Origin of the sequence: Bartonella sp. AP88HLJMH (assembly GCF_042195605.1) — a bacterium.
Taxonomy (GTDB): domain Bacteria; phylum Pseudomonadota; class Alphaproteobacteria; order Rhizobiales; family Rhizobiaceae; genus Bartonella.
The window spans coordinates 1-57,671 of record NZ_JBHIOR010000006.1 but is presented as its reverse complement, the minus strand read 5'-3'; the positions used below and the strand labels follow the sequence as shown (position 1 = coordinate 57,671).

Genomic DNA, 57,671 nt, shown 5'->3' with positions numbered 1-57,671 from the left:
GGTCCATTTACACAGGTTCCACTACCAGGACGAAGATCTAGTCTTGTATGGGTTGTTCATCCTTCCCGCGCTGAGGAATTATTAAATATAGAACCAAAAACAATTGCAAAAATGATCGAAAACCAAATGCAATCAATGCTTGGAAAGCTAAGCTTAGAAACATCAATTCAAGCATGGCCGCTTTTCGGACTTCTTTCTCATCATTTTGCTGCTAATCGAACAATTTTAGTGGGTGAAGCCGCTCATGTTTTTCCCCCTATTGGGGCACAGGGATTGAATTTAGGATTCCGTGATGTCCAAACTTTAATTGATATTTTACCCAATAAAATATCCAATTCTAACTCTGAAATGATTGTTGCACATTATAACAAATGCCGCAAACCAGATATATTAATCCGAAGTGGAGCTGTTCATACACTGAACTCTGCTCTACTTTCTCATATGTTGCCTGTTCATATCATACGAAGCATTGGGCTTGGTTTGTTGCATAGTTTCCCACCATTACGTAATTTATTTATGCGCGAAGGAATGTATCCCGGTTATGGATTCAAGGAAATTATGCAAATATTTCCAACAAAATCATCAAAACAGCTCTACTAAGCAATAATGAATAATAACGTAAGATAAAAAATAATAAATTGTATTTTGAATCATATCTATTACTGATGTAAAAAAATATTTTTGTTCTTTCTAAGAAGTAACAAATTATATTAAAATAATTAATTATATTTATTGATTTATTTATAATAATAACATGTTTAATTAATATAACTGTAAATTATTTTTTATTAAAAATTATTATATTATTTAGTATGTTGATATGAAATAAGAGAAAACTGAATTATAGACTACAAATTAAATTATAAAGATATCTTGCTAAATCATAGCTGTTAAATTTAGAACTATAAATAAAATGAAAAATAATACCGTTTTGAAAAATTTATTTTATTAAATTAATTTTAATAAGAAAATAAATAAAAACAGTTTTATTTAATCAATATATTTTCAAAAATTTTTATTGTTAAGTATAATATTAAAAATAAAATCATCTTTGGAACCTGTTAGTAACACAGAGGTTAATGAAGTGTTGTTTCAACAAATGGTAACAAGATGACACTAAATAATTTTTTGAAATTAAGTACTTTTTTTATAATGATTGCATGTGTCTCGTTGATAGTCACGACTTCAATAAGTGAAGTTTTTCACCTTCCTTATTGTCAAACCTTTACCTATAGCTCTACTCAAAAGGTCACTAAAATAGGTCAGAACTCATTTACTGCTTCACAAGTTAAAAATTGTCTTATGCAAAATGGTTTTGAGAATATTAAACGATTGCGCTTAGATGACAATGGTATCTGGCGTGCTTTAGTAAAATTTAAAAAGTCCCATTTTTTCGTATCCGTTGACTATTCAGGAACAGTTAGCATTCAAAATGAAAGAAAAGAATATGATTGATTTAAAAACTTACAGCAACGTTTCTTTTCACAGCTGTAAGAAAAAAAAATTAAAAAAGTACTGCCATTCTATTAAAGAATTTTCTTTCATTGGCGGTTTAAATGGTAGCATATCAGGAGCTATCGCGGCAACTCTTGCAGCTTATGGTTATATTGCTCTTCCAGGATTTGGTCCAGTTATCGCAATGGGTATAGGAGTAGCACTTTCTTCCGGAATAATAATAGGAGCACTGATAGGATCAGGAATGGGAGGGAGTGTCGGTATATGCTGTATTTTATTGGGAAATTTATATGAATCATAATAATTTTTTCTCTTATAAATTTCATAATGAATAGAAATTTCTCGTCATTTTTTCTATGAAAAACAATTAAATCATCAACAAATTATATGTTCTTTTTTTGATGAAACGATCATCATATTATAAATGAAATAATAGCTAACTTACTAAAATTCCTTATTTAATTTCTTATTATACCTCAAAAAGTAGATTTTTTAAAAGCATCTCTTGAAGAAATGTAAGTGAGATATAATTATCCATCCATAAAAGCTGTATTTTTTATAGATCAAAAAATAAAAGTTATGTTCAGAAATATATATAAACACACTTTAATTTATTTGCTCTTTCTAATAACAGAATATTTCTATGTAAATTATTTTTCTTAAAGTTAAATTTAAGACATTTATATAATATATCATTAATATAGATTGTTATTTATAGACAACAATATATTAAAATATAAGTATAAAGGTATTTTATGAAAAAAATATTATTATCATTATTGTTTTTTATGGCATTTTTAATTCATAAAAATTCTGCATTAGCACTATCAAAACAAGTAAATATTTATAAATTAGAATATAACAATTCCAAAAAGGCTATTGGTAGCATTAAAATTGAAGAAACCACATACGGTTTGATTTTCATCCCTAATTTATCTACTTTATCAGAAGGAATGCATGGTTTTCATGTACATGTAAATCCTTCATGTGATACAAAAGATGGCATAATTGGTGGAAGCGCAGGTGGACATTATGATCCGGAACATACCGGAAAACATTTAGGACCTTATAATGTCAATGGTCATCTTGGTGATTTACCAGCACTTTATGTTGATAAGCAGGGATATGCCATAATGAGCGTTCTTGCTCCACGATTAAAAAAAATCTCTGAAATTAAAGGGCGCTCTTTAGTCATTCATTTAGGGGCTGATAATCAATCAGATAAACCATTACCGCTTGGCGGAGGTGGTGCACGTTTAGCGTGCGGTATTATTGAAAAATAAAGAGTGTATTGTGGCAGACTGCGACAGTACACACTCCCTTTACCCATAAGGTGTGAGAGAAATTTATTTTTTAAATCTATTTCAAGAAATTGAGTAAACTGTGTGAATATTTTATAAAATTAATGTTTTTTTGAATGTTTAGTTCGGATAACAAAAAGCTTAATAATCATCAAAACGAACAGCAATGGAAATTAAAGAAATAGTAGTGTAAATTCTCCGTAAGAAGACTTCAATATGAGGAAGTAATATTTTCCATGCTTGATGTAAAAAAGCAAAAAAGTCGAATTTCACTCTCTATAATAAAAAATTTATAATAAATTATAATCATTAAGTCTAGTATCTAATGGAATCACGCTCAATGCACAAAATATAACAGGCCTAAAACAGAATTTTTACTCTTCCCCTACTCAACCCTACTCATGAGGTACGTGAGAAAAATTTTAATTGATACAATATCAATATAATAAGTCAAACAAAATAATTAGAGTAATTTTTCATCACTCTGAAAAAAGGCTTTTAAATAATAGAGTCTTTTTAAAAATACTCCTCATAGATACATACGATCCCAATCTAGTGGACGCATCTCACCAGTTTGATAAAATTGACGAATGAGCTTAATATAATCAAGAAAATCTTTGTTTTCCTCCACTAATCTATTAGCAGTATCCCAATCAATATCACTACGTTCTTTGGCAGGAATTAAGATTTCACTCTCGGAAGAGTTTTCCTTATTAAGTCTTATAAATCCAATTCCATGCAAACTTGAAAGCATCCGAAGCTCTTTTAATGTATCAACTCCTTCAATTTCACTAGCAACTAAATAACTCAAATTAGCCCATGAAGAATTACTAACTGTTTGAAAAAATGCTTTTCGTAAATTTGAACGATTGATGAGAATTTTTACTTCAAAAGACCAAAGCTTTGTCTTTTTATCAAAATATTGCAAAACACAGTCTTTGATTTCACGATTCCATTCCTTGCTTAAATCTTGCATCCCTACGAGATCTGGATAAAGCCATTTATTTCCGCCTGCACCATGTTTATTACGAGAACATTTCTCATTAATGCGCTTGCTATAAACTGCAAGCTCTGACCATAAAAATTTAGATAATAATGGATAAAGATCATGCTCTTTAACAGAGCCATCTTCTGTTCTACTCTTTGCATTGTCCTCTATTGTATCAATTTCAGCACTATCTGTTTGTTCAGTAAAATAATATTGTCGCGGTCGTCCTTCAGTGGTTTTAATTTCTGAATAACGCTTTTGTAACTGAGGGCGTTTTGCCCCTATTTCAGCAACAATTTGCTGAATAAGAGCTGCATCACTATTAAGGGGAGTGATTATTGCCGTTGAATTCTTTTGTTTTTGACGGCATTTTTCTGGGTAATTTTCAAATATCCATTGAGCAATTTCTCGAGCTGTAAACTTTTTTGTCGGGTTTTTCTTTAAAAAATTAAAAACAGTGTTTGTTAAATTTAAAGTCATATGAAAAACTCCCCCTTTTATCCTCTGGGTATTTCATTATATTCAGGCGTTTTAAATGAAAGAACAATAAACTGTTTAAGTTTTTTAAAAAAAGAACATTTATCAAATTACTCAATAAAATTAAAATATTTTTTTTAATTTATAACTATAACTCAAAGATCTTTTCACATAACGAAAATAAGATTGTACTTTTATAAAAAATTGTAAATGTGCTACAAATCCCCATACAAAAGCATAATCTTGTATAACTTTTCTATACATTTTTCTTTTAACGTCGTTAGAAAAAAGTTAAAATAATTATTCAAATATTTGATTGAACCTCACACCCGTCAATTAAAAAAACTTATGTGTTTTATTTTTGAAGCAAAAAGTTATGAGCTCTCAAGTATAGATTCTGAAATGGTAAACTCTGCACACAAACCTTCAAAACTACTATTTGCTTTAATAGCATCATGGGGAATAAGAACATAATACCATTTTTTATCGCCATAAGTTGCCGCATAGCGCGTTGCATGACAACACCATTGAACTGCAGCTTCTCTCTTTTTTAAAACAATAGGATTTTGCATTTCAGAGGCTTTTTTAGGCTCACAAAGATATTTGGCATCCTTCGTTTCTACAACAAAGTCTGGTTCATAGATTGATCCTTTATCATATTCTATTCTGAAAAAACCTCGAGCGGGTTTCATCCATTTCAATACTTTTGCATCATCCTCTAATATTTGGGCAAATCGTAATTCCCCTTCTACTGAATCAAACTTTTGTAAAGGATAACAGCATTTTCTAAAGCCGCTGAATACAAGTTTTTTAATATCGCTTTTAATGGCAGGAATATTACGAAAATCAAGAGGAGACGTCCCTTGCGGCAACACATAATGGATAGGTTGTAAAATTGTAAAACCTCGTGTAACTTTAACCGCATAATCTTTTTGCGTTTCCCATTGATGTTCTCTTAATTGCGCAACAATAAAACTAGTAAGCTTGTGCTGATAGTGAATTAATACGTTCTCAACAGCTGTATCATTGGGTAAATAAGATCGGAAATGTTCTACTATCTGACTAGCTAATTTTCGTAATAAGAGCGTATGGTTATCATAATCGACAAAGTCATTATCAATCAAACCACGAATGATGTAGTTTTCAAGATAAGGCTCTTTGACATATTCATTCTTAGATGTGAGAAAAATGCTTTTATGGGTACGCAATTCTCGAATTAAAAGTTCTTTACTAACAGGTTGAAAATTTAAGTTTTCTAAATTTTCCAAATCAAAATCATAAAAACCATAAGTAACATCACGCGAAGGAATGAGTATAATATTTGGAATATCTATTATCAGTTCTGTTAATTGTTTTGTCAGAATTGTCACCACTTTTGATACAAGAGACTTTTGTGATGAAGGCTTAATATTCATAACTTTATTAGCAATTTTTTCTTGTATCTGTGCAGAACAAAGCATTTGAGAACTTGGCAATTTATCATTCTCTTTGATAAGATCCCACGCGATCGCTGCAATATCTTGCTCTTCAGGTGTTAATGTAGGGGAATCTGTATGACGTAATATGATACCTTGTAAATCAGAAGATGCTCCATTTATATCGGAATTACGTATTACCATCGTTTGCATCAATAAAGCTTCTACTTGACTTGGAACTGTCACTATATCGGTCTTTTCAAAGGGGATATTCCCTCCTGTTCCAATCTCAATATGCTTTTTTATAATTGAGTTTGGATCGTTTGCACGATCAATAATATCTTGAAAACGATCATGCGCAATAATTGTTAAACGATCAATAGCTTCCACGCCTGTTCTATACCCATAAGGCAAACGCAATCCACGCCCAATTGTTTGCTCTGTTAAAATTTCTGAAGCCGATGCACGCAACGGTACAATAGTATAGAGATTCGTAACATCCCACCCCTCCTTTAATTTATTAACGTGAATAACAATTTCTGTTGGGTCATGAGAATCTTCAATTGCAATCAGCTTTTGAATATTTTGATCTTCTTCTATATTCGACTGTTTTGTATGAATCTCTATAACTTTTCCCTTATAAGCTCCTGCAAAAAAATCATCTGATTCCAATAAATCACGCAATTTCTGTGCATGATTTGTATCATGAGCGACAACTAAAATAAAAGGCTTAACGAACTTTTTGTTATAATCTTTTGCATAGACAATTAAATCAGCTTTCACGTTTTCATGGGCATGAATTGCATCTTGTAATTTGATATGTTCTAATTGTTCAGATGTATAATTTTGAGGTTGAAAATCTTTACGTGTAGCAACAGCAGGCTCTTTTACAAAACCATCTCTCATAGCCTCTGCAAGTGAATAACTATAGACAACATTTTTAAAATCTACGGGTTTTGCACCTATTGTTTTTGGTGTCGCTGTAAGCTCTATTCCTAAAACAGGTTTTAACTCATTAATTGCTGCCGCACCAGCAGAAGCTCGATAACGATGTGCTTCATCCATTAACAAAACTAAATCAGGAAGATTTGCGAGATAATCAAAATAACTTTCACCAATCGTTTCTTGTAAGCGTTTAATTCGCGGAATACTAGATTTTAGTGCGCCTTTTTTATTATCCGTTGTATTAATTTTAGAAATATTAAAAATATTGATAAAGGCCGTATCTCTATTCTCAAACAAACGCTTTTGTCCTTGAATATGGTGTTCATCAACGCGAATACCTTTACCACTTTCATAATCTTCACCTGTAATAATAACGGGTCTATTGGCAATAAATTCACTCATTCCACTGAAAACATACTTCGGACTTTGGGGACTAAAATCCTGTTTTAACTTTTCATAAATAGTCAAATTTGGCGCTAAAACAAAAAAATGGCGACTACGACCTGTTAAATAAAGATAGCTGATAAAAGCCCCCATAAGTCGCGTTTTCCCAACACCCGTTGCTAAGGCAAAACAAAAAGAGGGAAAGTTTCGTTCAAAATCTTGTACAGAAGGATAAAGATTTTTTATCACTTCTAACTCTGCAACCAAATCAGCATTTTTAGAAAGCTCTATATTTTCTAAGATTTTTACCAAAATATTTAAAGATTCACGTTGAGGATCACGCAACGATAAGCGAGCAGAAATCCTTTTTTCAACAGTGTTCATGAAAAACTCCGCTTTTTATATATTATTCAAATAGATCTAATTCTGCTTGCGCAATATCTTTATTTTTGCTGTTTTCTTTTACCACAATCACTGGTTCAAGATTGGCTACATTTAAACTGTAATCGTCCCTTCCCCATTCGCATTTTTCTAATATTGCACGGGGGATTTTAGTGAGTGTCAGATTTTCAAAGGATGCTGATTTTGTATCAAAGGCTGTACCACAAATCAGCAACGTGCGATGAGAGCCTACCTCTTCACTCATTATACAGAGTTGTTCATGGGTCATGGCGCTCGTTGTGACATAAATATAATCTGTTTCGGTTGAATACCCTTGCATCCAATAATGATTTTCATCAGGTGCGTAGGTAAATCCCATATGTTTGCACATGGCTTCTGATAGCATGGCAGCATTATATTCGCGACTAATAATCCATTGTCCCCATGGATCTTTTTGCAACAGGGAAGGTGCAAGGCGATAATAACGGAATCCACCGCCACCTTGCCAATTGACACTTTTGGAAATTCCCCCTTGATCAGTTCCATCAATGACTTGTTTTAAACGAGGGATAATGTGGGTGTGACAATGCTCACCAAGTTCAATCATAATCCACTTCCTTCCCATTTTATGGGCAACAGCACCGGTTGTGCCAGAACCAGCAAAAGAATCCAGTACAAGATCACCGGGATTAGTGGCAAGTTGAATAATGCGTTCCATTAAACGTTCCGGTTTAGGAGTTGTAAAGACACTATCAGAATTGAAGACTTTGGCTTCTTTTTTTGCATCTTGATTATGGCCAACTTCCTGATAAGGCCAAATGGTCATTGAAACCATACCATTTTTTACCTCTGATAAAAAACGTTTCATAGAAGGAACATTACTTCCTGTTGGACCAAACCAAACACGATTATCATTCAATAATTCAAAGAATTTTTTTTTATTCATAGCCCAACTTCTACCATTAGGAGGCATTACCTTGCGTCCAGAAGGTGTGATGATTTCATAAATATCCTTAGGTGTTACTCTTTTTACAGATAAATCTCCAGATTTCCAAGGACCGCGAGGATCATTATCAGGATTTTTATAGCGCGCATCCATATCGTTTGAACGAGGAAGCAATTGAGGGCGCCAAATCGTTTTGTCTTTGGCATAAACCATTATAAAATCATGATTATCAGAAAGCCATTTTGTATCATTTTGTGGAGCATATTTCTTTTGCCAAATAATATTGTTGATGAAATTTTGGCGACCAAAAATTTCATCCATCATCACTTTAAGATAGGCTTGTTCATCATCATCAATTGATATCCAGATACTTCCATCATCCGCCAGTAAATGATGTAACAATTCTAGCCTGTCTCTCATAAGGCTTAGCCATAGGGAATGCTCCAAACCATCTTCATAATGTTCAAAGGCATTGCCTGTATTATAAGGTGGATCGATATAGATACATTTTACCTTTCCCGTATATTCTTGCTCAAGTGCCTTGAGTGCGAGTAAATTATCACCAAAAATGAGTTTATTATCAAAAATATCTTGGGTAGATACTTGCTGCGGAGCGTGATAAGATTTTTCAAGATCTTCCAATAAAATACGAGGCTCTAGTTTTGGGCGTTTTTCTTTTCCAATCCAAGTGAGTTCTAGTTTTTGTTTATTATAACTCATGCGATCGTCCTTAAATTTAAACGCTTATGAAAAGTAAACAGCTTATTCATGAATGGCTAAATTAGAGTCTCTTAACAATACTTTTAGTACCATCCGACAGCAATTTGAGCTTCTTCTGACATACAATCAGGTGTCCATGGTGGATCAAAAGTCATAGTGACTTCAACATACGAAACCCCTTCAACTGCACTGACTGCATTTTCTACCCACCCCGGCATTTCACCTGCAACAGGACATCCCGGTGCTGTAAGAGTCATTTCAATTTTTACTGAACGATCATCTTCAATATCAATACGATAAATCAATCCTAGCTCATAAATATCAGCAGGAATCTCTGGGTCATAAACTGTTTTAAGAGCAGCAATAATATCATTTGTCATACGATCAATTTCGTCTGCTGGAATTGCTGATATGTAAGATTTTTTATTTTCGCTTACAGTTTCAACGGATTCTGTAGAATGACGCTCTTCAATTGATTCAGCCATTAAAAAATGTCCTTGTTTCTTGTAATGCTTCTACTAATTGATCTATATCCTCTTGAGTGTTATACATGGCTAACGATGCGCGGCAAATAGATGTTAGACCAAAGCGCTGTAATAAAGGCTGTGCACAATGAGTTCCCGCACGTATCGCAACCCCTTTTCTATCAATAAACATAGCGATATCATGGGCGTGAATCCCTTCAATTGTAAATGATATAATAGCTCCTTTATTGGGAGAATGACCATAAATACGCAATGACTCAACCATTTTAAGTTTTTCCTGCGCATAAGCTAAAAGGGACCTCTCATGGGCATGAATCGTGCTACGACCTTTCTCTTGTATATAATCAATAGCCGCAGTTAATCCAATAGCTTCAACGATAGGAGGAGTGCCTGCTTCAAAACGGTAAGGAGGAGCATTATAAAAAACCTTATCGGTTGTTACCTCCTCGATCATTTCCCCTCCCCCTTGAAAAGGACGCATTTCTTCTAATCTATCTTCTTTACCATACAAAACACCAATACCAGTGGGTCCATAAAGCTTATGACCTGTAAAGACATACCAATCACAATCGAGATCTTGCACATCAACGGTTAAATGTACTGCTCCTTGAGAACCATCAACAAGAACCGGAATAGAATTTTGATGTGCTAGTTTAATAATCTCTTTAACAGGAGGCACCGTTCCTAATATATTGGACATATGCGTTATAGCAACAAGCCGCGTTTTTTCGCTTAAAGCCTTTTGGAAATCTTCAATGTGCAGAACACCATTTTCATCGACAGGAACAAAAATAAGTTTTACACCTTTTTGTTCACGGAGAAAATGCCAAGGAATAATATTTGAATGATGTTCCATGATCGTTAGAACAATCTCATCACCTTCTTTGAGTTTTGGCATCGCCCAACCATAAGCAACAGTATTAATAGCTTCTGTTGCATTTTTCGTAAAAACAATTTCTTCAGCTTTTTGAGCATTTAGAAAAACACGAACGGTTTCACGAGAATTTTCATAGGATTGTGTTGCTATATTGGCTAAAAAATACATTCCCCTATGCACATTAGCATAACTATAGTGATAATAATTATTCATTGCATTGAGTACTGACATTGGTTTTTGGGCAGAAGCACTACTATCAAGATATGCTAATCGCTTTCCATAAACTTGATGGTGCAAAATAGGAAAATCACGCCGAATTTCTTCGACATTATAAGTAAATGTTTGTACGTTATTTTCCATTTTTTCTACCTTAAACATTTTTTTCAAGCCATTTACTAATGATATTCTCCAAAACGATTTGAATATTATCTTGCTTGATGTCATCAATGAGCTCAGAGATAAATCCTTTAATCAAAAGCGCACGAGCCGTTTTAAAAGGGATACCACGTGTCATAAGATAAAAAAGATAATCATGATTAATATTAGCAACTGTTGCACCATGACCACATGCAACATCATCAGCAAAAATCTCCAGTTCAGGCTTTGCATTAAATTCTGCATCATCTGAAAGAATAAGGCTATTACAAGCCATGCGTGCATCTGTTTTTTGCGCTTTTTGAGAAACACGTATTATTCCTTGGAAAACACCAACAGCCTTATCTGTAACCACATTGCGTATAATTTCGGTTGATGTTGATTTTTCTTCCACGTGACGAACAGTCATTGTAAGATCACTATGTGTTTGTCCTGATAATAAATTTATGACGCGTAATTGAAAATCAGATTCTTCTCCCTGTAATTCAATATCGATTTCTTGGCGATTTAATTGACTCCCTATATTAATGACATAAAGTGATAACTTCGCTCTTTGATCAAGAACAGCACAAAATCGACCAAATTGTGTAGAATTAAAATCACGATTGCGAATGAGAATCCACGTAACATCACTATCAGCAGCAACATTTAATGAAAATATTGAACTGACAAAGGTATCTTTATCATTGCCAACCTGATGTTCAATAAACATAACTTGACTATTTTTATCAACTTTTATATCCGAAAAAATATGAGATTGTCCCCCCATTTGTATATTTTGTAATTCAATGGGGATATTTAACTTTGTATTTTCAGGGATGTGAAAAAGCCAACCATCTGTAACAAAAGCTGTATTTAACTGTCCAATAAAATCTTCATCAGAAATGTTTTGATTTATCTGTACAGAATTATCTTCTAATGCGTCTGAAAGGCGTTTTACTGCAATGTTGTCTACCTTTGACTCTATCGATGTTTTTCCATTGTTTATGGAGAAAACAGCACTTTCTGAAAGCAATGCATCAACCAATTGATTGTCTTGAACTTTTGAAAAATTGCTAATAGACTTCAGTAAGGTACGCAGATTGGTATAATGCCAACTTTCGATTTTACGGGAAGGAAGCCGTGTCGTTTGAAACTGCTCAATAGTTTTCTTGCGGATTTCCTGTACAGCTTTATCACCAGGTAAGTGGTTTACATACTGATTGAAATTACTGAGTATATTTTCTTCAACCGCTAACAAGTTTTGCTGTGCATTCATATTTAATAACCTCAAACCGCTTCCCTAATAAGATCAGCATACCCATTTTGCTCTAAATAAAGCGCTAAGGATTTATCACCGCTTTTGATAATTTGTCCTTTATAAAGAACATGTACCGTATCAGGAATAATATAATTAAGCAGCCGTTGATAATGGGTAATCACCAAAAATGAACGTTTTGAATCCCGAAGTTTATTAACACCATCTGCAACAATTTTTAGTGCATCAATATCTAAGCCAGAATCCGTTTCATCTAAAATGCAAAGTGTAGGTTCAAGAAGTGCCATTTGTAAAATTTCAGCGCGTTTTTTTTCTCCACCTGAAAAACCTACATTTAATGGACGCTTTAGCATATCCATATCTATTTCAAGTTTGGCTGAAACTTCTTTAACACATTTTATAAATTCAGGAATTTTAAGTTCTTCGTCACCTCGCGCTTTGCGTTGAGAATTCATCGCAACTTTTAAAAATTCCATTGTTGCTACCCCTGGTATTTCCATTGGATATTGAAATGCAAGAAAAACACCATATGCAGCACGTTCTGCTGGATCCATTTCTAAAAGTGATTGTCCATTATAGAGAATATCTCCTTCTGTTATTTCATAATCATCACGACCAGCAAGCAAATAAGATAAAGTTGATTTTCCGGCTCCATTTTGTCCCATGATAGCGGCAACTTCTCCATCTTGAACTGTCAAGTTTAAACCACGAATAATTTCTGTATCGGTTTCAGCAATACGGGCGTGCAAATTTTTGATCTCTAACATAATTTAATCCTGTTTTGGCTGTTTTTCAGATATCAATGCGTATTATTTTACCTTAGCATCCATCTACTTTTGTAATTACCATAGAGGTCATTTTTAGCATTATGTGCTACCGTTACAGCCTTTTTACATAAAGTCTTCTATTTATCTCATTAAATAAAATTATCCAACACTACCTTCAAGGCTAATACTAATAAGCTTTTGTGCTTCGACAGCAAATTCCATGGGAAGTTTTTGAATGACCTCTTTTACAAAACCATTTACAATTAATGCGATAGCTTCTTCTTCGGGAATTCCTCTTTGCATAACATAAAAAAGTTGGTCATCAGAAATTTTTGATGTTGTGGCTTCATGTTCAAACTGAGCTGTTGCATTTTTTGCTTCAATATAAGGAACTGTATGCGCACCACAATCATTCCCGATTAACAAACTATCACATTGCGTAAAGTTACGCGCATTTTGTGCTTTTCGATGCGCTGTGACTTGTCCTCGATACGTGTTATTTGAAAAACCTGCAGAAATACCTTTGGAAATAATGCGACTGGAAGTATTTTTTCCCAAATGAATCATTTTTGTACCAGAATCAATTTGTTGATAACCGTTTGCAACAGCGATAGAATAAAATTCTCCACGCGCATTATTACCACGGAGTAAGCAGGATGGATATTTCCAAGTAATTGCAGAACCGGTTTCAACTTGTGTCCATGAAATTTTAGAGCTATCACCTCGACAATCTCCACGCTTCGTCACAAAATTATAAATACCGCCCTTTCCATCTTTATCGCCAGGATACCAGTTTTGTACTGTAGAATATTTAATCTCTGCATTTTCAAGGGCAATAAGCTCAACAACAGCAGCATGAAGTTGGTTTTCATCACGTTGGGGTGCTGTACACCCTTCAAGATAAGAAACATAGGAATCTTCAGCGGCGATAATCAATGTTCGTTCAAATTGGCCAGTGTTGCGTTCATTAATCCTAAAATAAGTTGAAAGCTCCATAGGACAACGAACCCCTTTAGGAATATAAACAAATGAACCATCTGTAAAGACAGCTGCATTTAAGGCCGCATAATAATTATCACTTATAGGTACAACTGTTCCTAAATATTCTTTAATAAGCTCAGAATGTTCAATAATCGCCTCTGAAATAGAACAAAAAATCACACCAGCACGTGCCAGCTCTTTTTTGAATGTTGTTACAACAGAAACAGAATCAAAGACTGCATCAACAGCCACCTGCCCCGATACAGACATACTGTCATCAAAAGTGGAGGGATCAGACTGTTTTCTTACTCCTGCCAAAATCTCTTGTTCTTTAAGGGGAATGCCAAGTTTTTCGTACGTTGCTAATAACTCAGGATCCACTTCATCCAAAGATTTTGGTCCTGTATGATTTTTTGGAGCAGCATAATAATAAAGCTCCTGAAAATCAATTTTAGGATATTCAAGACGCGCCCAATGAGGCTCTTGCATTGTCAGCCAACGGCGGTAAGCTTTTAAGCGCCATGTTAGCATCCATTCAGGCTCATTTTTTTTAGCGGAAATAAATTTGATAATATCCTCATTTAAGCCTTTTGGAGCTTTATCGGTTTCAATATTGGTTTCAAAACCATATTTATATTGGTCAACATCTATTTCACGTACTTGGCGTATCGTTTCTTGTACTGCCGGCATAAATTTTCTCCATTTTTTGGCGTCAAAAACCGGTAACTAAAGTCTTGTTTTTTACAAGATTAAAGTAAGCAAGTTATCTCCTAGGCTATAGGTAAAGTGCAAAAATTTCAATCAAACTTATTTTATTTTTAAAATAATTCTAATTTTTATAACTTTCTGATGATAAATCTTCCCCTTTTTTCCTGCTTATAATTTGAGAAAAAAACGACAGAAAATCATCGATATCTTCAGAAGTTGTGCCACGTCCTAGCGAAATGCGAATGGCACCATTTGGAACATGATACCCCATTGCCTCCAACACTTTGCTTTGTTTTACTTTTCCCGAAGAACAGGCAGAGCCGGATGATAAAGAAAACCCTTCTAAATCAAAAGCAATTTGCATCGTTTCAGCTTTTATATTTTTCACGGTAAAGTAAGTTGTATTTGGCAAACGTTGAACTCTTTTGCCAAAAATCTCAACATTTTTACTTATTTTTTGTAGTCCAGCTTCTAATTTATTGCGTAAATATATTAACTGTTTTATTTCCTCCTGTGTGAAGCAATCAGTCATTGCTGCCCCAAAAGCAGCAATAAGGGGCAATGCTTCTGTTCCTCCACGGAGACCTTTTTCTTGTCCTCCCCCAATAATAAGAGGGTGTGGCATGAGAAGATTACCACATGAAACAAAAGCACCGATTCCTTTAGGACCGCCAACTTTATGTGCAGACAGTATAAAAAAGTCTCCTCCTAGCTGATGAATATCCACAAAATTTTTATCTACATATTGTGTCAAATCAACTATAAGAGTGCCTCCTAAATCCCGAACAATAGCGGCGATTTCTGTTAACGGTTGAATAACACCCGTTTCACTATTTGCAGCTTGAATAGCAACAAGAGGTAAACCTTTTGTTTTATCGTGAACCGTTAAGAGTGATGTTAATTTATCTTGTTGTATGAGCCCATCTTGATCAACATCAATGACGCTTATCAATTCTTTAGAAAAACGTCCTCCCTCTGCAACAGAGGGATGTTCAGTCGCTCCAAGGTAAAGATGAGAAAATTTAACTTTTGCTTTCCCCATATTGTAAAAAGGTGTTAACAAAGTCATTGCGGCTTCACTCGCACCAGAGGTAAATACCACGTGATCTGGATCTGTTTTAAGATTTTCAGCGATTTGCCGACGGGCCTTTTGCAACAAAGTTTTAGCGGCACGCCCTTCCTTATGAACCGATGATGGATTACCAAATATCTCTAAAGATTCCAGTAACGCTATCCGTGCCACTTTTTTGAGTGGTGTTGTTGCGTTATGATCAAAATATCGGCGTTTTATAACCATTTTACATCGCAATCATTAATCTTATGAATTGATTAAAAAAATAGCGCAATTTTCTTGAAAAGTGCACTAAAAAAAGAATATCTAATAATTATTTAAGAGATTCTATGGTAAAAGTCGACCAGGGTCAAAGAGAGCCTTTTATTGCATTAAGGAGCATTTTATGCCAGAAATTATTTTTAACGGTCCTGCGGGTCGGCTCGAAGGGCGTTATCAACCTTCACAACAAAAAAATGCACCCATTGCGATCATCTTGCATCCTCATCCCCAATTTGGTGGAACTATGAATCATAAAATTGTCTATGACCTTTTTTATATGTTCCAACAACGTGGCTTTACAACTTTACGTTTTAACTTTCGTGGTATTGGTCGTAGTCAGGGTGAATTTGATTATGGAATAGGAGAACTTTCAGATGCTGCTGCTGCTCTCGATTGGGTTCAAACACAACATCCAGACTCTAAAAATTGTTGGGTAGCAGGATACTCATTTGGAGCATGGATTGGTATGCAGCTTTTAATGCGCCGACCGGAAATTGAGGGATTTATCTCAGTTGCCCCTCAGCCTAATGTTTATGACTTTTCATTTCTTGCACCTTGTCCCTCTTCTGGACTTATCATTCATGGCGGTATCGATAAAGTTGCCCCTCCAAAAGATGTTCAAATACTTGTCGATAAATTAAAAACACAAAAAGGTATCATCATTACACAAGAAATATTGGAAGAGGCTAATCACTTTTTCAGTGGATGTCATGAAAAACTTATTGAACGATGTGCCCACTATTTGGATAACCATATCTCCAATGAACTTCTCGCTCCTCCTCCTGAAATACTTTCACTAACTTAGGAAAATACGATAGATTTATAAAAAATTAGCAAAAATCGTCTCTGATCATAACAAAGTAATTTTTTTAGTCTGCATTTAAAATTTTTCTAAATTTTATTTCAGGATAGAAATGAGAATAACAGAACACCTTTTTTCTATTACTAAGAAGTTTCTTTTTTAGCGTAAAAAGGAAATAATACCTGTATTATTATCTTTATACTACCAATATGTCTCTTTCTCTTGTGAGGTGTGCGTCAGTTATGATAGATAACGCATTAATAATTCGTTATATAATCGCCTATTATATACAATAAATGCACTCTTAAATTAGGAAATTAAATCTGTGTTTGCCTTTAAATCTGATTTTTTACACATTATGAGCGAACGTGGTTTTATCCACCAAATTTCAGATGAAAAAGGCTTAGATGATCTTTTTTCAAAAGAAACTGTAAGCGCTTATACTGGATTTGACCCAACAGCATCGAGTTTACATGCTGGAAGTCTTCTTCAGATTATGATGCTTTATTGGTTACAAAAAACGGGTCATCGCCCCATTGCTTTAATGGGTGGAGGAACCGGATTGATTGGTGATCCTTCTTTCAAAGACGAAGCGCGACGCCTTCTGACACAAGATGATATTGCTGCAAATATTGATGGTATTAAAAAGGTATTTGCTAACTATTTGACATTCGGTGACCGAGAAACCGATGCTTGTATTGTGAATAATGCTGAATGGTTATGCAATTTAAACTACTTAGAATTTTTGCGTGATGTAGGAAAGCATTTTTCTGTCAACCGTATGTTGTCATTTGATTCTGTCAGACTCAGACTTGAGCGTGAGCACTCTTTGTCATTCTTAGAGTTTAATTATATGATTCTGCAAGCTTATGACTTTGTTGAACTTTATAAACGTTATGGGTTGCGTATGCAAATGGGGGGCTCTGATCAGTGGGGCAACATTATTAACGGAATCGAATTAGGACATCGTTTAGGAACACCGCAATTATATGCGTTAACATCACCATTGCTGACAACCTCTTCCGGTGCCAAAATGGGTAAATCATTGAATGGGGCTGTATGGCTAAATGCGGATAAACTTTCACCTTATCAATTTTGGCAATACTGGCGCAATACAGAAGATGCTGATGTAACACGATTTCTAAAGCTCTATACTCCATTGCCGATGGATGAGATTCTTAAACTTTCTCTATTACAAGGAACTGAAATTAACGAAGCAAAAAAAATTCTTGCAACAGAAATTACAGCAATGTTGCATGGACGTGTTCTTGCTGATGCAGCAGCAGAAACGGCTCGCAAGACGTTTGAAGAAAAAACTCTGGGAGAAAATCTTCCAACTGTTGAAATTAATGCCTCAGAATTAAAAAAAGGTGTTGGATTGCTCACTCTTTTAGTACAAGCAGGACTCGCTAGATCGAATAGTGAGGCACGCCGACACGTTCAAGGTGGAGGTGTCCGTGTAAATGATCAAATTATTGAGGATGAAACACATCTTATTATTGAAAGGGATGTCAGTGCAGAAGGAACCATTAAACTTTCTTTTGGTAAGAAAAAACATGTTGTGATGAAACCAGTATAATCTTTTGCTGTTTTGTTTATGTTGTTCACGTCGAGCTTGTTCTTTCAATTCAATCGTTGTGATAGGGCAAATTTTGTTAGGGAAATAAAAGTCTCTTCAAAACGATAAAATTCTAGAGAGTTGAATAGTTCTTTTCTTCTGTGTACTCTGATATTTTATACCTGTTACACAAAAAAGAAAGATGAAAACAATGACAAGACCAATGAAAGGTGCTCTTGCTCCTGATTTTACTTTGCCGCGCGATGGAGGAGAGACAGTGTGTCTTTCTGACTTTAAAGGAAAGCCTGTTGTTTTATATTTTTATCCAAAAGATGACACCAGTGGTTGCACAAGTGAAGCACTTGATTTCACAAAATTAAAGATGAAATTTGATGAAATCGGTGTTTCTGTTATTGGAATCTCTCCAGATAATGTAAAAAAACATGATAAATTTAAAATAAAACATGAACTTGATGTCATCTTGGTTTCTGATGAAGAAAAAACGACCCTCGAAGCTTATGGTGTTTGGGTTGAGAAAAGCATGTATGGACGCAAATATATGGGAGTTGAACGGAGCACTTTTTTAATTGATGCAAATGGAATAATAGCAGAAGAATGGCGCAAAGTAAGCGTATCTGGGCATGCTGAAAATGTTTTAGCTACTGCAACACTTTTATATCATAATGGTAACTTGTAAATTGAGTGTTTGATTTACCTTCAAAAGCAAAAGTTATTCTCCCTAATTGATTTTAGTTTTTCAACGGATTCAATTTTTACAATATATTGATTTATAAGGATAATGAATTGTTTTACATTTATATTAGTCCCCCGAATATCGCAAAATTTTCTGATTTCAGATTCTTCCTATCACTTGCAATATCATAAGCAGAATTAGCGTGTGAGAAAAAGTTGAAGAAAGGAACAAGAAAATCCCCCTTTAAACCTTTAAAGTATCAAAGGCTATATAACATCACAGCATCCATAAAACGAACAGCTTAAGAAAAAATCTACATGGCTTAAAGGAAGGATATGTAATTAACGAATATCCTCAATTTTTTTGTCTTTTCCATAAATGCGCCGTGCGAGTGCTGCCTCTATAAATGCATCTAAATTACCATTAAGTACGGATTGTGGATCCGTATTTTCAATTCCTGTACGCAAATCTTTGACAAGCTGATAGGGTTGAAGAACATAAGATCTAATTTGATGTCCCCATCCGATTTCTGTTTTAGAAGATTCAGCAGCATTGGTTTCTTCTTCTCTTTTTTTAAGCTCTTCTTCATAAAGCCGTGCACGCAACATCGACCAAGCCGTAGCGCGATTTTTATGTTGAGAACGCTCTGTTTGACATTGAACAACAATACCCGTTTTTATATGTGTGATGCGAACAGCAGAATCTGTCGTGTTAACATGTTGTCCTCCTGCTCCAGATGCACGATATGTATCAATACGCACATCTGCCTCTGAAACATCAACTTCAATATTGTCATCAATAACTGGATAAACCCAAATGCTTGCAAAAGAGGTATGGCGCTTTGCATTCGAATCAAATGGAGAAATCCGCACTAAGCGATGAACACCTGATTCTGTTTTTAACATTCCATAAGCATTATGCCCTTTTACAAGAATAGTCGCTGACTTTATTCCTGCTTCTTCTCCATCATGAATTTCTAAAATTTCAACCTTCATTTCATGCTGTTCAGCCCATCGCATATACATACGTAAGAGCATAGAAGCCCAATCTTGGCTTTCTGTTCCCCCTGCTCCAGCATGAACTTCTAAATAGGTATCATTCGGATCTGCCTCTCCTGAAAGAAGTACGTCAATTTGCCTTTTATCTATCTCATTTTTAAGATTACGTATTGATCTTTCTGCATCAGCGATAATTTCCACATCACTTTCTTCTTCGCCCATCGCAATAAGCTCAATGCATTCTTCAAGTGTTTTTGTAAATGATAAAAGACCATTGATTGAATCATCAAGACGTTGACGCTCACGCATCATATCCTGTGCTCGTTGTGCATCATCCCATAATGATGGATCTTCCGCTTTTTGATTAAGATATTCAAGACGCTTTAGTGATTGATCCCAGTCAAAGATGCCCCCTTAGCAATTGTATTGCTTTCTGGATTTCATCAACTAATGTTTCTATTTCTGCTCGCATAATTTAACACCGTATTTTTAAAAACTCTTTTTGTTTGTATCTCTTAGCATTTTATACAAATTTAATAGCTGCTATCAGAAAATGGTACAGTTCTATCACTCTATTTATAGAACCGACATTGTAAAAAAGAGATAAAAACCATGACTCATGGCAAAAGGAGATTTTGTCGATTAATACAGCCCACCTGTCCCACTTTCAAGTGCTTTGTTGACTTGTGGAGAAGTCGTTACTGCAGGAACACCTTCTTGAAAAGAATTTGTACTCCCAATAACTTGATATATATCAGCAGGCCCAGTCCCTGGTTTAAATGCTTCTATAATGACATCTTGATCTCCTCTTTCGGCAAGCATTCCTGTTTTCCGATTAATTGGCATTAAAATCATACCTTTTGGCATCTTAAAGGGAACATCTGGCTTCCCTTTAAGAGCATCTGCCATAAAATCACCAAAAATAGGTGCAGCTAATGAACTTCCTGTTCCATTATATCCTAACGGAGCTGGTTGATCATAACCGACAAAAATACCAACGACAATGTCAGGAGTAAATCCCATAAACCAGACATCCTTAGAGTCATTGGTTGTTCCTGTTTTAGCAGCAATATGTCGATTAAGATAACGTAAACGTGCCGCAGTACCACGCTGAACAACCCCTTCCATCATCGATGTAATTTGATAAGCCGTCATAGGGTCAAGAACTTGATCTCGCTCATCAATCAATGTGGGTTCACTTTGATTATTCCATGAATTCGTATTACAATTTTCGCAAATACGATCATCATGACGATAAATTGTCTTCCCATAACGATCTTGAATTCTGTCTATCAGAGAAGGTTTAATAGAGCGTCCGCCATTGGCAATAACGGAATAAGCTGTAACCATTCGTAATACTGTTGTTTCGCCAGCCCCTAAAGCCATGGGAAGATAAGGCTGCAATTTATCTACGATCCCAAAGCGTTCTGCATATTCAGCGACAAGAGGCATTCCCATATCATTGGCAAGCCGTATTGTCATAAGATTACGAGAACGCTCAATACCATAACGCAACGTTGAAGGTCCTGCAAAGGTACCCCCATAATTTTTGGGTTGCCAAACTTCACCATTATATTGACGAACTTCAATGGGGCCATCTAAAACAACGGATGCTGGTGTATATCCGTTATCAAGAGCTGCTGCATAAACAAAAGGCTTAAAAGCAGACCCCGGTTGGCGATAAGCTTGGGTTGCACGATTGAATTCAGATGCTGCAAAAGAAAATCCTCCCACCATAGCAAGAACGCGCCCTGTATGAGGTTCCATAGCAACAATTGCACCTTCAACCTTTGGAATTTGTTGTAAACGATAAGTGTTGTTTGTATTGGATAGTTTTTCAACAAAAATGACATCCCCAACTTGCAGAACATGAGATAAGCTCTGAACAGTTTTTCGATAACCATTCTCTTTTACAACATGGAGTGCCCATTTTGAATCAGCTTCAGATAAAACAGCAATTTCCCGTTTTTTTGATAATATACCTGAAGCTTCGCGCTGTGGCTGTAAACCAATCTCTACTTTGTTGGGATTAGTAGAAAGAACAACAGCTAAACGCCATTCAGGAACATCACTTAGCCCTGTGATATCTGCAAGTTCTGTCCCCCAATCACCTTTCTCATCAATATGCGCATAAGCTCCACGCCATCCTTGCGCATGATCAAATCTAATTAATCCATCGTGCAAAGCACGTCGCGCAATAAGTTGTAAATGCGGATCAAGCGTTGTACGAATGGAAAGCCCACCTTCATAAAGTGTTTTAGCCCCATAGCGATGTATTAAACGACGCCGTACTTCTTCAGTAAAATAATCAGCCGCAAAAACATAGCTATCACTCCCACGTATTGTCGCTCCTAAAGGTTTAGCTTTCGCTTTTTCACCTTGTTCACGCGTTACATATCCATTTGCAATCATCCGGTCTATAACCCAATTACGCCGATCAATAGCACGTTGTGTATTCTTAAATGGATCATAATTTGCTGGTCCTTTTGGAAGAGCAGCCAAATAAGCACATTGTTCTAGCGTCAGGTCATTGACGGATTTATTGAAATAGGTCAATGAAGCAGCAGCTATGCCATAAGTGCCACGACCCAGATAAATTTCATTGAGATAAAGTTCGAGAATATGATCTTTTGAATAAGTTTTCTCAATACGCATTGCTAAAATAGCTTCCTTAAATTTACGTTCTAACGTTGTTTCTGAACTTAAAAGGAAGTTTTTAGCGACTTGTTGCGTTATAGTTGATGCCCCCTCTGGACGTCTTCCAGAACCAATATTACGAATATTATTGATCAAAGCTCGAGAAAGTCCTTCAGGATCTAAACCAAAATGATGATAAAAGTTTTTGTCTTCAGCTGAAATGAAAGCATTTATAACAAGCTTTGGTATTGATTGAATCGGTAAATAGAGGCGATGTTTTGTTGCAAACTCTGCCATAAGACGGCCATCAGAAGCATGGACACGGGTCATTACCGGCGGCTCATAAAGTGAAAGAACTTCATAATCAGGGAGTGCATTTGCTTGACCACTGGTCATAACACCCCACGTTATTGCACCATAAAGTCCAATAGCAATAAAAAAACGAAGAAGATATCTTAAAAAAATCATCATAAAAACGGCTATCGCTTTCTTAAGAATTAATTAAAGAAAAAATACGTTACTTCAAACACACCAAGTGGATATCACCACAAGATTGAGATCAAGAGAAATTGTTTTCTATCTTTTATTTATACCAGGGTACACTAGAAGCCCATATTGATACTCTATTTTCTCATAAATTTAAAGAGGCTGTATCATTTTCTGCCTATAATCAGCAAATTGACGAATAGAATGAGCAATAGAGGCTGCCATTTGTTTTCTCCAATGAGGATCATTTAATAACTTTTCATCCTCTTTATTGGATAAATAACCTATCTCTATCAAGACTGAGGGTATATCTGAAGCTCTTAAAACTTGAAAATTAGCATACCGATGTGGGTTATTAATCAAGTTAATATGATTCTTTGATAAACTTGAAATAACACTATTTGCAAAATTAACCGAAAATGTATGTGTTTCACGTCGTGTAAGATCCATCAAAATATCTGTAACTTCGAGCGTTTCATCTGCAGGCAAACCATCAAGCAAATCAACTTTATTTTCATTTTCAGCTAAAGATTTTGCAATGGCATCAGAGGCTTTATCTGATATGGTATACACTGTGGCACCGCGAAGAGAATGTAGATCAATCGTATCTGCGTGAATAGATATAAAAAGATCAGCATCAAACTCTTGCGCTTTTTTAACTCTTTCACTTAGTCTTAAAAAAATATTGGAATCTCGTGTTAAAGCAACGGTAATATGAGAATCCTTTTGTAATTCGTCTCGCAATGCACGCGCAAAGTCTAAAGTCACATCTTTTTCTAAAATTCCAGTAACACCCCGTGCACCGCCATCAATACCACCATGACCAGGATCAAGAACAACACGGAAATTATATGCTGGCATTAACTGTGTTTTTGTATCAAAATTGCTTCTTTGCTGTTTTTTTAATATCTCATCAAATTTTTCTTGTGTACTTTTACGAATATCAATCAGCAACTGCCATAAACCATTATTTAATTTTTTTACGACATTTTTTTCAACCACAAAAGCCGTTTTACTTGTCAAAATAATGCGTGAAGTCTGTATGTCAGAGAAAGCATAACGCACATCTGAAAGCATAACGGATAATGTATTCCGTTTCTTTAAAGGCGTATTTTGCATCGAAAAGTCAATTGTAGGTAAATTGATAACCAAACGTGCGGGCCTGTCAAAAATCTGTAAACGAACATTTGGTTTTGAATTAAAAACCGCAATAATACGCGTATGAATACTATCACCAATGGTTCGAAAATTAATAAGTCTCAGAGGATCTGCGGCTTGAACACTAGTTTGGAGTAGCAAAAAAGATAATAAAAAGTATGTGACGAGCACAATAACATCCCCATAAGCTGTTTTCAGCTTTTTGGTAAAAAAAACTCTTATCATAAGCAAAATACTCTACATTACCTTTGTAATAATTTATCTTGGTTACATAAAACGATACACCAATTTATTATCTATTTTTCAATAAAAGCTAAATAAACACCTCAAAACGAAATTAAGGTCATAAAGATATTATAATTATACATGATTTACATTGTTACTTGCCAAACGCATGATATCAACATAAAAGAATATTTATGCTTCCTAGCTGATAATAGTCATCTAAATTATCTGTAACTCATATTAAGTTGTCTTTAGAAGTTTTTTGTCTATTATGCGTTGAGACTTTTTTATGGATGAAAAATTTCTATGTTGTAACATTAGGATTGCATTACTTAAGATTCGTTGGTTCGGATATCCGAACTGTTTTAAAGATTATTTTACCGGAGACTTTTAAGAAAATATGAGTCATAAAAAACAGATGGAAATAATGATGAGAAATGGTGTAAATGCAGTCATGCCTTTGCACGTGGTGTTTCGTCCTGTTTTTCTGGTACCTCCCTTTTATGGCAGACAGCCTTTTATGTTTACGAATAGTTATGGCATTCGTTTGAATAAAATTGTGCATGTCGCCTTCAGGATATTAACTTATGTCAAACAAAATGCTTATAGATGCCTCCCATCCGGAGGAAACACGTGTTGTTGTTGTTCACGGCAACAAAATTGAAGAACTTGATTTTGAATCAGAACATAGAAAACAGCTCAAGGGGAATATTTATCTCGCACGTATTACGCGTGTAGAACCGTCTCTCCAAGCGGCTTTTGTTGAATATGGTGGAAACCGACATGGTTTTTTAACATTTTCTGAAATTCATCCTGATTATTATCAAATTCCTATTGCTGATCGCCTTGCTCTTCTTGAAGAAGAAGAAAAAGAAGCTGTAGGAGAAAATTCTGTAGATACCTTTACGGAAGAAGCAACTAAAAATAAAAAACGCTCCAGAAGAACAAAAAAAAGTGAAAAAAACAATGTTATAGCAGCCGATATTGAAAATGATATCACATCTGAAGCGATAATAATTGATAATACAGAAGAAGCATTAAATGCCAATATCTCTTATGATGAGATTGAAATGGTCGGTGCTGAGGACATCCGTGAAGAGCTCCCGATTTATCAAAGAAAACAAGGGCGCCAGTATAAAATTCAAGAAGTCATTAAACGACGTCAAATTTTGTTGGTACAAGTTATCAAAGAAGAGCGTGGTAATAAAGGTGCTGCCCTTACAACATATCTATCTCTAGCTGGTCGTTACTCTGTTCTAATGCCCAACACAGCACGTGGTGGTGGTATTTCACGAAAAATTACGAACGTACAAGACCGTAAGCGTCTTAAAGAAATCGTAAAAGAATTAGCCGTTCCAAAAGGTATGGGCGTTATCTTACGAACCGCTGGTGCCAATAGAACAAAAGCTGAAATTAAACGTGATTATGAATATCTTATGCGGTTATGGGATACTATTCGCACTTTGACACTCGAGTCAACGGCACCATGCCTTGTCCATGAAGAAAGCAATCTCATCAAGCGTTCTATACGAGATCTTTATAATAAGAACATTAGTGAAATTCTTGTCTCTGGAGACCAAGGATATCGTGAAGCGAAAGACTTTATGCGTATGCTCATGCCAAGTCATGCAAAAGTTGTGCAACCTTACCGTGATCCTACGCCCATTTTTGCAAGAAATAATATTGAAATTCAACTTGATAAAATGTTGCAACCACAGGTTTCTTTAAAATCTGGTGGTTATCTTGTTATTAATCAAACAGAAGCACTTGTTGCTATTGACGTAAATTCTGGCCGCTCTACGAAAGAATTCTCTGTCGAAAAGACAGCCTTACAAACTAACCTTGAAGCTGCTGAAGAAGTAGCGCGTCAATTACGCTTGCGTGACCTTGCTGGTTTAATTGTGATTGATTTTATTGATATGCTTGAAGAACGCAATGTGAAGCTGGTCGAAAAAAAATTAAAAGATTGTTTAAAAAACGATCGTGCTCGTATTCAAGTAGGTCATATTTCACACTTCGGCCTTTTAGAAATGAGTCGTCAACGTATTCGCATATCGGTTTTAGAAAGTACGACACAGCCCTGCCCACATTGCGCAGGAACAGGAAATATACGTTCTGAATCATCAATTGCGTTACATGTCATGCGCTCAATTGAAGAATATCTTCTTCATAATTCGCAACATAATATTATCGTGCGCACCCCCGTAGCAACAGCGCTTTATGTATTAAATCATAAACGCAATATTCTTGTTAATTTAGAAGATCGCTTTAAACTTAATATTAGTATTGAAGCAGATGATAGTATTGGAACGCAACATCTTGTTATTTCTAAAGGCTCAATAGCAGAGAGCATTTCTCGATCTTCATTGGAAGATGCCAATGAGCAAGAAATTGAAGATTCTGTTTTCATAAAGAGTGAATCTATTGAAAATCCTTCTCCCATTGAAACAAACCAAAAGCGTAGGCGCAAAAATCGTCACGGTGAAATTACTGATCATTCTCTCTCCAACGTTCATAAAAAAGAAGATACTTTGAATGATGATTCTTATCGTCGAGGACGTCGTCGAGGACGTCGTGGTGGTCGACGCAATCAAGATAATAATTTTCATCAGATTCGCGTTCCTTATGCAGAACCAGTGGGAGATTTTGCTAAGCAAGCTTTAGCAGAAATTAAAGCAGCGCATCGCAAACGTCGTGTTTCACCTGCTAAATCTTTTGAACTTGAAGAAACAAAAAATAATACACAAGCTCTAGATATACAACAACAGAGTGAATCTGAAAAAAATGATACAAGTATTAAACCTAAAAAACGTTCTTCAAAAGTAGTACAAAATCAACTTTCTTTAGAGAATGATCAAAATATTGCAGAACAAAAATCTCTTGAAGAAAAACCTACAACCAGTCCGGTGCGTAAAACTAAAACAAAAAAAGCAGACAAAGTTATTCATGAGGTAGAAAATAAAGCTCTTGAAAAGAGTAAAAAATCAACACGTGGAACACGTAAAAAATCATCTTCTAAAGAGACAACGCAAATACAAAAAATATTAGAGCAAGAAACTGTAATCGAGATGGAGAAAGTTATCGAAACCTCTCCTTCCCAAATTGAAGAAACAATTAATCAACCCGTTGTTATTTCATCAACGCCTAATGATTCTTCCAAAACTGAACGTATTGGTTGGTGGAAACGCAGAATTCTTTCGAAAAATTAAGGATTAAAAAAAACCGCCACAGAAAACTGTGGCGGTTCAAATAAACAATTATAGAAAACGTTTTGACCAACTTTTATGGTGTGGTTTTATTACTTTTGTTTCGCTTTTTCTTGCTCAGCCCGCATACGCTCTTCAATTTCTTTTTGCTTTGATTGAATAGCTTGCTGCAGCTTTATTTGTTCTTGTTGGAAATCTTTTTCCTCCATACCAGGACCGGTATAGGCTGCTGTAAACCCATTAAGAGAAAATTCAATAGGATTAGCTGAACCACGGAAATTAACTGTGGTTACAACCATTTTTGTACCACTTTTCATAGCTGCTATAAGCTTATCATCTAAGACATCATTAGCAATACAACTTGGTCCATTACAAATAATATAAGGAATTTTTTTAGAGAACTCGTCACCAATTTTAATGTGAACACCTTCTGGCAAAAAACGACCTGTAGGTACTTGAATACCTATACGTTTCTCATTTTGCTTCCCTTTTATTTCAACAAGATTAAAAGCCGTTAAAGGTTGTCCCGTATTCGATAATACAGTATTCATTGTATTACAAATATCAACATCATGCTGCTTACTGCAAACTTTGTACCAACCTTGTGATAAAGTTTGCGCATTTGCAGAAATACCAGCTATAAGAAAAAGGGCAGCGGCTCCAACTAATACTGAAACAGCAGAATAAACATTTTTATGCGACATGATTAAGTTAATCCTTTCAACGCGCTCTTAAGTAACTTCAAAAAAATATTAAATATAATTCCAACTTAATTTATTAAATTATAATGAAATAACAATTAATTTTACTATTTTTACTTCAATATAAAAAAATTACTTCAATATAAAAAAAAAAGTCAAATTTAGAGAAAAAATACGACGAGCCATTCTAATTTTTATACACTCATATCATTTCCCCTCTTCATCACATTGGTATTTGATGCAATCTATCCATAAAACACCTCTGTGCATTTAAACTAAGATTACACAAACGAATCAATATTGCAATATTAATTAAAATAAACTCTGATACTACTCTAAAAAATTTACTAATTAAAATTTTTACATTTATTACTCTTCATGTTAAGCTTATAGAACCTTAGCAACAGGTGTTGTAATGCATGAAGCTCCAAAATATCAGATAAATTTTACTGTTTTCCTTATGTGCCTCGTGTGATACACAAAAACAAAATCATCTACGATATTATTGAAACATTTAATGAATTAAAACCACTGATTGTCTAAAATTTCTGCATAATTGTAAGAGAGCTTTTTGCTAATGAACAATTTTCTGCCCTTGTTTACAAAATAATGGTGATACGCTTTTGTAATAAAAATTTTATATTCCATAGCGTTTAACTAAACAGTTTAGTTTAAAAATACGCTACTAAAGAAGTGCTTTTTTCTTAATTAAACAACACATTTTCTTAGGGAGAAAATCTATAACTGCTGAAAATATTTTATTTATAATAAACTTTCTTAAAATATAATAACATATTAATTTATAATAATAATTTATCTTTTTTCTATTTCTATATTGTATGAAAGATCCTAATAGCGCAAACCTCTCTTATATTGAATCAATAAAATTTATCCACTTGTACATCACAAGCGGAGTTAGTTTTATAGATAAAACTACTGAACAAAGGACCCCCCCTATGAATCATCTCACGTGCCCAAAGCCATAATAAATTTATGCTCATATATTATACATCTATTATTGCATCTCTGTACAAATATCATCTCTCAGCTTTATAACGTGAATAAAAAATGTAGCTTTTATCAATTTATTTTAAGTTATTTCTTAAATAAAGAATCTACTAAAATGATAAATTCTTTTCATCTTTCACAATATCAAAGATATAAATCGTTAATGATTTAAGTTTTAAGAAAAAAATGAATTAAAAATATCATTTTGTTTCTCTATATAACACAACTTAGAACTATAAAATATTTCTCTTATCGTATTAATGAAACAAGATTTATGATATGAGATGTATCGTCATTAAAATAATTAAACAGATAAAAATAAAAAACTACAAGCACAAAAAATTATGCATAAAAAGAAAACATAAAAAAGATATATGATTTTATTATTTAATAATATATTAAATCTTATATGATAAGAACAATAGATAATATCTTATGTGCATAAAATTACTTTATTATAAATAATAATTAAAAACAAAAAATTAAAATATATTTTAACTATTATTTAGTATATAATATTAATTTCTCTGTATTTATATGAGTAAATTTTTAATTGAATAATTCTTCAACATGAAAACGTATACGATCTATAATATTCTTTTTCTTGTTTGGAAGCATTATATTATGTACTTCTTTAATGGTATTACAAAGCTTAGGTGCACTTTTTACAAACCAATTATCTTCTGTAAGACTATTTTTTATATCGTCAAATATTTGTTTTTCATAACTATAAGAGCCATCTGTTAATAATTCTTTAATATCCCTGACTAAACTAGGACTTATTGAATTATTTGCGCCTTTAGCCCAACTAAAATCTTTATCTTTCCAATCAAAATCTTTGCGCAAAATAGCACCTATATCACTTTGCAATATATCCGCTAACGTATTGCAAGCAATAATAAATATGAGATAATTTTTCATTATCTCATCATCACCTCCACTTTTCTCATTCATTCCCCATTCATTAAACGTTTGAGTTTTTTTTAAATAATCTTTTGCTTTAATCAACTTTTCTTCATACTCCCCTACTTCATACTCTCTCGCTATATGTATTCTAGAGATAATTTTTTGTTTTTTTTCAGCTAGATCCTGTAATTTCGAACCAAGATTATAATATTCATCCTTCAGAGTTTTCAGTTTTTTATATAACTTATTCCGTTCCTGTAAACGCTCATAGTATTCTGCTTTAGAAATATTTTTTTTCCAAATATCCAAATGAGATATACTTTCTTCAATAAATTGTATGCTCTCTTTAATATTCTTTCTTTTGTTTTTTAAATGTTGGTATTGTTCATCAGAAGATAACTCAGCATAAGCGTTTTTTACGCCATATATTAAAGTGAGTAACAAAAAAACGATAGTTAGACACTTTTGTAATGAAGAAAGCATGCTATCTTTACCTAAATTCTTTCTAAAAAATTTACAGGAGCTTATTAGCTTATTATATTGAAAGTGCTATTTAATGCGGTTAAACCGTCTAATCTATTTCCTTCATTGTATCAATACGTATATAATAAAAACAAAATAAATATATAATGGCTCTTTATTATAAACTTAAATTTTATTCAGAATGATTTTATAAAAATGAGTAACAGTTCTGAAACAATAAAGAAATTTTTTAAACAGAATGTTATTCTGCCATTTCGACAAGCTGTGTCATAATATTCGCTGCTCCAACAAGCCTTTCATCCGCTGAGGACCAATCACGAATAAGAGCAATACTTTGGTCTGGTCGAATTTTTGCCATTGAACCTTGTTTTCCCACCCACTGAACAAGAGCAACACTATTTGCGAAATAGTTATTACGAAACTGTATGACAATCCCCTTTGGTCCAACATCTAATTTCTCTACATGTGCTTTTCGACACAATGTTTTAATATGAAAGACTTTAAGAAGATGTTGAACCTCAAGGGGCAAAGGACCAAAGCGATCAATTAACTCCGCTGCAAATTCATCAATTTGTTCTAAACCATCAAGTTCTGTTAAACGACGATAAAGTCCCATACGTAATGATAAGTCAGGCACGAAACTTTCTGGTATCATCACTGTTGTACCAAGGGAAATTTGAGGTGACCATTGCTTATCTTCATTTAGCTCTCCATCTTTTAATTCAGCAACAGCTTCTTCAAGCATTTTTTGATAGAGTTCAAATCCAACTTCTTTGATATGCCCCGATTGCTCTTCACCTAAAAAATTGCCTGAACCGCGGATATCCATGTCATGGCTTGCCAATTGAAAACCGGCCCCTAAGGTGTCAAGAGATTGTAACACTTTAAGACGGCGATCAGCAGCAGTTGTTAAAACTTTACCAGCAGGAAATGTAAAGAGAGCATACGCACGTTGTTTTGAACGTCCTACCCTACCACGTAACTGATAAAGGGCAGAAAGACCAAACATCTCAGCACGATGCACAATTAGGGTATTGGCTGTTGGAATATCAAGACCTGATTCAATAATGGTTGTTGAGAGCAGCACATCATATTGTCCATCATAAAATGCATTCATGATATCATCAAGTTGTCCAGCCGGCATTTGTCCATGAGCCACAACGAATTTCAGTTCTGGCACATGTGTTTTGAGATATTCTTCTACAAAAGCCAGATCAGAAATACGAGGACAAACATAGAAACTTTGTCCACCACGATAATATTCTCGAAGCAGGGTCTCTCGTATAACAAGTGCATCAAAGGGTGAAATAAAAGTACGAACCGCCATTCTATCAATGGGGGGGGTTGTTATCAATGAAAGTTCACGTACACCCGATAAAGCTAACCCTAAAGTGCGTGGTATGGGAGTTGCTGAAAGTGTGAGAACATGAATATCACTTTTAAGCTCTTTTAAACGCTCTTTGTGTTTGACACCAAAATGCTGTTCCTCATCAATGATAAGAAGACCTAACCGTAAAAAATTAACTGCACCACTTAATAATGCATGGGTTCCAATGACAATATCGATTGTACCATCTGAAACACCTTTTTTTACTCGTGCAAGTTCTTTCGCTTTTACAAGCCTCGAAGCATGTCCAATTTTAACCGGTAATCCTTGAAAACGCGAAATAAATGTTTTGTAATGTTGACGTGAAAGCAAAGTTGTCGGTACAACAACAGCAACCTGATATCCATTTAATGCTGCAACAAAAGCACTTCGAATGGCTACTTCAGTTTTTCCAAAACCAACATCACCGCATATCAAGCGATCCATCGGCTTGCCTGAGGCTAGATCGTCCAAAACAGCATCAATTGCATTCATTTGATCTTCCGTTTCTTCATAGGGAAAGCAAGCAACAAACTCATCAAATGGTCCAATTGGTGGAAGTAAAGCAGGCGCAGCACGAGTCATACGCTCTGCAGCTATACGGATTAATTGCCCTGCCATTTCCAATAAATGTTTTTTAAGCCGAGCTTTACGTGCTTGCCAAGCAACACCTCCTAATTTATCTAAAGTTACCTCTGTTCCTTCTGAGCCATAACGTGAGAGAAGCTCAATATTTTCAACAGGTAAAAAGAGTAAATCACCTCCAGCATATCTAATTTCAAGGCAGTCTCGTAAAATTCCAGTGGTTCTGATGGTTTTAAGACCAACAAATTGGCCAATACCGTGGTCGATATGCACAATAATATCACCAGAATTTAAAGCAGAAATTTCAGAAATAAAATTTGTATTATTCTTACGCCGCTTTGGCGATCTTATAAAACGATCGCCAAGGATATCTTGCTCTGCTATAATAGCTAAATCTTCAGCCACAAAACCATGTTCTATCATGATAACAGCTGCTAATATGCGATCCCGAGGTGTTGCTTTGACAGTTTGCAAAGATTTTGCAACATCTATTTTTTTCAATCCATGCTCATCGAGAACTTGTAACAAACGATTGAGAGATCCTTCACTCCAACACGCTAAAAGCACTTTTTTACCAGCAGTGCGTAAAGATGCGATATGATCAATAACACTTGAAAAAACATTTTTTTCCTGCGTATTACGCTCTTTTACAAAATCATATCCTTGTTTAACATTGGTGTGAATAACAGTTTGTTCCAAACTTTGTGGAACATTAAAAGGCGAAAAATCAATACGCTGTGAAGATTGTTGCGCATCTTTCAAAACACGCTCTGGCGTTAAATAAAAAAGACTAGGATCTATTGGATGATAAGAAGTAGAATTTTTTTCATCACTTTCGCGCTCTTTGCGCGCATTATAATAGTCTTCAATAAGACGATAGCGCTCAATGAAGACTTCTTCTATGAGATGCTCAAAAACTATCGGTAAGTTGCCACAATGATCAAAAAAGCTATCAAGGTTTTCATAAAAAAATGGAAGCCAATGTTCCATACCGGCAAAACGCCGACCTTGAGAAATTGCTTCATAAAGCATGTTATTTTTTTGTGATACACCAAATGTACGGGTATAATTGCTTTTAAAACGACTGATGCGTTCTGGTGTAAGAACAACCTCACTCATTGCCTGTAATAAAAGTTCAGTTTTTTGGCCTGTTGTCCTTTGACTTTCTGGATCAAATACGCGGATACTTTCTAGGGTATCTCCAAAAAAATCAAGGCGTAAAGGTTCAACATCCATCGGAGAAAAGATATCAAGTATTCCTCCTCTTACAGCAAACTCACCAACATCACGGACAACCGTAACGCGTTCAAAACCATTGGTTTCTAGAAATTGAATAAGATTTCCCATGTTATTGCGCTGGCCAACACGTGCGTGAATAAGCTGAGCTTCTATCATTTCACGAGGAGGCAACTTTTGCATAATTGCATTTGCTGTTGTTAATATAATTGCAGAATATGGATCTTTTCGTAAATTTGCTATGTGTGCCAATGTTGATAGTCGACGTGCCATAACAGCAATTCCTGGTGATACGCGATCATAAGGCAAACAATCCCATGCAGGAAATTGAAGTACGGGTAAATTGGGTTCAATAAAATTTAAAACTTGTTGTAAATGCGCAATTTTTGTTCCGTCACGGACAACATAGATGAGCGGTTTACCTTGTGCAATTTCTGAACTTAATTTAGCAAGCGCAAAGGCTTCAAATCCATCAGTAACGCCATCTAAAATCATACGAACAGAATTATTTTTGGGAATAACAATTTTTTTTAATATAGGCATCGGGATTAATAACTTAAGCAAGTACGATAATTGGCAATATCACGGAAAAGTGGACTATCAACTTCAGAGGGGGGCAAAATTTCTCCAGTAATCCATGTGAGTAAATCACGATCATCAAAAGACATAATATACTCAAGCTCAGAGAGCGTTCTATCATTCATCCCAGTAATATGAGCATCGACATAATGTCCAAAAATGAGATCCATTTCACGAATACCGCGATGCCATGCACGAAAAATCAATCGACGACGACGAGCATCTAATTGATTTTTGTCAACGACAAAAACTGTCATAAAAAATCTCCTTGAATAAAGTAATATAAACTATTCAATTAGTCGTATAAAATTTTTACCTTGCTTTAAGGAAGTTCTATAATCTTTTGTTCTTTAAGTGTAATTCGACGATGCATTTGCTTAGCCAAAGCGTAATTATGTGTTGCAATAAGAGCAGAAAGACCAGACTGACGAACAAGGATAGATAAAGCTTGAAAGACATAAGCTGAAGTTACTGGATCAAGATTTCCTGTAGGTTCATCAGCCAAAAGAACCGAAGGGCCATTTGCTACTGCACGTGCAATAGCAACACGTTGTTGTTCTCCTCCCGATAACTCTGAGGGACGATGGTTCGCACGATGAGAAACACGCAGATACGTCAATAATTTGCGCGCACGATCTTCTGCTATAGATTTTTTTAATCCTGCTATCATTTGGGGTATCATGACATTTTCTAACGCCGTAAACTCTGGAAGTAAATGATGAAATTGATAAACAAAACCAATATCATTTCGTCTTATAGCTGTTCGCTCACTATCAGAGCGCTTTGCACAAGAAACACCCCGTAACATCACATCACCAGCTGTTGGTTTTTCTAATAATCCAGCAATATGAAGAAGTGTTGATTTTCCAGCACCAGATGGTGCAACAAGTGCGACAAGCTCTCCACGATTAAGAATAAAATTCGCTTTATCTAAAACAATGAGTGGCTTATGACTCTCGAAAAAGTGTCTTTCAATCTCTACAAGCTCTAAAATAGCTGTCATTATTCATACCTCAAAGCTTGTACGGGATCTAGCTTAGCAGCACGCCATGCCGGAATGAGAGCAGCAAGAAACGACAAGAATAAAGCCATCATAGCAACCAAGATGGTCTGTTTCCACTCAATTTGTGCAGGCAATTTTGTTAAAAAATAAAGTTGAGGATTAAAAACGTCGACATTAAATAACCAAGATATAAAATCTTGGATATGATTAATATTCGCGGTCGCGATAACACCTAAAACTAAACCCAATATAGTTCCAATAAAACCAATCATCATTCCTGTAATGATAAATATACGCAAAATCGCACTCTGTTGAGCCCCCATCGTGCGTAAAATTGCAATATCATGACTTTTATCTTTTACAAGCATAATCAGCCCTGAAATAATATTTAAAGCAGCAACAAGAACGATCAGAGAAAGAATGAAAAACATAACATTTCGTTCAATCTGTAAGGCTGAAAAAAAAGCCTGATTGCGTGTACGCCAATCAATTAAATAGACCTGTTGTTCAACTACTTTTTCTACAACAGGTTTTATTTGATCAACAGCATCAGGATCATTTAGAAATAATTCCAAAGACTGAACCTTATCTCCCAAATTAAAAAACATTTGTGCTTCATGGAGAGGCATAAAGATAAATATTGAATCATATTCAGACATACCAACTTCAAAAATAGCAACGACTTTATAAGCTTTCACACGTGGGGTAACGCCAAAAGGAGTCTCATCACCATCTGGAGTAATAATACGAATATCTCTTCCAACTGTCAGTCCTAATTTTTCTGCTAAGCCACTTCCAATTGCAACACCTTCTTCTTGATCAAACCGAGAAATCGATCCTAATTTAATGTTTTGAGAGACTGTTTTAAGCTTTTCTAGATCTTGTTTGCGCATACCACGAACTAACGCGCCAGAGCCACCTTGAACTTCACCTTGAACAAGCGCTTGACCTTCAATAACAGGTAAAGCAAACTTCACACCATTTGTAGTTTCTAAAGAAGAAATAAGAGTCTTATAATCAGAAAAACCAGAATCAACTGTTTGAATAATAAGATGCCCATTCATACCAAGAATACGATTGAGAAGTTCTGTACGAAAGCCATTCATCACCGCCATAACAACAACCAGAGCAAATACGCCCAACATAATCCCAATAAGAGAAATAATTGAAATAACAGATGCAACGACATGTTTTTTATTGGGAATCATATAACGAAAAGCGATCATCCACTCATACGATGAAAAGCATTTGTTTTTCAGCCTCTTCATAATATTTCCTATTAAATTATAGAAAGTTGGCTGAGCACATCTTCAACCTTTAGAGATTTTTTTATTCCTGTTTTTCGATCTTTAATTTCAACTTCATTTTGTGCAATACTGTTAGGACCAACAATGATTTGTGTTGGCAAACCAATCAAATCCATTGTTGCAAATTTTGATCCAGGGCGTTCATTTCTATCATCTAATAACGGATCAAAACCAACCTTCTTTAATCCCTGATAGAGAAACTCACATGCCTGTGTGCATTTTTCATCATCGGGCTTCATATTGATAATCCCAAAATCAAACGGTGCCATCGACTTTGGCCAAATAATACCATTTTCATCATGAGAAGCCTCAATAGCGGCCGCAACAAGACGCGAAGGCCCAATACCATAAGATCCCATAGAGACCACATACTCTTTTCCATCTTGTCCCATAACTTTTGCTCCCATTGGAGCAGAATATTTAGTACCAAAGTGGAAAATATGCCCTACTTCAATACCACGCGCTGAAAGACGATTATGATCAGAAACTTTAGCCCACTCCTCTTCATTATGCATTTCTTCCGTTGCTGCATAAAAAAATGTCCATTGCTTAACAATATCATCTAAAACAGCTTTATCACTAAAATCGATTGAACTATCAGGAACGGTAAGTTCAAGAAATTGTTTATCACAGAAGATAGCACTCTCTCCTGTTTCAGCCAAAATGATAAATTCATGACTGAGTTCCCCCCCTATTGGACCTGTATCTGCACGCATAGGAATTGCTTTTAAGCCAAGGCGAGAAAAAGTGCGTAAATAAGCAACAAACATACGATTATAAGATGTTTCAGAGCCTTCATAATCAAGATCAAAAGAATAAGCATCTTTCATTAAAAATTCTCGTGCTCGCATCACACCAAAACGTGGACGAATTTCATCACGAAATTTCCATTGAATATGATATAAATTAAGCGGAAGATCTTTATAAGAACGAACATAAGAGCGAAAAATATCTGTTACCATCTCTTCATTGGTTGGACCATAAAGTAAATCACGCTTTTGACGATCTTTAATGCGGAGCATTTCCAAACCATAATCATCATAACGACCGCTTTCACGCCAAAGATCAGCAGACTGAATTGTAGGCATCAATATTTCTATTGCACCCGCACGTTCTTGCTCTTCACGAATAATTTTACAAACTTTATCAAGCACTTTTTTTCCCAAAGGAAGCCAAGAATAAATCCCTGATGTTTGTTGTCGAATCATTCCAGCGCGCAACATGAAGCGATGAGAAACAATTTCTGCTTCTTTAGGATTCTCTTTTAAAAGTGGAAGGAAATATTGAGAAAGACGCATTGAAATAATTAACTCCTAATCAGATCTATCATATCGGAACAATTTATCACACCCTCTATTCATCTATAGCCGCATTCTGAATACTTGCAAATATAACGATCTTATCATTTAAAAATTTATTGTGCTTTATTCTCTATTTTTCTTATTTAGCAATAAAATAAAAATGCTCTTCTCTTTTTAAATAACGTAATAGGAAAGTTCTTTTATTTTGACCGATGTAAAAAAACTGTACAGATAGGTTTTTTTTGCCAAATTTCATGAACAGCCGCTCTTACTGCACGTCGTGTTGCCTCTCGAATAAGTTCATTATTTTTCTGTTTCATGCGTGGGATATTATAAACTGTATTTTCTACGATATTTAAAAGAATATCTTTTAAACTTTCCCCCTTTCCATTACTTTCAGGTAACCCGAATGTTGTTAGACCTATATCCCCTAATAATTCATGCTTACTATTTATATGGAGAGAAATAGTAACATGACCAGCATAACTTAGTTTGCGGCGTTCACGAATCCCTAATTCATCTTCATCTCCAATTAGGCAACCATCCTTATAGATGCGGCCAACAGGAACTTGATCAATAACTTCTACAGGCTCTGGTGCAAGACGTAACATATGGCCATTTCTGATATCCATAACAGTTTTAATACCCGCTTGACGTGCTAAAGTTGCCTGAGCCTTAAGATGCATTGCTTCCCCATGTACAGGGACAAGTATTTGTGGCTTTATCCAATCATACATCTGTAAAAGTTCTGAACGACGGGGATGACCTGAAACATGAACAAGTGCATCTTCATTCGTAATAATTTTAATACCCAAATCAATGAAACGATTTTGTACCTCAATAATCGCTTTTTCGTTTCCTGGAATACTTCGTGATGAATAAATAACGGTATCACCAGTGGAAAGTGCAATATTTTTCATTCCATCACGTGACAGTTTAGCCAAAGCAGCACATGGCTCACCTTGGCTCCCTGTGACAATTAAAACAAGATCTTTTCGCGAGATGTAGCCATAATCATCTTCCGTTACAAATGGTGCTAAACCATTCATATAACCAAGCTCTTGTGCAACCATAATACTTCGCTTAAGGGAACGCCCAATGACAAGCACCTTACGTCCAGCAGCTTCAGCTGCAAGAGCAATAGAACGTATCCGACCAATATTAGAAGAAAAAGTTGCTATCGCAACGCGCCCTTCAGCTTTAGAAATAATCTCTGAAAGACTGGCTTGAACTTGCTGTTCTGAAGGAGATATACCATCCCGACATGCATTTGTAGAATCACAAAGTAATGCTAAAATACCTTTTTTGCCTAAAGCACGAAATCTTTTTTCATCAGTTACAGCCCCGAGTGAAGGGGTATGATCAATTTTCCAATCACCAGTATGAATCACAGTCCCCAAAGAAGTTGTAATTGCTAAAGATACAGATTCTGGTATTGAATGGTTAACGGCTATAGCCTCTACAGCAAAGGAACCTACCTGAAAACAATCACCAGCTTGAAAAATATTGAGTAAAATTTTTTGAGATTCAAAATCTAATTGTTTTTTAGTTTCCAATAATCCTGCCGTAAAAGGCGTACAGTAAATCGGCACTTGTAACTTTGGACATAAATCAAGAACGGCCCCATAATGATCTTCATGTGCATGTGTTAAAACAAGACCCCGTATATTGTGTTTTTCACTTTCTAGAAAACGAATATCAGGCAAAACAAGATCGACACCTGGTAATTCAGAACCAGCAAAACTAATCCCCATATCAACCAGCAGCCATTCACGAAGATATTGGGGACCAAATCCGTAAGCAGCTAAATTCATCCCTATTTCACCTACACCTCCCAGAGGTAAAAAAACAAATTCACATCTATTGGCTGCAACCATAAACATCTCCCAAATCATTAAGGTATTTGATGATAAAATAATTTTTCAATAACGGCCTGCATTAACAGAATCAGCCAAACCAAAATGAACATCCCCAGCTGTTATAATGGCTGTCTGACCGTCTTTTTGCTTTATGATGCAGTTAAAATCACTATCAAGACCATCAAAAATACCCTCAATGACTTTTTCATCATTCACCACTTTGACATGTTTCCCAAGATGAGCGGAATATAAAAGCCATTTTTTTCGGATTATTTCACATCCTTTTGGCTGTTTCCAAAGAAGGTAATTTTTAGAAAAACACTCCGTCAAAACCGTAAATAATTGTTCTGCATCAATACGCAAACCGATATTCTTTAAGCTTGAAGTGGAATAGGGTGCATCTTCATAATTATATTTCACATTTATTCCAATACCAATAACCAAGGCATATTGTTGTGATGACAATTTTAAAATCTCAAGCAAAACTCCAGAGCTTTTTTCTCCTCTGAGCAAAATATCGTTTGGCCATTTTAAGCTCACAATATTGTTTGTCTGCTTTTCCTCTTTTATCAATTGTTTTATTGCCTCTGCCACACTTACTCCAGCAACAAAACCAAGTTGAGCCGCAGTTTGATGAACAATATCATCAATTAATAAAAGACTAGAATAAAGGTTCCCTTTTGGACTAGACCAAGTCCTCCCTCTTCTTGCTCTTCCCTGTGATTGTTCTTGTGCAACAATCCAAAGATTACCTTGATGACCAGTTTGCGCTTTTCGTTGCGCAATGAGATTTGTTGAATCAACACTATCGTACGCTTCAACAGTGTATCCCTGTTTTTGTGCAAAATCTGATAAAGTATAAACCATATTCATTAAAACAATGCTGTTGCTGCTTTTTCTGCTAGCTCAGCGAACCAAACTCCAAAAAGCGCGTAAAATAAAATAAAGAATACAGAAAGACCAAGACAAAATTGAAGCTCTTTCGATAAAGCAACAAAATGCGCTTTTGCATCATCAAACCACATAATTTTAATGACTCTCAAATAGTAAAAAGCCCCAACGACAGACGCTATCATCCCAACGACAGCAAGTGGCGTAAGTCCAGCGTGGACAGCAGCAGAAAATGTATACCACTTTCCAAAAAAACCAGCCATAGGAGGTATGCTTGCTAAAGAAAAAAGCTGTATTGTCATCACAACAGCCATAAACGGATTCGTCTTTGCTAACCCTGAAAGATCATAAATATTTTCAACATTTCCATTCTGAGAGCGCATTCCAAGAATAAAGGCAAATGAACCAAGCGTCATTCCAAGATAAATAGTCATATAAAGGATAACGCTTTTTATCCCAAGCATATCTCCAGCAGATAAACCAACAAGTGCATAACCCATATGACTGATCGACGAATAAGCCATTAAGCGCTTAATATTATTCTGACCGATTGCAGCAAAAGCACCCAGTATCATTGATGTAATCGCCATGAACACCAAAATTTGTTGCCATGCAGGCATCACGTTATCAACACGCCCTAGGGGAATAAAGGTCACCACAATAATACGGATGATTAAAGCCATTGCAGCAACTTTAGGGGCACCAGCAAAAAATGCTGTAATCGGTGTGGGCGCTCCTTCATAAACATCAGGTGTCCACATATGAAACGGAACAGCAGAAATTTTGAAAGCCAAACCAGCTAAAATAAAGACAATTCCAAAAATGACCCCCAATTGTACATTTTTGCCCTTTAAAGCAAGAGCAATTTCGTGAAAACCAATTTGACCGGTAAAACCATAAAGCAAAGAAATACCATAAAGAAGCAACCCTGAAGATAATGCTCCTAAAACAAAGTATTTTATACCGGCTTCAGAAGATTTTACATTATTACGATTAATCGCTGCTAAAACATATAAAGCTAAAGATTGCAGCTCTAACCCCATATAAAGCGACAGCATATTACCCGCTGAAATCATAAACATCATTCCAAGGGTTGCTAAAAGAACAAGTACTGGAAACTCAAATATATTAAACTTTTGTGCATTGGCAAAACCAACAGACATGATAAGAGAAAAGAGTGCACCAATAAGCATTAAAATTTTCATATAACGACTAAAGGAATCGATAACGAGCGCATTGGTTTGAAATGAACCATTTTTCGGAAAAACTATAAGAATAATAATGGTTGCCACAAGAAGTGCCATAGCTAAACCTGTCACTGTTAAAGAAGCACGTGTATTGGAATAAACACCAATCATAAGCAGCACGACAGCTCCTAATGCAATTAAAAGCTCTGGAAGAATTAAGACTAATTGCGCTATTATTTCAGTTTGCATGTGCATTCTTCCCTTATCTAGTGCAGTTTATTGATGAGGGTTTCTACGGAAAACGCCGTTGCCTTAAGAATAGGCGTTGGATAGATACCAAAGAATATTGTAAGAATAACCATTGGATAAAGGAGGAATTTTTCTCTTAAAGAAAGATCTATTAATACTTTTAAATTCTCTTTATCCAAGGAACCAAAAACCACACGCCGATAAAGATAAAGGGCATAGGCTGCCGATAAGATAACACCTGTTGTTGCTAAAACAACAACCAATTTATTTACTTGAAAAACACCTATTAAGGTTAAAAATTCACCCAAAAATCCTGAGCTTCCAGGCAAACCAACATTTGCCATAGTGAAAATTAAGAAAACAACAGCATATTTAGGCATATTATTCACTAAACCACCAAACGCTGAAATTTCACGTGTATGCAAGCGATCATAGATAACCCCAACACAAAGAAACAATGCTGCTGAAACAATTCCATGGGATAGCATCTGATAAATAGCCCCTTGTATCCCCTGTTCATTCGCAGCAAAAATACCCATCGTTACATATCCCATATGCGCTATTGAGGAATATGCAATAAGTTTTTTGATGTCACTTTGAACAAGTGCAACCAGTGATGTATAAATAATAGCGATAAGCGATAATGTGAAAACAAAAGGCGCAAAATCTGCTGAAGCGATAGGAAACATAGGCAAAGAAAAACGAAGAAAACCATACCCACCTAATTTAAGTAAGACACCAGCTAAAATAACAGAACCCGCTGTCGGTGCTTCTACGTGAGCATCAGGGAGCCATGTATGAACTGGCCACATTGGCATTTTAACTGCGAAAGAAGCAAAAAATGCAAGCCATAACCATATTTGCATATGAGCAGGAAACTGATAATTGAGTAAAGTTGGTATATCAAGTGTCCCAGCCTCCCAATACATAACCATAAGAGCAACCAGCATAAGCACTGAACCAAGTAAAGTATATAAGAAAAACTTTATACTTGCATAAACACGACGTGCTCCTCCCCATACACCTATAATGATAAACATTGGAATGAGGCTGCCTTCAAAAAAAACATAGAATAGCATTGCATCAAGAGCACAAAAAACACCAATAATCGCAACTTCTAGAAGAAGAAACGCAATCATATAGGCTTTTAATCTCTCTTTAACATTCTCCCAACTTGCTAAAATACAGAAAGGCAAAAGAAAAGCCGAGAGAACAACAAAAAGAATAGAAATACCATCGACCCCCATATGATAGCTAATACCACCCCCTAACCAACTGGATTTTTCAACCATTTGAAAATTTTGGTTGCTAGAATCAAATCCTATCCAAATAATTAAAGAAATAATAAAAACAAATAGAGTCGTAAAAAATGCGACATTACGTATATTATGGCGTGCTACTTCACTATCATCTTTGATAAACAAAATCAGAAGAACACCAACAAGCGGCAAAAATGTAACCGTAGAAAGAATAGGCCAATCGGTCATTAGTTTACGCCCCCGATCATCATCCATGTAATGAGCAATGCAACGCCGATAAGCATTGCAAATGCATAGTGGTAAAGATAGCCTGTTTGCATTCGAACAACTCTATTTGTAATATCAACAACACGCGCTGCAATACCATTGGGACCTAGACCATCAATAATCTTACCGTCTCCCACTTTCCAAAGAAAAGAACCAATTCTAAAGGTAGGACGAACAAATAAAAAGTTATATAATTGATCGAAATACCACTTTTGGTAAAGAAAGTGATACACTCCTGGCATAATACGCGCCATTTTCTTGGGAAGAGAGGGAGCCACAATATAAAATAAATAAGCCAACATAAACCCAAGAATCATTGCTATAAAAGGCGACCATTTTACCCAATTAAAAACATGGTGAGCATCATGAAGAATATGATTATGGCTGCTTGTAAACAATGCTCCCTTCCAAAAAGCATTATACAAGTCACCAAAAAAGTAAGGTTGGAAAACGACACCAGAAAATATTGCTCCAATGGATAAAAGAAAGAGTGGAATCAACATAACTGGAGGCGATTCATGAACATGATGCATCACATCAACTGTTGCCCGTGGTTTACCATGGAATGTCATAAAGATAAGTCGCCATGAATAGAAACTTGTTAAAAAGGCAGCAAAAACAAGAAGATAAAAAGCATATCCTGAAGCAATATTATGAGATGCAAAAGTAGACTCTATAATCGCATCTTTTGAGAAAAAACCTGCAGTCCCGAAAAGTGTTCCTGGAATTCCAACTCCGGTCAAGGCAATGGTCCCGACCATCATCATCCAATAGGTGACCTTTATATGTTTGCGTAACCCACCCATTTTTCGCATATCTTGTTCATCAGATACAGCATGAATCACAGAACCTGCACCAAGAAACAATAAGGCTTTAAAAAAAGCATGCGTAAAAAGATGAAAGACAGCAGCGCCATAAGCTCCAACACCTAATGCCACAAACATATAACCAAGTTGAGAGCATGTAGAATAAGCAATAACACGCTTAATATCATTCTGCACCAACCCCACAGTTGCTGCAAAAAACGCTGTTGTTGCACCAACAATAATAATCACGGTCAAAGCAGTTGAAGAAAGTTCAAAAATTGGCGACATACGCGCAATCATAAAAACACCAGCCGTTACCATTGTAGCGGCATGAATAAGCGCTGATACAGGGGTTGGCCCTTCCATTGCATCAGGCAGCCAAGTATGTAAAAGAAATTGTGCGGATTTTCCCATCGCACCAATAAATAATAAAAGACATGTAATGGTAATTGCCGTCTGCCCATCAAATTGCCAATCTAAAAATGTCATATTTTGTATAAAGCTCTTGTCGGCAGCTTTTGCAAAAATAGAGGCAAAATCAACCGATTGGAACAAAACAAAAATACTAAAGATTCCTAAGAGAAAACCAAAGTCTCCAACACGGTTAACTACAAAAGCTTTCATTGCGGCCTTATTAGCAGAATCGCGCTGAAACCAAAAACCAATGAGTAAATAAGAAGCAAGTCCGACACCTTCCCATCCAAAAAACATCTGAATCAAATTATTGGATGTGACCAACATAAGCATCATAAATGTAAACAAAGAAAGATAAGAAAAAAAACGAGACCTTGAAGGGTCATGGTGCATATAACCAATTGAATAAATATGCACCAATGCCGAAACACTATTCACAACAATAAGCATGACAGCTGTTAATGCATCAACATGTAAAGCCCAATTAAAGCTTAAGTCACCAACAGTCATCCAATGTAATACCAATACATCAATCGCTGGAATATGACCAAGTGCAGTACTGAAAAATGCTATCCACGATAATATGGCAACAACAACCATAAAGCTACATGTTATCAATTCACTCGCACGATCTCCTATCGTTTTTCCACCTAGTGCAGCAATTAAAAAACCCAAAAGCGGAAGAAAGACAATCGTATAATACATCACTGGTTAGCCTTTCATTACATTAACATCTTCAACCGCAATGGAACCACGATTACGGAAAAAAACGACCAGAATTGCTAAACCAATGGCAGCTTCAGCAGCTGCTACGGTTAAGACAAATAAAGCGAATACCTGACCAACGAGATCATGAAGAAATGCTGAAAATGCAACAAAATTGAGATTAACTGAAAGCAATATAAGCTCAATGGACATCAAGATAATAATCACATTTTTTCTGTTGAGAAAAATTCCAGCAATACCAATTGTAAACATCAAAGCAGAAACAGTGAGATAATGTGTAATATCAATATACATCTGCATAGCCCCCCTTACATACCTTTGCCTGATTCAACTTGTTTGATTTCAATGGCACTTTCTACCGTTCTAGAAACTTGCTCCGCAATAGATTGCCGCTTTACTCCTAATTTATGACGAAGTGTTAAAACAATAGCTCCAATCATTGCAACCAATAAAATCATTCCAGCAATTTGAAAATAGAAAACATAATCCGTATAGAGAATATCACCTAATGCTTGTGTATTTGTTCGCTGCGCTAAATCTGGCATTGGTTGCGTAACATGCGTTCTCAAGACTGGAGAAAAATAGCTACTCATAAAAACAACAATCAATTCTACAGCGATAATAACACCAATAAGAGCTCCAATAGGAGCATACCGAAGAGTTCCACTCTTTAACTCAGCAAAATCAACGTCAAGCATCATAACGACAAATAAAAATAAAACAGCGACAGCTCCAACATACACAACAAGCAGAATAAGCCCTAAAAACTCTGCTCCTGCAAGTAAAAACAAAGCTGCTGCATTAAAAAATGCGAGGATTAAAAACAAAACAGAATGCACTGGATTGCGTGCTGTAATAACAATAACTGCACTTGTTAGCATAATAAAAGCAAACAAATAGAAAAATGCCGCCGCTAGATCTGTTAGCATAGGCTTCTCCTTAATTATTCAAACAATTGGTATAAACTTCATACCAGATTACAATTTATCGGAAAAATATCCGACACCTCATTTAACGATACACTTAACGATAAGGCGCATCCATCAATATATTTCGAGCAATTTCTCGCTCCCAGCGATCTCCATTCAATAAAAGTTTTTCTTTATCATAATAAAGTTCTTCACGTGTTTCCGTCGCAAACTCAAAATTTGGACCTTCGACAATAGCCTCAACCGGACAGGCTTCTTGACAAAAACCACAGTAGATACATTTAACCATGTCTATATCATAACGGACAGTTCTACGTGTACCATCATTGCGCCGTGGCCCAGCTTCAATTGTAATCGCTTGAGCAGGACAAATCGCTTCACATAATTTACAAGCAATACACCGTTCTTCACCATTTGGATAGCGACGCAATGCATGCTCACCACGAAAACGCTGAGATACAAAACCTTTTTCATAAGGATAATTAATCGTGGGTTTTGGTGAAAAAAATTGACGCATAGCTAAGAAAAAAGCACTCACAAATTCCAATAGAAGAAGTGACTTTGCCGCCTGAATAAAACCTGACATCGTAAAATCTCCTCTTAAACGAAATCCGTAAACTTTAAAAAAGCAGCAGTTATCACAACCATTGCTAGTGAGAGAGGAAGAAAAACCTTCCAACCAAGCCGCATGAGCTGATCATAGCGATAACGTGGAACAAATGCTTTAACCATAGCAAACCAAAAAAATACAAAACAGACTTTTAAAACAAACCAAATGATACCAGGAACCCAATTAAGCCACCAAACATCTAAGGGAGGCAGCCAACCGCCTAAAAATAGAATGGTTGTTAATGCGCACATTAAAACAATCGCAACATATTCACCTAGAAAGAAGAGCATGTAAGGCGTTGAAGAATATTCTACCATATGACCAGCAACAAGTTCAGATTCTGCTTCCACCAAATCGAATGGAGGACGATTTGTCTCTGCAAGCGCAGAAATAAAAAATATAATAAACATTGGAAAAAGGACCAACCAATTCCAATCGAGAAAACTGTTAAAAGGAAGACCAAGAGTTGTACCAAGCCCGTGCGTTTGTTTAAAAACAATTGTTGTGAGATCTAACGAACCACTTATTAAAATGACAGTCACAAGCACAAAACCAATGGAAACTTCATAAGAAACCATTTGTGCCGCCGAACGAAGAGCTCCTAAGAAAGGATATTTTGAATTTGATGCCCATCCCCCCATAATAACACCATAAACTTCAAGAGATGAAATGGCTAAAATATAAAGCAAGCCAACATTAATCTTTGCAATCTCCCAACCCTCATTGACAGGAATAACAGCCCAAGTTGATAAAGCAAGTGTCGCTGAAACAAAAGGAGCCAAAAGAAAAACACCCTTATTTGCACCTGCAGGGATAATAGGCTCCTTAACAACAAATTTAATTAAATCTGCAAAAGACTGTAACAAACCCCACGGTCCAACAACGTTTGGTCCACGACGCAATTGTACCGCTGCCCAAATTTTTCTATCTGCATAAAGAAGATAAGCAACTAAGACCAAAAGAACGACCAAAAGAAGAAGTGTTTTTCCGATTATAATGAGTAATGGCAACAGCCAAGTCATAAAGAAATCATACATCATTATTCCTTTTCCTTTGCCCTTACTTTACTGTTTGTGTAGCACGGTTTTTTGCAAGAGATGAACATTCAGCCATAACAGCAGAAGCACGTGCTATCGGATTTGTTAAATAAAAATCTTTAACCATAGAAGTAAATGCTTGACTCTCGAGAGAAACCATTTTTGAACCAAGCGCCTTAAGACCACTTATATCAGAAGGCACTATATCATCAACAGCACAAAGGTGTGGATAATCATTAAACAAGCATTGCCTTAATTGAGAAAGAGAATCAAAAGGGAGCTTTTGTCCTAAAATATCCGATAAAGCACGCAAAATAGCCCAATCTTCTTTTGCTTCACCTGGAGCAAAACCAGCCCGATTTGTCATTTGAACACGTCCTTCTGTATTCACATAAAGCCCTGATTTTTCAGTGTAAGCAGATGCAGGCAAAATAACGTCAGCAGCATGTGCACCATTATCACCATGGCTCCCAATATAAACTGTAAAAGCTTTTGTATTGGCTAATTCTACTTCATCAGCACCAAGCAAAAATAGAACTTCACAGGTTTTAAGTATATTTGCAACCCCAAGCTTAGAAGTAAAGCCTATGTCCAACCCTCCAACAATCGATGCTGCATTATGAAGAACCCCAAACCCATTCCATGTCTCACTAAGAGCACCTATATTATCAGCTAATTTAGCAAGACTTTTTAAAACAGATAAACCTTCACTTCCTGAAACCGCTCCCTCTCCGATAAGAATAAGGGGCCTCTTCGCTTCTTTTAAGACATTAAAAAAAACATCCTCTCCACGAATAAGTGTCGTTAATGTATCACTCCCAGATCCAAGGTAAGAATAAGGATAACGTAAATCGACTTTCTCTCCAATTAATGCAATAGGAAAATTGCCCATCCGTTGGCGCTTTAAAATACGCGCATTTAAAACAGCTGCTTCATGACGTGGATTAGATCCCACAATAAGCAGTGCATCAGCCTGTTCAATACCTACAATTGTAGGATTAAAAATATAACTCGAGCGCCCAAACTCTGGCGATAAAGCCCCCCCTCTTTGACGACAATCAAAAAGCGTTGAGCCCAAAGAACTCAATAATGCTTTAAGGGCATACATTTCTTCAACAGAAGCAAGATCCCCCGCAATGGCTCCAATTTTTTCTGGAAAAATTTTAGAGATTACCATTTTAATTTTTGCAAAAGCTTCTGTCCAACTGACAGGTTGAAGCTTTCCATCTTTGCGTACATATGGCTTATCAAGCCGCTGAGTCCGTAATCCATCCCAAATAAAACGCGTTTTATCAGAGATCCATTCCTCATTTACATCTTCATTCGTACGCGGCATAATCCGCATAACTTCACGGCCGCGGCTATCAATACGGATAGCACTACCAAGCGCATCCATCACATCAATCGATTCCGTTTTTACCAATTCCCACGGACGGGCATGAAACGCATAAGGTTTTGAAGTTAGAGCTCCCACTGGACAAAGATCAATAACATTTCCCTGTAATTCAGATGTCATAGCTTTTTCAAGATACGTCGTAATTTCAGCATCTTCACCACGACCGATCAAACCAAGCTCAGAAATACCTGCAACTTCCGTTGTAAAACGAACACACCGTGTACAATGAATACACCGTGTCATAACAGTTTTGACAAGAGGTCCAATATATTTATCTTCTACAGCACGTTTATTTTCTGTATAACGAGAACAATCTCGTCCATAAAGCATTGCTTGATCTTGAAGATCACACTCTCCCCCTTGATCACACACTGGACAATCCAAAGGATGATTAATGAGAAGAAATTCCATAACACCTTCACGTGCTTTTTTTACCATCGGTGTATTGGTAAAAATCTCAGGTGCCTCACCGTTAGGCCCTAATCGTAAATCACGAACCCCCATAGCACAAGAAGCCTGAGGTTTTGGTGGACCACCCTTAACCTCAACTAAACACATACGACAATTTCCAGCAATTGACAAAGATTCATGAAAACAAAAACGTGGAATTTCTGCCCCAGCCGCCTCAGCAGCCTGAAGCAACGTGTAGTAATCAGGAACTTCAATCTCTTTGCCATCAACTTTGATATTTATCATCACCCATCCAACCTGCGGATAACCCACTTAAAATTTGCATTCGGTTGCTCTTAAAACAAAATCCTTTATTAAACCGCTTCTAAAGCAATATTTTTGCTTTGGACTACATTTCGCGTGTATTCATCAATTCTACGCTCGATTTCCGGACGAAAATTACGTATTAACCCCTGTACAGGCCATGCGGCAGCATCACCAAGCGCACAAATAGTGTGTCCTTCAACCTGTTTAGACACTTCAAACAAAAGATCAATCTCGCGTTTTTGCGCTCTTCCCTCAACCATACGCCCTAAAAGACGCATCATCCATCCCGTCCCCTCACGACACGGTGTACACTGACCACAACTCTCGTGCTTGAAAAAAGCAGCTATACGCCAAATTGCCTTGATAATATCGGTTGATTTATCCATAACAATCATTCCCCCTGTGCCAAAAGAAGACCCGACATCTCGCATCCCATCAAAATCCATGATCGCATCGATCATATCCTCACCACGAACGACTGGACAAGAAGCCCCCCCTGGAATAACTGCTAAAAGATTATTCCATCCACCACGAACACCACCCGTATGTTTTTCAATTAATTCACGGAATGAAACACCAAGAGCGTCTTCAAATGTACAAGGTGCATTAACATGCCCTGAAACCATAAATAATTTCGTTCCAACATTATTTGCTCGTCCGATTGATGAAAACCACGAAGCACCCCGCCGCAAAATCGTTGGAACAACGGCAATAGACTCTACATTATTTACTGTTGTTGGACAGCCATAAATCCCCATATTGGCAGGAAATGGTGGTTTAAGCCGAGGTTGTCCCTTTTTTCCCTCAAGACTTTCAAGAAGAGCTGTTTCTTCACCACAAATATAAGCACCCGCTCCATGATGAATAACAATATCACAAGCATGCCCATATTTCGTTTTTTTGCCAAGTAAACCCGCATCATAGCATTCATCAACGGCAGCTTGAAGCGCTTCACGTTCACGAATATATTCACCACGAATATAAATAAAAGCAACATTGGCTCCCATAGCAAAAGTAGCGATTGCACATCCTTCAATCAAAGTGTGGGGGTCATGACGTAAAATATCACGGTCTTTACAAGTTCCAGGTTCAGATTCATCGGCATTGACAACCAAATAATGAGGACGCCCATCATTCTGCTTTGGCATAAAGGACCACTTCATTCCAGTAGGAAAACCAGCACCACCACGACCGCGTAAACCCGATGCCTTCACTTCATCAATGATCCAATCACGACCTTTGTCAATCATTTCTTTCAGACCATTCCAATGCCCACGCAACATCGCAGCCTTTAATGATTTGTCTTTTAAACCATAAATATTGGTGAAGATACGATCTTTATCAGTTAGCATACCCCACCTTTTTTTCTATTACCCATAGCATTTTCCGTTTTTCCTCAAATGCAGTTTTTAAATATCTTTTCAAGACTTCTTACTTTTCGTTAAATGTTGCCGTCATGGGTAGAATAATAAAATATTTTCTCAAGAAAAATACTTAATTATGTTCCCCATTCTTTCCTTATCCTTTTTTGGTGAAGACTTGAGAGATCTTTTTTTCTTTCTCATCATCAATAAGAGAAGTTAAACCACTAATCGGTTCCGACGATTTACGACTATTTTGCGGACCAACCGCTATCTCAGAACCCTTACCTGCTTCAAATGCATCAATAATTTCTTCAAGGCGTTCAGCTGTAAGATCTTCATAAGTATCTTTAAAAATCATAACCATCGGAGCATTCACACAAGCACCAAGACACTCCACCTCTTCCCATGATAAGGTTCCATCCTGATTGGTCGCAAAAGGTTCATGATGAATTTTTTTCTGACAAACTTTAATCAATTCATCAGAACCACGTAACATACAAGGCGTTGTACCACAAACTTGAATATGCGCTTTTGTTCCAACAGGCTTAAGCTGAAACTGAGTATAAAAAGTAGCAACTTCTAAGACACGGATATAAGCCATGGAAAGAATCTGAGCAATATGCTCAATCGCTGCACGTGTCACCCAACCATCTTGCTCTTGAGCACGCATTAATAATGGAATTACAGCAGATTGCTCACGCCCTGCAGGATATTTTTTTATGGTATTTTTTACCCATATCTGATTTTCTTTTGTAAAAGAAAACTCAGCGGGCTGATAAACATCATCTGCAAGACGGCGTACGGACATTAGCGATCAACCTCCCCAAAAACAATATCAATCGAACCCAAAATAGCTGTAGCATCTGCTAACATATGACCTCTGGTTAAAAAATCCATAGCTTGGAGATGAGCAAACCCAGGAGCACGCAACTTGACACGATAAGGCTTATTGGTTCCATCAGAAACAAGATAAACACCAAACTCACCCTTCGGAGCTTCCACAGCAACATATACTTCTCCAGGAGGTGTATGAAAACCTTCCGTATAGAGTTTAAAGTGATGAATCAGTGCTTCCATCGAGCTTTTCATTTCACTCCGCGTCGGTGGTACAATTTTGCGATCCAAGCTCGAAACTGGTCCATTTTTTTCAGTACTCAGTAAACGTTCCACACATTGGCGCATAATTTTCGCTGATTGACGCATTTCTTCCATACGAATAAGATAGCGATCATAACAATCGCTATTTTTACCTATAGGAATATCGAATTCCATTTCATCGTAACATTCATAAGGCTGACTTTTACGCAAATCCCATGGAACACCAGCTCCACGAATCATAACCCCAGAAAAACCGCGTGCCCAAGCTTCATCAATACTTACAACGCCAATATCCACATTACGCTGCTTAAAAATCCGATTTGGGGTCACAAGCGCGTCAAGTTTTCCGAGAGAAACAAGAAATGGATCAATAAAATCACCAATATCCTCAACTAAAGATTCTGGTAAATCTTGATGCACGCCACCAGGACGAAAATAATTTGCATGAAGACGAGCACCACAGGCGCGCTCATAAAAAATCATCAATCTTTCACGTTGCTCAAATCCCCAAAGCGGTGGTGTTAAAGCACCAACATCCATTGCCTGTGTCGTTACATTAAGCAAATGATTAAGAATACGCCCAATTTCAGAAAACAAAACACGTATTAATTGCCCTCTTTTAGGAACTTTTATATCTAATAACTTTTCAATAGCAAGAACAAAAGCATGTTCCTGATTCATAGGAGCAACATAATCCAAACGATCTAGATAAGGACCAGCTTGGAGATAAGTCTTTGTTTCCATTAATTTTTCAGTACCGCGATGCAACAACCCAATATGTGGATCTACACGCTCAACAACTTCACCGTCCAGCTCCAGAACCATGCGCAAAACCCCATGCGCCGCAGGATGCTGCGGACCAAAATTGATATTAAAGTTTCGAACATTGACCTCAGCCACAATCAACCCCTTGCTTTTTAAAAAACTTCATATCAAATATCAAAAAAATCTATCACGCTAAAAAATATTTAATTATTTAAGAAATACAGTACCCTAATATAATGCCTTATCAAAACCAATATTATTTTTTTTCATCTGCTTTCCCATCACATGGCAAAGTATACTGTCCTCCTTCCCAAGGAGAAAGAAAATCAAAATTACGCATCTCTTGGCGCAAAACAACAGGCTCATAAATCACCCTCTTTGCTTCATTATCATAACGGCATTCAACAAATCCTGTCACAGGAAAGTCTTTGCGTAAAGGATATCCTTCAAACCCATAATCTGTTAAAATCCGTCTCAAATCCGGATGTCCTGAAAATAAAATCCCATACATATCATACGTTTCACGTTCATACCACTCTGCGCCAGGATAAACCGTACAAGCTGAAGCAACAGGAGTATTTTCATCTGTACGAACTTTTACACGTAAGCGTAAATTCTCACGAGGAGATAACAATTGGTAAGAAACATCAAAGCGCTTATCGCGAGAAGGATAATCCACACCACTAATGTCTGTAAGATTAATAAATTGACAGCGAGAATCATCACGAACAAACATTAAGACATCGATAATTGCATCAAGACGTGCCACAATGGTCAATTCACCAAAAGCAAGAACAGTCTCTTCAAGCTTATTTTTTAATTTGTTTTCCAAATAAGCAGCAAGCTCAACCAATGTTTCATCCACCATGACAAGAAAACTCTCTATCGCTCTATGGATCCGGTACGACGGATTTTTTTCTGTAGCAACAATATGCCGTATAATAATGCCTCTGCTGTAGGTGGACACCCTGGGACATATATATCGACAGGCACGATACGATCACATCCCCGCACTACTGAATAGGAATAATGATAATATCCCCCACCGTTTGCACATGATCCCATAGAAATCACATAACGTGGCTCTGGCATCTGATCGTACACTTTTCTTAAAGCAGGAGCCATCTTATTTGTCAGAGTACCTGCCACCACCATCACATCTGACTGGCGGGGTGAAGCTCGTGGTGCATATCCAAAACGCTCATTATCATAATGAGGCATTGAGCATTGCATCATTTCGATAGCACAACAAGCCAAACCAAAACTCATCCACATTAAAGAACCGGTACGTGCCCAAGTAATCAAAGCATCTGCCGAGGTAACTAAAAAACCCTTATCTGATAATTCAGCATTGATATCACGAAAAAACTTATCGTCAGATCCTATCAGCCCACCAGTATTTGGATCAATGATTCCTTTTGGTTTTGGAGCCTCAATCGTTGAATTATTAGATCTTAATTCCATTCAAGGGCTCCTTTTTTCCATTCATATATAAATCCAATAGTCAAAATCGCTAAAAACACAATCATCGACCAAAAGCCAAACATACCTATTGATTCGAATGAAACAGCCCAAGGAAAAAGAAATGCAACTTCAAGATCAAAAATAATAAATAAAATTGATACCAAATAGAAACGAATATCAAACTTCATGCGTGCATCACTAAATGAATTAAACCCACATTCATAAGCCGATAATTTTTCAGGATCGGGGGAACGATATGCTACAATGTAAGGTGTAATCAACAAAACTCCAGCAATAACCGCTGACACAATAATGAAAATCAAGACTGGCAAATAAGAGCTCAATAAATAAGCCATAACCCTCTTCCATCGTAACGAAATGCCTGAGTTTAACACAATGATTCAATATTGCGAGACCAAACAGACAAATTTAACAATCGCTCTATTAACTCTATTCATACTGCTTCTAAGGCATACAGAGCGATACTTTTCTTATCGGCATAGGTAACGCAGAGCAAAGAAAGACGCAAGCCCTATTCTTATAAACCATATAAAAAGAAAGAAAAAACATATCTATTCCCAATCAAACACTCCACCACATTACTCATAGCATATGGATATTTTAAAAAGGAAATTTCATAAGGAATCACGAAATGGCGCGAGTGACGGGGCTCGAACCCGCGACCTCCGGCGTGACAGGCCAGCACTCTAACCAACTGAGCTACACCCGCGCATTTTTTTCGAACCAATTTAATTTGGTACAAGCGGTCGTGTAAGGGGTTCATGCGTTTATGTCAAGAAGGATTCTGCATTTTAAAAAAAAATTATCAAATCCCATCTTTATTCTTGCGTTTAGAAAAATTCTTCCTTAAATAGTCTCCATTCAATTGCTGATCATTGCATTGGGCGATTAGCTCAGCTGGTAGAGCGCCTCGTTTACACCGAGGATGTCGGGAGTTCGAGTCTCTCATCGCCCACCATATAGCTTTATATTCCTATTAAGTTTTTGAAATTCATATCTTTTTTGCTGCGAGGGATGCCTTAATAAAGTTAGGGGAATAGGGTTTTCACTATTTCCTTTACAAAGCGTATTCTTTTTGCCAGCTTTCTCTAACAATTTTTTAATAGTTCTAAATCTTTTCTTGTGAAATAATGTTTATCAGTCTAGCAAACATACCAACAGCTTCACATCTAAATGTATCAGAAGACTTTATAGTGAAACTTTTACAACAAGCATCCGATTCTCTTCTCAAAATTTCTGCTGCCTCTTGATCTAAACCATAAAGCTCTATGATCTTTTCCTCCAGTCCTACAGGAACAGATTTTTTGCTAATCTCGACAGAAGATAAAAATCCTACAGATATGTCTAATTTCTTAGCCATATCTAAGAGGCGTTCGGAGTGATCAATGCGAAGTTTCCGTAAAATTTTACCAAAGGGTGTTAGCATTTAAATAAAACGCGTAAGGGTATAAGCTTTACGGCATAAACTGAGAAAATTATCCACCAATAATATGTTTCACGCAATCAGCAATGTGATTTACTTTCTTTGCATTAGCAGCAACTCCATTAAATTTTTTTATAATCCAATCAGCTCCTGTTCCAAGGTGTGTAATCTATGTTTTTTGAACAATAGGCTCAACAGCCCTCACAGTTTCTTCAGTAGATGTAGTTAATTCCAGAAATCTTTCACAAACAATTCGAGGCGCTTCAAAATCATTTGCTTCATTACGTACAGTAAACAAATTATCTAAATTATCGTCGTTAATAAGATAAGGGGAATGCGTCGAATAAATTACTTTATTGCCCTTTATGCTCGATAAAGTTTGTAAGGAGCTTAATATTTTTCTCTGTGGATGAATATGTAAATTATTTGCTGGCTCATCCAATAAAAAAATTATTCCATTTTTGCTTCTATGCCTGCGAACTTCTGTAAGGACTTTAAAACAAAAAAACCAACGAAATCCTTTACTTCTCTCATGTAAATAAAAAAGAGGTTATTTGCTTTAATTTGTAAACAATAATCTACAAAACCACTATTAGATTTTTCTATTATACAATCATCAAAAAGGCTCTTCCCTTCAGTAATATCCACCCAACCTTCTTTCACTACTGACTTTAAATAACCATTGATCAATCCTATACGCTGCTTAACAGCATCGTTGTCATCACAATTAACAATATCTTCCTGAAAACTAATACCAAGATTTTTTTCTTATTTTGTACTCGATTGGATGAGCCATAAACATACCGACATGCTTGGCTCGCATCTCCAACGAAAGTATGGAGATTGTAAGGATTTGTGAACATGTTCCATGTTTCTGTCCACCAGCTACTACCAGCAGGTATTGTCTCGTAAGTATAGCCATTGCCGCCAATAATTCTGCTGACAAAGTCGTATCTATTCCCATCAAAGCCAACAATGGTTTGTTTGCCATCACTCACATAACCTAACAGACCGGATGCAACTAAAACATTAAAGGCTGGTCCATAGAGATTGATAGTCGTGTTTTCGTTGGCTATCCCGTGCACACCTTCTTGTTTGAAAGAATTCAGCATATTCCCCAATGTCATTGTCCCGCGACTATGTCCATAAAGTTC

44 protein-coding genes, 2 tRNA genes and 3 pseudogenes (1 of these 49 running past the window's edge) are annotated in these 57,671 nt (G+C 36.1%); 9 read left to right on the top strand and 40 right to left on the bottom strand.

Annotation, left to right across the window (positions count from 1 at the left end; all coding sequences use genetic code 11):
- The 4 genes from ACFIMA_RS04375 to sodC form a co-directional block, all read left to right on the top strand.
- Nucleotides 1-600, top strand: partial view of a UbiH/UbiF family hydroxylase gene (locus tag ACFIMA_RS04375; RefSeq protein WP_375613432.1) — the 3' end only. Its footprint begins 627 nt before the window's first position; only the last 600 of its 1,227 coding nucleotides appear in the window; the start codon falls outside the window, past its left edge; it ends in the stop codon at nt 598-600.
- 510 nt (nt 601-1,110) lie between these two features.
- Nucleotides 1,111-1,455: a hypothetical protein gene (locus ACFIMA_RS04370; protein WP_375611907.1), complete on the top strand. Its 345-nt coding sequence runs from the start codon at nt 1,111-1,113 to the stop codon at nt 1,453-1,455.
- Entirely contained in the window at nt 1,433-1,756 is a 324-nt protein-coding gene (locus ACFIMA_RS04365) for a hypothetical protein (protein WP_375628109.1), read from the top strand. Before ACFIMA_RS04370 ends, ACFIMA_RS04365 begins: the two co-directional genes overlap by 23 nt.
- Before the next feature lie 454 nt (nt 1,757-2,210).
- Nucleotides 2,211-2,738 carry a superoxide dismutase [Cu-Zn] SodC gene (sodC, locus tag ACFIMA_RS04360; protein WP_375632234.1) on the top strand — a complete coding sequence of 176 codons (528 nt, stop codon included), beginning with the start codon at nt 2,211-2,213 and terminating at the stop codon, nt 2,736-2,738.
- A 547-nt stretch (nt 2,739-3,285) separates the two neighbouring features.
- Here sodC and ACFIMA_RS04355 read toward each other — a convergent pair.
- The 9 genes from ACFIMA_RS04355 to ACFIMA_RS04315 form a co-directional block, all read right to left on the bottom strand.
- Complete coding sequence (locus tag ACFIMA_RS04355) at nt 3,286-4,224, bottom strand: COG2958 family protein (RefSeq protein ID WP_375611904.1); 939 nt, start codon at nt 4,222-4,224, stop codon at nt 3,286-3,288.
- 371 nt (nt 4,225-4,595) lie between these two features.
- Nucleotides 4,596-7,349, bottom strand: a complete 2,754-nt coding sequence (locus ACFIMA_RS04350; RefSeq protein WP_375693138.1) for a DEAD/DEAH box helicase — start codon at nt 7,347-7,349, stop codon at nt 4,596-4,598.
- A gap of 22 nt (nt 7,350-7,371) precedes the next feature.
- Complete coding sequence (locus ACFIMA_RS04345; RefSeq protein ID WP_375693139.1) at nt 7,372-9,012, bottom strand: site-specific DNA-methyltransferase; 1,641 nt, start codon at nt 9,010-9,012, stop codon at nt 7,372-7,374.
- Nucleotides 9,013-9,095: 83 nt separating this feature from the next.
- Entirely contained in the window at nt 9,096-9,497 is a 402-nt protein-coding gene (locus tag ACFIMA_RS04340) for an SUF system Fe-S cluster assembly protein (RefSeq protein WP_273787976.1), read from the bottom strand.
- Complete coding sequence (locus tag ACFIMA_RS04335) at nt 9,490-10,734, bottom strand: cysteine desulfurase (RefSeq protein WP_375618154.1); 1,245 nt, start codon at nt 10,732-10,734, stop codon at nt 9,490-9,492. The genes ACFIMA_RS04340 and ACFIMA_RS04335 overlap by 8 nt, the downstream gene beginning before the upstream one ends.
- 10 nt (nt 10,735-10,744) lie before the next feature.
- Nucleotides 10,745-12,007, bottom strand: a complete 1,263-nt coding sequence (gene sufD / locus ACFIMA_RS04330) for a Fe-S cluster assembly protein SufD (RefSeq protein WP_375611953.1) — start codon at nt 12,005-12,007, stop codon at nt 10,745-10,747.
- A gap of 11 nt (nt 12,008-12,018) precedes the next feature.
- Nucleotides 12,019-12,774: a Fe-S cluster assembly ATPase SufC gene (sufC, locus tag ACFIMA_RS04325; RefSeq protein WP_375618156.1), complete on the bottom strand. Its 756-nt coding sequence runs from the start codon at nt 12,772-12,774 to the stop codon at nt 12,019-12,021.
- Between the two features lie 159 nt (nt 12,775-12,933).
- Nucleotides 12,934-14,445 (bottom strand): Fe-S cluster assembly protein SufB, encoded by a 1,512-nt coding sequence (gene sufB, locus ACFIMA_RS04320; protein WP_375613439.1) that lies wholly within the window; start codon nt 14,443-14,445, stop codon nt 12,934-12,936.
- A 139-nt stretch (nt 14,446-14,584) separates the two neighbouring features.
- Nucleotides 14,585-15,760, bottom strand: coding sequence for a cysteine desulfurase family protein (locus ACFIMA_RS04315; protein ID WP_375629814.1), 1,176 nt, complete (start codon nt 15,758-15,760; stop codon nt 14,585-14,587).
- A 160-nt stretch (nt 15,761-15,920) separates the two neighbouring features.
- Here ACFIMA_RS04315 and ACFIMA_RS04310 point away from each other — a divergent pair, with 160 nt between their 5' ends.
- The 3 genes from ACFIMA_RS04310 to ACFIMA_RS04300 all read left to right on the top strand — a co-directional run bounded on the left by ACFIMA_RS04310 (nt 15,921) and on the right by ACFIMA_RS04300 (nt 18,853).
- Nucleotides 15,921-16,601: an alpha/beta hydrolase gene (locus ACFIMA_RS04310; protein WP_375613441.1), complete on the top strand. Its 681-nt coding sequence runs from the start codon at nt 15,921-15,923 to the stop codon at nt 16,599-16,601.
- 322 nt (nt 16,602-16,923) lie between these two features.
- On the top strand, nt 16,924-18,177 hold the full coding sequence (gene tyrS, locus ACFIMA_RS04305) for a tyrosine--tRNA ligase (protein WP_375638395.1): 1,254 nt from the start codon (nt 16,924-16,926) through the stop codon (nt 18,175-18,177).
- A 190-nt stretch (nt 18,178-18,367) separates the two neighbouring features.
- On the top strand, nt 18,368-18,853 hold the full coding sequence (locus ACFIMA_RS04300) for a peroxiredoxin (protein ID WP_375628092.1): 486 nt from the start codon (nt 18,368-18,370) through the stop codon (nt 18,851-18,853).
- Nucleotides 18,854-19,191: 338 nt separating this feature from the next.
- Here the strand turns inward: ACFIMA_RS04300 and prfB are convergent.
- The 3 genes from prfB to ACFIMA_RS04285 all read right to left on the bottom strand — a co-directional run bounded on the left by prfB (nt 19,192) and on the right by ACFIMA_RS04285 (nt 24,354).
- A protein-coding gene (prfB, locus tag ACFIMA_RS04295; RefSeq protein WP_375613443.1) for a peptide chain release factor 2 occupies nt 19,192-20,320 on the bottom strand; the annotation gives its coding sequence in 2 pieces (ribosomal slippage) (nt 19,192-20,250 and nt 20,252-20,320; 1,128 coding nt in all).
- 170 nt (nt 20,321-20,490) lie between these two features.
- Nucleotides 20,491-22,956 carry a penicillin-binding protein 1A gene (locus ACFIMA_RS04290; protein WP_375613444.1) on the bottom strand — a complete coding sequence of 822 codons (2,466 nt, stop codon included), beginning with the start codon at nt 22,954-22,956 and terminating at the stop codon, nt 20,491-20,493.
- 168 nt (nt 22,957-23,124) lie between these two features.
- A complete protein-coding gene (locus ACFIMA_RS04285) occupies nt 23,125-24,354 on the bottom strand; it encodes an N-acetylmuramoyl-L-alanine amidase (RefSeq protein WP_375628086.1) in 1,230 nt (409 codons plus the stop codon).
- A gap of 587 nt (nt 24,355-24,941) precedes the next feature.
- Between ACFIMA_RS04285 and ACFIMA_RS04280 the strand changes: the two genes are divergently transcribed.
- Nucleotides 24,942-27,563 carry a ribonuclease E/G gene (locus ACFIMA_RS04280; RefSeq protein ID WP_375693735.1) on the top strand — a complete coding sequence of 874 codons (2,622 nt, stop codon included), beginning with the start codon at nt 24,942-24,944 and terminating at the stop codon, nt 27,561-27,563.
- A gap of 89 nt (nt 27,564-27,652) precedes the next feature.
- On the opposite strand, the gene ACFIMA_RS04275 is transcribed toward ACFIMA_RS04280, so the two are convergent.
- From ACFIMA_RS04275 to ACFIMA_RS04160, 24 genes and pseudogenes are all read right to left on the bottom strand, one after another.
- Nucleotides 27,653-28,264 (bottom strand): invasion associated locus B family protein, encoded by a 612-nt coding sequence (locus ACFIMA_RS04275; protein ID WP_273791265.1) that lies wholly within the window; start codon nt 28,262-28,264, stop codon nt 27,653-27,655.
- Between the two features lie 1,554 nt (nt 28,265-29,818).
- On the bottom strand, nt 29,819-30,658 hold the full coding sequence (locus ACFIMA_RS04270; protein WP_375672025.1) for a hypothetical protein: 840 nt from the start codon (nt 30,656-30,658) through the stop codon (nt 29,819-29,821).
- Between the two features lie 241 nt (nt 30,659-30,899).
- The gene (gene mfd, locus ACFIMA_RS04265) at nt 30,900-34,388 is read right to left on the bottom strand and encodes a transcription-repair coupling factor (protein ID WP_375693141.1); all 3,489 of its coding nucleotides are present in this window, start codon (nt 34,386-34,388) and stop codon (nt 30,900-30,902) included.
- Nucleotides 34,389-34,393: 5 nt separating this feature from the next.
- A complete protein-coding gene (locus ACFIMA_RS04260; protein ID WP_273791268.1) occupies nt 34,394-34,681 on the bottom strand; it encodes a succinate dehydrogenase assembly factor 2 in 288 nt (95 codons plus the stop codon).
- Between the two features lie 65 nt (nt 34,682-34,746).
- Nucleotides 34,747-35,427, bottom strand: a complete 681-nt coding sequence (locus ACFIMA_RS04255) for an ABC transporter ATP-binding protein (protein ID WP_273791269.1) — start codon at nt 35,425-35,427, stop codon at nt 34,747-34,749.
- Nucleotides 35,427-36,695 (bottom strand): lipoprotein-releasing ABC transporter permease subunit, encoded by a 1,269-nt coding sequence (locus ACFIMA_RS04250; protein ID WP_375621230.1) that lies wholly within the window; start codon nt 36,693-36,695, stop codon nt 35,427-35,429. Before ACFIMA_RS04250 ends, ACFIMA_RS04255 begins: the two co-directional genes overlap by 1 nt.
- Nucleotides 36,696-36,706: 11 nt before the next feature.
- Nucleotides 36,707-38,032 carry a proline--tRNA ligase gene (gene proS / locus ACFIMA_RS04245; RefSeq protein ID WP_375613449.1) on the bottom strand — a complete coding sequence of 442 codons (1,326 nt, stop codon included), beginning with the start codon at nt 38,030-38,032 and terminating at the stop codon, nt 36,707-36,709.
- Nucleotides 38,033-38,235: 203 nt separating this feature from the next.
- Complete coding sequence (locus ACFIMA_RS04240; RefSeq protein ID WP_375677765.1) at nt 38,236-39,912, bottom strand: ribonuclease J; 1,677 nt, start codon at nt 39,910-39,912, stop codon at nt 38,236-38,238.
- Between the two features lie 45 nt (nt 39,913-39,957).
- The gene (locus tag ACFIMA_RS04235; protein ID WP_375677764.1) at nt 39,958-40,767 is read right to left on the bottom strand and encodes a biotin--[acetyl-CoA-carboxylase] ligase; all 810 of its coding nucleotides are present in this window, start codon (nt 40,765-40,767) and stop codon (nt 39,958-39,960) included.
- Nucleotides 40,767-42,221, bottom strand: a complete 1,455-nt coding sequence (gene nuoN, locus ACFIMA_RS04230) for an NADH-quinone oxidoreductase subunit NuoN (protein WP_375638390.1) — start codon at nt 42,219-42,221, stop codon at nt 40,767-40,769. Before nuoN ends, ACFIMA_RS04235 begins: the two co-directional genes overlap by 1 nt.
- Before the next feature lie 17 nt (nt 42,222-42,238).
- Nucleotides 42,239-43,708 carry an NADH-quinone oxidoreductase subunit M gene (locus ACFIMA_RS04225; RefSeq protein WP_273791287.1) on the bottom strand — a complete coding sequence of 490 codons (1,470 nt, stop codon included), beginning with the start codon at nt 43,706-43,708 and terminating at the stop codon, nt 42,239-42,241.
- A complete protein-coding gene (nuoL, locus tag ACFIMA_RS04220) occupies nt 43,708-45,672 on the bottom strand; it encodes an NADH-quinone oxidoreductase subunit L (RefSeq protein ID WP_375693142.1) in 1,965 nt (654 codons plus the stop codon). The genes ACFIMA_RS04225 and nuoL overlap by 1 nt, the downstream gene beginning before the upstream one ends.
- A 6-nt stretch (nt 45,673-45,678) precedes the next feature.
- The gene (gene nuoK / locus ACFIMA_RS04215) at nt 45,679-45,987 is read right to left on the bottom strand and encodes an NADH-quinone oxidoreductase subunit NuoK (protein ID WP_273791275.1); all 309 of its coding nucleotides are present in this window, start codon (nt 45,985-45,987) and stop codon (nt 45,679-45,681) included.
- A gap of 14 nt (nt 45,988-46,001) precedes the next feature.
- On the bottom strand, nt 46,002-46,622 hold the full coding sequence (locus ACFIMA_RS04210; protein ID WP_375611880.1) for an NADH-quinone oxidoreductase subunit J: 621 nt from the start codon (nt 46,620-46,622) through the stop codon (nt 46,002-46,004).
- A gap of 94 nt (nt 46,623-46,716) precedes the next feature.
- Entirely contained in the window at nt 46,717-47,208 is a 492-nt protein-coding gene (nuoI, locus tag ACFIMA_RS04205; protein ID WP_273723184.1) for an NADH-quinone oxidoreductase subunit NuoI, read from the bottom strand.
- Between the two features lie 14 nt (nt 47,209-47,222).
- The gene (gene nuoH, locus ACFIMA_RS04200) at nt 47,223-48,269 is read right to left on the bottom strand and encodes an NADH-quinone oxidoreductase subunit NuoH (RefSeq protein WP_375632259.1); all 1,047 of its coding nucleotides are present in this window, start codon (nt 48,267-48,269) and stop codon (nt 47,223-47,225) included.
- 22 nt (nt 48,270-48,291) lie between these two features.
- A complete protein-coding gene (nuoG, locus tag ACFIMA_RS04195) occupies nt 48,292-50,361 on the bottom strand; it encodes an NADH-quinone oxidoreductase subunit NuoG (protein WP_375613455.1) in 2,070 nt (689 codons plus the stop codon).
- Between the two features lie 68 nt (nt 50,362-50,429).
- Nucleotides 50,430-51,734 (bottom strand): NADH-quinone oxidoreductase subunit NuoF, encoded by a 1,305-nt coding sequence (nuoF, locus tag ACFIMA_RS04190; protein WP_375632252.1) that lies wholly within the window; start codon nt 51,732-51,734, stop codon nt 50,430-50,432.
- Nucleotides 51,735-51,863: 129 nt separating this feature from the next.
- A pseudogene (gene nuoE / locus ACFIMA_RS04185) lies at nt 51,864-52,554 on the bottom strand (NADH-quinone oxidoreductase subunit NuoE).
- The gene (locus tag ACFIMA_RS04180) at nt 52,554-53,744 is read right to left on the bottom strand and encodes an NADH-quinone oxidoreductase subunit D (RefSeq protein ID WP_375613457.1); all 1,191 of its coding nucleotides are present in this window, start codon (nt 53,742-53,744) and stop codon (nt 52,554-52,556) included. The pseudogene nuoE and the gene ACFIMA_RS04180 overlap by 1 nt, the downstream one beginning before the upstream one ends.
- A 121-nt stretch (nt 53,745-53,865) precedes the next feature.
- Nucleotides 53,866-54,477, bottom strand: coding sequence for an NADH-quinone oxidoreductase subunit C (locus tag ACFIMA_RS04175; RefSeq protein ID WP_375613458.1), 612 nt, complete (start codon nt 54,475-54,477; stop codon nt 53,866-53,868).
- A 14-nt stretch (nt 54,478-54,491) separates the two neighbouring features.
- Entirely contained in the window at nt 54,492-55,073 is a 582-nt protein-coding gene (locus tag ACFIMA_RS04170; RefSeq protein WP_375606831.1) for a NuoB/complex I 20 kDa subunit family protein, read from the bottom strand.
- The gene (locus ACFIMA_RS04165) at nt 55,064-55,429 is read right to left on the bottom strand and encodes an NADH-quinone oxidoreductase subunit A (protein WP_005773599.1); all 366 of its coding nucleotides are present in this window, start codon (nt 55,427-55,429) and stop codon (nt 55,064-55,066) included. The genes ACFIMA_RS04170 and ACFIMA_RS04165 overlap by 10 nt, the downstream gene beginning before the upstream one ends.
- Before the next feature lie 297 nt (nt 55,430-55,726).
- Nucleotides 55,727-55,803, bottom strand: a tRNA-Asp gene (locus tag ACFIMA_RS04160).
- A gap of 173 nt (nt 55,804-55,976) precedes the next feature.
- On the opposite strand from ACFIMA_RS04160, the gene ACFIMA_RS04155 reads away from it, so the two are divergent.
- A tRNA-Val gene (locus tag ACFIMA_RS04155) sits at nt 55,977-56,052 on the top strand.
- Between the two features lie 116 nt (nt 56,053-56,168).
- Here ACFIMA_RS04155 and ACFIMA_RS04150 read toward each other — a convergent pair.
- The 4 genes and pseudogenes from ACFIMA_RS04150 to ACFIMA_RS04135 all read right to left on the bottom strand — a co-directional run.
- Nucleotides 56,169-56,520 (bottom strand): annotated as a pseudogene (locus ACFIMA_RS04150) (XRE family transcriptional regulator); the annotation flags it as partial.
- Between the two features lie 166 nt (nt 56,521-56,686).
- Complete coding sequence (locus ACFIMA_RS04145) at nt 56,687-56,959, bottom strand: AAA family ATPase (RefSeq protein ID WP_375693143.1); 273 nt, start codon at nt 56,957-56,959, stop codon at nt 56,687-56,689.
- An 8-nt stretch (nt 56,960-56,967) separates the two neighbouring features.
- Nucleotides 56,968-57,207, bottom strand: a complete 240-nt coding sequence (locus ACFIMA_RS04140) for a hypothetical protein (protein ID WP_375693144.1) — start codon at nt 57,205-57,207, stop codon at nt 56,968-56,970.
- 2 nt (nt 57,208-57,209) lie between these two features.
- Nucleotides 57,210-57,671: pseudogene (locus ACFIMA_RS04135) on the bottom strand (hypothetical protein); the annotation flags it as partial.

What these genes read in the sequence shown, in the direction of transcription:
- ACFIMA_RS04285 (WP_375628086.1), bottom strand. Translation starts at nt 24,354, where the DNA reads ATGATAAGAGTTTTTTTTACCAAAAAGCTGAAAACAGCTTATGGGGAT.
- ACFIMA_RS04280 (WP_375693735.1), top strand. Translation starts at nt 24,942, where the DNA reads ATGTCAAACAAAATGCTTATAGATGCCTCCCATCCGGAGGAAACACGT.
- ACFIMA_RS04335 (WP_375618154.1), bottom strand. Translation starts at nt 10,734, where the DNA reads ATGGAAAATAACGTACAAACATTTACTTATAATGTCGAAGAAATTCGG.
- mfd (WP_375693141.1), bottom strand. Translation starts at nt 34,388, where the DNA reads ATGCCTATATTAAAAAAAATTGTTATTCCCAAAAATAATTCTGTTCGT.
- ACFIMA_RS04250 (WP_375621230.1), bottom strand. Translation starts at nt 36,695, where the DNA reads ATGAAGAGGCTGAAAAACAAATGCTTTTCATCGTATGAGTGGATGATC.
- ACFIMA_RS04275 (WP_273791265.1), bottom strand. Translation starts at nt 28,264, where the DNA reads ATGTCGCATAAAAATGTTTATTCTGCTGTTTCAGTATTAGTTGGAGCC.
- nuoF (WP_375632252.1), bottom strand. Translation starts at nt 51,734, where the DNA reads ATGCTAACTGATAAAGATCGTATCTTCACCAATATTTATGGTTTAAAA.
- nuoH (WP_375632259.1), bottom strand. Translation starts at nt 48,269, where the DNA reads ATGTATGATTTCTTTATGACTTGGCTGTTGCCATTACTCATTATAATC.
- sufB (WP_375613439.1), bottom strand. Translation starts at nt 14,445, where the DNA reads ATGCCGGCAGTACAAGAAACGATACGCCAAGTACGTGAAATAGATGTT.
- nuoN (WP_375638390.1), bottom strand. Translation starts at nt 42,221, where the DNA reads ATGCAAACTGAAATAATAGCGCAATTAGTCTTAATTCTTCCAGAGCTT.
- ACFIMA_RS04355 (WP_375611904.1), bottom strand. Translation starts at nt 4,224, where the DNA reads ATGACTTTAAATTTAACAAACACTGTTTTTAATTTTTTAAAGAAAAAC.
- ACFIMA_RS04170 (WP_375606831.1), bottom strand. Translation starts at nt 55,073, where the DNA reads ATGGAATTAAGATCTAATAATTCAACGATTGAGGCTCCAAAACCAAAA.
- ACFIMA_RS04345 (WP_375693139.1), bottom strand. Translation starts at nt 9,012, where the DNA reads ATGAGTTATAATAAACAAAAACTAGAACTCACTTGGATTGGAAAAGAA.
- nuoI (WP_273723184.1), bottom strand. Translation starts at nt 47,208, where the DNA reads ATGTCAGGTTTTATTCAGGCGGCAAAGTCACTTCTTCTATTGGAATTT.
- ACFIMA_RS04365 (WP_375628109.1), top strand. Translation starts at nt 1,433, where the DNA reads ATGAAAGAAAAGAATATGATTGATTTAAAAACTTACAGCAACGTTTCT.
- ACFIMA_RS04290 (WP_375613444.1), bottom strand. Translation starts at nt 22,956, where the DNA reads ATGATGATTTTTTTAAGATATCTTCTTCGTTTTTTTATTGCTATTGGA.
- sufC (WP_375618156.1), bottom strand. Translation starts at nt 12,774, where the DNA reads ATGTTAGAGATCAAAAATTTGCACGCCCGTATTGCTGAAACCGATACA.
- ACFIMA_RS04240 (WP_375677765.1), bottom strand. Translation starts at nt 39,912, where the DNA reads ATGGTTGCAGCCAATAGATGTGAATTTGTTTTTTTACCTCTGGGAGGT.
- sufD (WP_375611953.1), bottom strand. Translation starts at nt 12,007, where the DNA reads ATGAATGCACAGCAAAACTTGTTAGCGGTTGAAGAAAATATACTCAGT.
- ACFIMA_RS04370 (WP_375611907.1), top strand. Translation starts at nt 1,111, where the DNA reads ATGACACTAAATAATTTTTTGAAATTAAGTACTTTTTTTATAATGATT.
- nuoK (WP_273791275.1), bottom strand. Translation starts at nt 45,987, where the DNA reads ATGTATATTGATATTACACATTATCTCACTGTTTCTGCTTTGATGTTT.
- nuoG (WP_375613455.1), bottom strand. Translation starts at nt 50,361, where the DNA reads ATGATAAATATCAAAGTTGATGGCAAAGAGATTGAAGTTCCTGATTAC.
- ACFIMA_RS04260 (WP_273791268.1), bottom strand. Translation starts at nt 34,681, where the DNA reads ATGACAGTTTTTGTCGTTGACAAAAATCAATTAGATGCTCGTCGTCGT.
- ACFIMA_RS04255 (WP_273791269.1), bottom strand. Translation starts at nt 35,427, where the DNA reads ATGACAGCTATTTTAGAGCTTGTAGAGATTGAAAGACACTTTTTCGAG.
- ACFIMA_RS04235 (WP_375677764.1), bottom strand. Translation starts at nt 40,767, where the DNA reads ATGAATATGGTTTATACTTTATCAGATTTTGCACAAAAACAGGGATAC.
- ACFIMA_RS04270 (WP_375672025.1), bottom strand. Translation starts at nt 30,658, where the DNA reads ATGCTTTCTTCATTACAAAAGTGTCTAACTATCGTTTTTTTGTTACTC.
- nuoL (WP_375693142.1), bottom strand. Translation starts at nt 45,672, where the DNA reads ATGTATTATACGATTGTCTTTCTTCCGCTTTTGGGTTTTTTAATTGCT.
- ACFIMA_RS04225 (WP_273791287.1), bottom strand. Translation starts at nt 43,708, where the DNA reads ATGACCGATTGGCCTATTCTTTCTACGGTTACATTTTTGCCGCTTGTT.
- ACFIMA_RS04340 (WP_273787976.1), bottom strand. Translation starts at nt 9,497, where the DNA reads ATGGCTGAATCAATTGAAGAGCGTCATTCTACAGAATCCGTTGAAACT.
- ACFIMA_RS04310 (WP_375613441.1), top strand. Translation starts at nt 15,921, where the DNA reads ATGCCAGAAATTATTTTTAACGGTCCTGCGGGTCGGCTCGAAGGGCGT.
- ACFIMA_RS04300 (WP_375628092.1), top strand. Translation starts at nt 18,368, where the DNA reads ATGACAAGACCAATGAAAGGTGCTCTTGCTCCTGATTTTACTTTGCCG.
- ACFIMA_RS04210 (WP_375611880.1), bottom strand. Translation starts at nt 46,622, where the DNA reads ATGCTAACAGATCTAGCGGCGGCATTTTTCTATTTGTTTGCTTTTATT.
- proS (WP_375613449.1), bottom strand. Translation starts at nt 38,032, where the DNA reads ATGCGTCTTTCTCAATATTTCCTTCCACTTTTAAAAGAGAATCCTAAA.
- ACFIMA_RS04315 (WP_375629814.1), bottom strand. Translation starts at nt 15,760, where the DNA reads ATGGTTATAAAACGCCGATATTTTGATCATAACGCAACAACACCACTC.
- ACFIMA_RS04175 (WP_375613458.1), bottom strand. Translation starts at nt 54,477, where the DNA reads ATGGTGGATGAAACATTGGTTGAGCTTGCTGCTTATTTGGAAAACAAA.
- sodC (WP_375632234.1), top strand. Translation starts at nt 2,211, where the DNA reads ATGAAAAAAATATTATTATCATTATTGTTTTTTATGGCATTTTTAATT.
- ACFIMA_RS04165 (WP_005773599.1), bottom strand. Translation starts at nt 55,429, where the DNA reads ATGGCTTATTTATTGAGCTCTTATTTGCCAGTCTTGATTTTCATTATT.
- ACFIMA_RS04350 (WP_375693138.1), bottom strand. Translation starts at nt 7,349, where the DNA reads ATGAACACTGTTGAAAAAAGGATTTCTGCTCGCTTATCGTTGCGTGAT.